Source organism: Pseudomonas frederiksbergensis (assembly GCF_001874645.1).
Classification (GTDB): Bacteria; Pseudomonadota; Gammaproteobacteria; order Pseudomonadales; family Pseudomonadaceae; genus Aquipseudomonas; species Aquipseudomonas frederiksbergensis_B.
Genome location: NZ_CP017886.1, coordinates 5,305,553 through 5,363,034, shown reverse-complemented (window position 1 = coordinate 5,363,034; position 57,482 = coordinate 5,305,553). Strand labels below are relative to the sequence as shown.

The window sequence follows — 57,482 nt, the reverse complement described above, 5'->3', positions numbered from 1 at the left end:
GAGTCTGGGAGCCCCTTTGGCTGCACACGAATCCCGCCTTTATGGCGGGATTCGTCGTTTCTGTCGGTCGAAAATTTACCCGCCCGACGCATCGACCCCGAATTAGCCGTCTATATTCTTTGCTGGCCGTATGGCTCACGTATCCGGCTGCTCGCGCGACCGAGCACTTGCAGAGAACGACGCCATGAGTCCACCTGACTGCCACCACGGTTTTAACCGCTACCGCCTACTGCACGGCCTTTCGGCAGGCGCCGTCGGTGCCTGGACCCGTCCCCTATTTGCGGAGAGCACCAGCATGACCAGCACCCCCGCCGATCTGATTTTATTCAACGGTCGCTTGCACACGGTTGACCGGGAGAAACCCCAGGCCAGCGCAGTCGCCATCAAGGATGGGCGGTTTATTGCCGTCGGCAATGAAGCAGACGTCATGCCCCTGCGCAGCGCCAGCACACAAGTCATCGACCTGCAAAAGCGTACGGTAATCCCCGGTCTCAACGACTCGCACCTGCACCTGATCCGTGGCGGCCTGAACTACAACCTCGAACTGCGCTGGGAAGGTGTGCCGTCATTGGTCGACGCCTTGCGCCTGCTCAAGGACCAGGCCGATCGCACGCCTGCACCGCAATGGGTGCGCGTGGTCGGTGGCTGGACCGAGTTCCAGTTCGCCGAAAAACGCCTGCCGACGATTGAAGAGTTGAACAGAGCCGCGCCTGACACCCCGGTGTTCGTCCTGCACCTGTATGACCGTGCCCTGCTCAACCGCGCGGCGCTGAAAGTGGTTGGCTACGAGCGCAATACCCCGAACCCGCCAGGTGGCGAAATCCAGCGTGATGCCAATGGCGACCCCACGGGCATGCTGATTGCCCGTCCGAACGCGATGATTCTGTACTCGACGCTGGCCAAAGGGCCGAAGCTGCCGCTGGAATATCAGGTCAACTCGACCCGACAGTTCATGCGCGAACTCAATCGCCTCGGCGTCACCAGCGCCATCGATGCCGGTGGCGGCTATCAGAATTACCCGGACGACTATCAGGTCATCCAGCAGTTGGCAAAGGACCAGCAACTGAGCGTGCGCATCGCCTACAACCTGTTCACCCAAAAACCCAAGGAGGAGCTGACCGACTTCAAGAACTGGACCAACACCTCGCGCTACGGCCAGGGCGACGATTTTTTGCGGCACAACGGCGCGGGCGAAATGCTGGTGTTCTCCGCGGCCGACTTTGAAGACTTCCTCGAACCACGTCCGGATCTGCCGCAGACCATGGAGCAAGAACTGGAGCCTGTGGTGCGCCATCTGGTGGAGCAGCGCTGGCCATTCCGCTTGCACGCCACCTACAACGAATCGATCACGCGGATGCTCGACGTGTTCGAAAAGGTTAACCGCGATATCCCTTTCGACGGTCTGCCGTGGTTCTTCGATCACGCCGAAACCATCACCCCGCAGAACATCGAGCGGGTTCGTGCGCTGGGCGGCGGCATTGCGATTCAAGACCGCATGGCCTTTCAGGGCGAATACTTTGTCGACCGTTACGGGGCCAAAGCCGCCGAGCACACCCCACCGATCCAGCGCATGCTCGCCGAAGGCATCCCGGTCGGTGCCGGCACCGATGCGACCCGTGTTTCCAGCTACAACCCGTGGACTTCGCTCTACTGGTTGGTCAGCGGCCGCACCGTCGGCGGTCTGGCGTTGTACCCACAAGGTCTAAGCCGCGACACGGCGCTGGAACTCTACACCCACGGCAGCGCCTGGTTCTCCTCCGAACAGGGCAAGAAAGGCCAGATCAAGGTCGGGCAACTGGCCGATCTGGTGGCGTTGTCTGCCGACTACTTCAGCGTCGACGACGAAGCGATCAAGTGGATTGAATCGGTGCTGACCGTGGTCGGCGGCAAGGTGGTGTATGGCAGCCTCGAATTCGAAAAACTCGGCCCGCCACGTTTGCCGGTAATGCCCGACTGGTCACCGGTGGTGAAGGTGCCGGGGCACTGGAAGCCCTTGGCGCCGCTCACCACCCAAATGCATCAATGCGTGGGCGCCTGCGCGGTGCATGCCCACAGTCATGAGCGCGCCCGGTTGTCGAACGCACCAGTTAGCGACTTCCAGGGGTTCTGGGGCGCGTTTGGCTGTTCGTGTTTTGCGTTTTGACGAGTGCGGTTGACAGTAAGCCCGCCAATGGCGGGCATGTTATCGAGCCGCCCCCGTAGCAGCTGCCGAGCCCGCGAGGCTGCGTTCGGGGACGAAGTCCTCGCAAACCCTGCGTACGCAGTTTACCTGAAAGAACGTGTTGCATGATTTTACGACCGCTCCGCAGCCGAACGCAGCCTCGCGGGCTCGACAGCTGCTACGGGCGTTTATGCTTGCCTACTCGGCCTTCGTCACGGGCTACAGCGCCTTGCGTCGCGGCCTACACCTGCGCCAGAATCCGCCGGCTTGTGCGCTTTGGCCCTCGCCCCTATCGTTTCCGTGTCGCTGACCATTCAGCGAACGGGCTTGGCGGCCCGGTATTCAATGCGCGCAACAGCGCCCCACAACATGATTGACGGCACTTTTGGGTGCCCGCTCTCCTGTGTCATGGCGGGTTGCTCAAGGATTCCTTCGGGGATGCCGGTATTTTTGCGCTTTGAGCCGGTCCGCCAAACTTGTGCAATCCGCCACCCAATCTGCTTGGCGGCAGACGGTGGTAACTCACAATGACAAAGCGAGGTTCACCATGTTCAAAGCCACCCCCAATCCCCCTGAAACCGACCCCGTTTCCCCCTACGCCTCCCTCGATTCAAAAGAGCTCCACGCCGCCGCGCACCGTGCGCTCGATCACTACCTGGTACTGCCCGAGACCAAGCAATTGCTAGCCGACCGACGCCCCGGCCGCATTTTCGTCATCGCCCCCGACGTCGACTCTGAAACCTTGCTGGCCCACGCCTGCGAGACCCTCGCCTCGGCCAATGTCATGGCCAGCGATCTGGCGTTTGAGCTCGAAGGCCCCAAGCGCAATACCGCACTGGCGATTCAACAGATGATTTCCCTGGCCGAATTGGCAGTGAATCGCGCACTGGATCACCTCGATCCACCTGAACCAGCGTAATCGCCCATTGATCGCAGCCTTCGGCAGCTCCGGAACACGCCATCCGCCGTAGGAGCTGGCGCAGCCTGCGATCTTTTGATCTTGATCTTGTCGATGCCCCATCCACCGCCAAGATCGTCCGGAAGCCATACGCAAATCCGTAGGAGCTGCCGCAGGCTGCGATCTTTTGGCCTTCTCGGAAACATCCCGACAATGCTTTGCATGACCCAAAGCGGCTGAACGAACTAGCGTGACCAGACAACCATTTTTCTGGAGGGCAAAGGATTGCCTATCGCTGCCAACGGATGTCGCCTGCGCAAGGCGCGGTTTTCTGAATCAGGTCGTATTTATTTGCTGACTGCGGTCGTGCATCAGCGCCAACCGGTTTTTGCCGATTGGCGCGCAGGACGACTGCTGGTCAATGAGTTTCGAGACGCTGAAGAGCGTCATCAGGTGATATCAATGGCGTGGGTGGTGATGCCGGATCACTTTCATTGGTTAGTGCAGCTGGAGCACGGCAGCTTGGCCGAGCTGATGTGCCGTGTGAAATCACGCAGCAGTCGCTCGATCAATCTCATGCATAGATGCAGTGAGCGCCTTTGGCAGCGCGGTTATCACGACCGAGCATTACGCAGCGACGAAAACGTCAAAGATGCAGCACGTTACATCGTGATGAACCCATTACGTGCCGGGTTGGTCAGGAGTCTGGGGATTATCCGTTGTGGGACGCGATGTGGGTTTGAAGTGCAAAGATCAAAAGATCAAAAGATCAAAAGATCAAAAGATCGCAGCCTGCGGCAGCTCCTACGGGGCCGGGTTCGCCAGGTAGTGCCCGCGATGAGACCCGCCTCAACGCCGCGCATTTTTTTATCGTTCCCATCCCTGGAAACGATCACTCGTCGACTGATAAAAATTTGCTGACACAAGATTGATCTCGATCAGGTGACCTTCGCAGGGCTGCCTCTACCCTTGCGCTTCCATCAAAGGCCAAGGACGGCTCAATGGGAGCCTCCGGCCGCGCATTCTCAGGGAAGAGTCATTCATGCGGTCATTGAAGATCATTTTGTTGTCATCGGCGTTCAACGGTTTGACCCAGCGCGCCTGGCTCGATTTGCGCCAATCGGGCCACAAACCCAGCGTGGTGCTGTTCACTGACGAAGCCACGGTGTGCCGGCAGATCGAGGAGTCGGCGGCCGATCTGGTGATCTGCCCGTTTCTCAAGGATCGCGTGCCGCAACAGCTCTGGAGCAACCCGGAGCGTCCGGTGGTGATCATTCACCCAGGCATCGTCGGCGACCGCGGCGCCAGTGCGCTGGACTGGGCCATCACCCAGCAGGTCAGCCGCTGGGGCGTCACGGCCTTGCAGGCGGTCGAAGAAATGGACGCTGGACCGATCTGGTCGACCTATGAATTCAGCATGCCCGCCGACGTACGCAAATCCAAGCTGTACAACGGTCCGGTGAGTGATGCAGCGATTTACTGCATCCGCGATGTGGTGGAAAAATTCGCCAGCGATTTCGTCCCGACACCACTCGATTACACGCAACCCAACGTCATCGGACGCCTGAGGCCGAACATGAAACAGGCCGATCGAACCTTCAGCTGGCACGATTGCGCGCAGTTCATCAAACGCAGCATCGATGCCGCCGACGGCCAGCCGGGCGTGTTGGCGAGCCTGGCCGGCGGGCAGTATTACCTGTACGACGCCCACCTGGATTCACGCAGCGGCATGCCGGGGAAAATGCTTGCCGTGCAGGACGATGCCGTACTGGTCGCGACCGGCGATCACAGCCTGTGGATCGGTTCGCTCAAGCGCAAGGCCCAGCCAGGGGAAGAAACCTTCAAGTTGCCGGCGCGGTATGTGCTGGCCGGGCAACTCGATGCAATACCGGTACTGGACGGATCGATCGTCAACCATCCTTTCAACGAGGCGACCTATCAACCGATTCGTTATCGGGAGTCGGGCCACGTCGGTGAACTGACCTTCGAGTTCTACAACGGCGCCATGAGTACCGAACAGTGCCAACGACTGGTCGCGGCGCTGAAGTGGGCCAAGGCCCGGGACACTCAAGTGCTGCTGATCAAAGGTGGTCGCGGGAGTTTTTCCAATGGCGTGCACCTCAATGTCATTCAGGCTGCAGCAATACCGGGGCTGGAAGCCTGGGCCAATATTCAAGCGATCGACGATGTCTGCCAGGAACTACTGACGGCCCGGCAACTGGTGGTCAGCGGCCTGACCGGCAGTGCCGGCGCCGGCGGCGTGATGCTAGCGCTGGCCGCCGACATCGTATTCGCCCGGGCGGGTGTGGTGCTCAATCCGCATTACAAAACCATGGGGCTGTACGGCTCCGAATACTGGACCTACAGCCTGCCCCGCGCCGTGGGCAGCGAAATCGCGCACAAGCTCACCGAAGAATGCCTGCCGATCAGCGCCTTTCAGGCCCGGCAAATGGGGATGATTCAGGACATCGGCCCACGCTGCCCGCGCGAGTTCAGCCAATGGTTGCTGCAACAAGCCAGCGGCGCGTTGACCGATGAAAAGTACGCGGCGTTACGAGCGCGCAAAGCCAGCATGGACCTTCAGCAGATCGAACACTGTCGCGAGGTCGAGCTGGCACAGATGCAACGGGACATGGTGCACAACCGCCAACAGTTCGCCGAGAAGTGCCGCAACTTCGTGTTCAAACGCAAAACCTGCCGGACCCCGCAGCGCTTGATTGCACCGTGGGCACTGGAGCGTGAGGCGACACTGATCGCTTGATCGCTTGATCGCTTGATTCTTCCTCGTAGGAGCTGCCGCAGGCTGCGATCTTTTGATCTTGATCCTTTAGCGATTTCAGAACCGCAAAAGATCAAAAGATCGCAGCCTGCGGCAGCTCCTACAACAGCAAGGCCACCAGCGCGCTCCAGCCGGTTTGATGGGACGCGCCGAGGCCGCGGCCGGTTTCGCCGTGGAAGTACTCGTGAAACAGCACCAGGTCACGGCTCAACGGGTCAGCCTGGAGCTGTGCGAAGCCGACCATCGATGGTCGGCTACCGTTTTCATCCCGCAAAAACAACCGAGTCAGACGCTGACTCAAACTGTCGGCCACCTGCGCAAGCGACGCCATATAACCTGAACCGCTGGGGTATTCGACCGAGAAGTTTTCGTCGTAGTACCGATGAAACTCACGCAACGACTCGATCAGCATGTAATTGATCGGCATCCACAACGGCCCGCGCCAGTTGGAGTTGCCACCGTACAACCGCGAACCGGATTCCGCCGGTTCATAGTGGGCACACAGTTTGTTGCCGTTGATCTGCACGCCAAAGGGATGCTCGGCAAAGGCTTTGGACAAGGAGCGAACGCCAAATTCGGAAAGAAACTCGGCCTCATCGAGCATGCGTTTGAGCAGGTCCTTGGTGCGCTCGCCACGCAACAGCGCAAGCAGCATCCGATTGCCTTCACCGGGCTCGGTCCAGCGTGAAACCAGACTCGCCAGATCCGGCCGATGATGCATGAAACCCAATAAACGCTCACGCAAACCCGGCAACCCTTCGTGCTCGTGCTGTTCCAGCACCTGCACCGCGAACAGCGGCATCAAGCCGACGATCGAGCGCAGGCGCAGCGGTTCGTTGACACCATCGGGCCGGTGCAAAACGTCGTAGAAAAACTGATCCTGCTCATCCCACAACCCTTCGGCGGCATCGCCCACGCGGTTGATGGCGCCGGCAATGTAGAGGAAGTGCTCGAAGAACTTCACGGCGATGTCGACGTACACCGGGTTGCGCCTGGCCAGTTCCAGGGCGATGCGCATCAAGTCCAGTGCATACGCCGCCACCCACGCCGTGCCGTCGGCCTGATCCAGTTGAAAACCGGGGGGTAATGCCGCCGAACGGTCGAACAGTGCAATGTTGTCCAGTCCGAGAAACCCACCCTGGAACACGTTGCGACCTTCGGCATCCTTGCGGTTGACCCACCAGGAAAAATTCAGCAGCAGCTTGTGGAAAATCCGCTCGAGAAAATCCATATCCCCGACGCCGGTCAACGCCTTGTCACGCTGATACACCCGCCAACTCGCCCAGGCATGAACCGGCGGGTTGGCATCGTCGAAACGCCATTCGTAGGCCGGTAGCTGGCCGTTGGGGTGCATGAAGCGGTCTTTGACCAACAGCAGCAGTTGATGCTTGGCAAACCCCGGGTCAATCAGCGCATAAGCAACGGCCTGAAAGCCCAGGTCCCATGATGCATACCACGGGTATTCCCAGGTGTCGGGCATGGAAACGATGTCGGCGTTCGACAAATGCCGCCAGTGGGTGTTGCGGATGTGCAGTCGAGCGGGCGGTGGCAACGGTTGACCGGGATCGCCGTCGAGCCACCGATTGACGTCGAAGTAATACAGCTGCTTGGACCAGAGTAATCCGGCCAGCGCTTGGCGCTGAACGTTACGCGCGTCCGGATCAGGCATCTGCGCTTGCAGCACGGCGTAATAGTCATCGGCTTCAAGGCGGCGGCGCTCGAACAATGCCTTGGCGTTGACCCTCGGTGCGCCAGCCAGGGCAAAGCGCAGGTAGACGCTTTTGCGCGCCAGCCCGTCCAGCTCGAGAACGAAATGCGCCGCGACCCGAGTGCCCGTATCACGTCGAATCGCCCCCGCAACACCGTCCACCAGATAATCGTTGATGCCATCCTTGAACGGGCCGTTGGCAGGCACACCCTCGAGTTTCGGATGGTTGGTCTGGTTGTCGCAGAACAGCCACTCACACCCCTCCTCGCCCCAGGCACTGAGTTGCCTGTCCACCAGCATCGGGTGCTGCGCCATGACCGAGCCACCGGTCAGCGTCAGGCTGGGCATGTGCCTGTCACCGCCCCAACTCCAGGTGTTGCGCGCCCACACCTGGGGCAATACTCGCAGACGCGCTGGCAGATCCGAACGATTGTGCACGGTGACCCGCATCAACACGTCGTCCGGGCTGTGCTTGGCGTATTCTACCGTCACGTCGAAATAGCGGTCGTCTTCGAACACCCCGGTATCAAGGATTTCATACTCGGCATCGGACAGGCCGCGACGGGCGTTCTCGGCTACCAGGTCGGCATAGGGAAACGCAGCCTGCGGATATTTGTAGAGCATGCGCATGTAGGCATGGCTCGGCACCCCGTCGACATGGAAATACAGCTCTTTGACGTCCTCGCCGTGATTGCCTTCGGCATTGTTCAGGCCAAACAGGCGCTCTTTGAGAATTGGATCGCGCTCGTTCCATAGCCCCAACCCGATGCACCAGTGCTGGGCCCGGTCGCAGAACCCGGCCAACCCGTCCTCGCCCCAACGATACGCCCGGCTGCGGGCGTGCTCATGAGGAAAATACGTCCAGGCATCGCCATCGGCACTGTAGTCCTCGCGCACTGTGCCCCATTGCCGTTCACTCAAGTACGGGCCCCACTCGCGCCAGCACTCGGCCTCATCGCCAGCCAAGCGTTGGCCTTCGACGGTGTCGAGAATGTTCGCGGGCGACTTTGCTGTCATGGGAGCGTCCGTTGTTTCTTGGGATGGTTTGCAGTGTAGAGCGAGGACTCGCCCCGGTGCACGCCGCTTCCTGCTCATTCGGCTCGAGTTCAGGCGCACGCTTGCTCTACACTGCGGGGCTCTCCACCTCAGCGACTGCTTATGGACATCGATCTCGCCCGTACCTTCCTGGAAATCGTTCGCTGCGGCAGTCTTGCGGCCGCCGCCGAAAAGCTGCACGTCACCCAGACCGCGATCACCGCGCGGGTGCAGAAGCTCGAAAGCCAGCTCGCCAGCACCTTGTTCGTGCGCAACCGCGCCGGCGCTCGCCTGACCGCGGACGGTGAAGCCTTCGTGGTGTACGCCAATCAGTTGGTACAGACGTGGGAAGCGGCGCGCCGGGACCTGCCGTTGCCGGAAGGCTACCGCAATGTGCTGCACATTGGCGGCGAGGTCAGTTTGTGCAACCCATTGATGCTCAGCTGGGCCCGCGAACTGCGCGAGAAGATCCCCAGCCATGCCTTGCGCACGGAAATCCGCGACGGCGAAAACCTGCTGCGCCAGCTGGAATTGGGCGTGCTGGATGCCGCGCTGGTGTTTCAACCCGAGTACTGGCCACAGCTACAAGTGGAGCAACTGTTGGAGGAAAAACTCATCCTGGTGCGTCTGCCGTCCAGGCCCGAGCCTTACGTCTATATCGACTGGGGCAAGGCGTTTCGCCGCCAGCACGACGCGGCGCTGCCGGACAAGGCAAAAGCCGCGTTGAGTTTCAATCTCGGCCCTCTGGCGCTGCAGTACATCCTGCAAAACGGTGGCACCGGTTATTTCCGCACTCGGGTGGTTCAGACCTACCTTGACAGCGGTGTGCTGGAGCGGGTGCCCAAAGCCCCGGAATTCAGTTACCCGACCTATCTGGTGTACTCGCGGGATCGCGATTCGGCGGTGCTGCAACAGGCGTTCGAGTTATTACGGGAACGGGTCAAGACCGACAACGACTGGTCCCAGCGCTGGGATCCGTTGATCTGAGCAACATCCGCCTCGTGCGGCGTGAATACCTGCCCATTCCCAACATCCATTGGCCGGATAATTTCGCCGCGACTAGTCTCTGTTTATAACAACGAGAATGATAACAACGACAGGTGATCGCGGTGAGGCAAACCACGCAGGCGTTCCGTGCCCGTTACCGGGCCGGTATTCATCGGTTCTACAACCCGTGGCTGCACGGTGGTTTTGTATGGGGCTTCGGTGTACTGGGCATCACGCTGTTCTGGAGCACCGTGCATCGGGTGCAACCGCTGGAGTGGCTGGCGGTACCGCTGACGCTGTTGTTTTTCAATGTCGCGGTCTACGTCGTGCACCGGCATCTGGGCCATCACAAAAAGGCCTTCGCGCGGCTGTTCTATGCCCGACACGCTGGCGATCACCACAGCTTTTTCGCCCCTGGCTACATGAGCTACGACACGGTTCGCGACTGGCGGGTGATTCTGTTTCCGGCGTGGCTGATCGTGCTGCACAGCCTGGTGATCACCCTGCCCGCCTGGTGGCTGCTCAACTACCTCAATGGCAACGTCGCCGGACTGTTCGCAGGCTGCATGATCCTCGGCTACCTGACCTATGAGGTGTTTCACGCCTGCGAGCATCTGCCGCCAGGCAACCCCATCACCCGCCTGCCGTGGATTCGCCAGATGCGCCGTCTGCACGCACTGCATCACCGTCGCGAGCTGATGCAGGCGCGCAACTTCAACATCGTTTTGCCGCTGATGGACTGCCTGTTCGGCACCCTGTACTGGGAAGCCGAACCCGATCATTCGCACCTTCAAACGAGGCGAGCACCCATGACCCGTATGCAGCACCAGATCGACATCGCACGCGAGCCGATCGCCGTGCTCGCCTACGCCAGCGCCGCGACGCGTTGGCCAGAATGGCACCCTTCATCGCTGAAGGTCGACGGCCAGCCAGGACCGCTGCACGCGGGGTCACGTTTTGAAGAGGACATTCATGCGGGTGGGCGGGCCGGGCATTTGAGCTGGGAGGTCAACGAGTATTTGCCGGGCCGCCGCTGGAGCGCTCGGGCTCAGGGTGATCAGGGTCTGGAACTGCTGCTGACCTATGAATGCGCCAGCGAGGGTGACGGCACACGCTTCGTTCGCACTCTGGAATACCGCTTCAGTGGATTGCTGATGCGCCTGGCCAATCAACTGCTGCTCAAGCGGCGTATCGAGCATGAATCGGCAGCCTCGATGCTGGCCTTGCGCGACATGGCACAACGGACGATCCCGACCCAGACAGGGGTAGTCGCCTGATTAGTGTTGCAACCATCAGAGCAGACGGCCGAATGCGCCCCCTACGTTGGTCACGTTCTGGCAGAACCGTTCAGACTCCGGGATATTTCGTCTTTGATCGAAAGGCGCTTTTCCTTGAGCTTTCTCACTTCGTCATCTGCCAGAGCCTGGGCTTCTGCCTTCAGGACCCGGTTGTCGATTTCCGAATATTTATCCAGCAGCGCGTTCAGGTGGGGATCATTGGCACGCTTTTGCTGAATGACTTCCTTTGAGCAGCTCAGGTCCTGATACAGGTCATGATTCACCGGCATGGAACACCTCCGTTTGTTGATCGGTGGCGAGCACCATTGCGCGCGCTCGCCAGCTATCAGAATGGCCTCGCTCGGCGGCTGCTGTCGACTATCAATCGGACCAGCGGTGCCCGTTGGCCGCAACTCGCGGCTGGCAAGGGTGACGAGGGAGCTTGCTCCCTGGCCACAGAGGTACTTCAGTCAGTACCGTACTTCGGCGAACGCGGCCCGTACAGCAACCCAGCAGAATGCCCTGCCGACAACAGTCGTGCACTGGTGATACCGGCAATCGGGTGACCGGCGTCGGTGGAGCTGTTGATGATCTGCTTGACCGCAGCGGTGATCAGCACACCCAGCAAACCGCCTCCACTGTTGTTGCTGCCCTCTTCGCTCGACGCACTGGCCGAGCCGGTCCACAGGGTGGTGCCCGTCTTGAGGTCCACCAGTTTCGCGCTGGCGGTAACCACGGTCGCACTGGAGATCACCATGTAACGAGTGCCGTAGTCAGTCACGGTAATGTAGAGCGCGGCATCGGCACCGAAGATCTCTTGCAGTTTGTTGGCTGGCGCCTGGTGGATGTCCGCCGGCGTGGTCAGACCGTTCTGGCGGAACGTCTCGTCGACCAGCGCGATCGGCAGCACGTAATAACCGGCTTCAGCCAACGGATACGTAACTTGCGAGAGCATGCTGTAGGACGCCTTGACGTCCGGCGAATTGTTCAGCGGCGGCAGCACCAGAATGGTTTTTGGACGGCTTTGTTTGTAAGCCGAGTAGTCCACGGTCTTGGGGCTGACGCAACCGCCGAGGACTGCCAGGGCCAGCAGGCCGGCCATCAGTTTCAATGAGCGCGCGATCATTGGGTATCTCCGGTCTTGGCGTTCTTAAGCAGAAAGTCCATGTACGGCGTCGACTCGGGAAACAGGGTCTTTTCGGTTCTGAACTGCTGCACCATCTGATCGTCCTTGCCCAGGCTCAGGTACAACAGACCCAGGTGAGCGTGGTAGCCAGGCGGCGGAGTCTTGCCGGTGGAATTGATCTTTTGCAGGTCGCGCTCCAGCGCTTCGACCTGAGCTTCCTTGGGCTCTTCGCCTTTGAAATACTCATAAACCTGTGGCTGGTAGCCTTCCCACTGGTAAAGGGTTTTCGGACTGCTGCATCCGGCCAGCAGGCCAGTCACCAGCAACATCGACGTCATCAACGCCCACGACATATAACGCTTGAACATGCTTGTACCGCTCCTTGTCATCGACCTTGATCAGTTGCCCGGCTTCCATGCACCCGAGTTCATGCCATCCACCAGGCGATTGATCGCCTCACGCATCGCCAGGTCGAGCACCTTGCCGTTGAGGGTCGAATCGTAGGCAGCGGTACCGCCGAAACCAATGACTTCACGGTTGGACAAGGCGTATTCGCCTGCGCCCTGAGTCGAATAAACGACTTCCGAGGTGCTGATATTGACGATGTTCAAGTTGACCTTGGCGTACGCCACCTGGGTCTTGCCACGACCAAGAATGCCGAACAGCTGGTGATCACCGGTCTCTTTGCGGCCGAACTCGGTAACGTCGCCGGTCACCACAAAATCAGCACCCTTGAGGCGCTGGGACTGACCCTTGATCGCCGCTTCCTGCTGGATCTCGCCCATGTTGTCACGGTCCAGCACGCTGAAACGGTTGGTCTGCTGCAAGTGAGTGATCAGGATGGTCTTGGCCTGACCGCCGAGGCGATCCACGCCGTCAGAGAAGATCCCGCGCATGTAGCTCGAACGGTTGTCGAACTTGCCGACCGCCATTGGCACTCGAACACCGGAATAGGCCTGGCTGGCACTTTCGACTTTTTCTACCGGCAATGCCCGGGAGCTTTCGGTCGCACACCCGGCCATCGCCCCTAATACGGCAATCGCTGCCCCTGATACCACCATTCGAGAGATCATTCTCACTGTGCATTCCTTCTAAAAAACGGTTTATCCCGGCACGGCCGTGCCCAGCCACTGCGGATTGCGGTGGCGAAAAAGCGATGGGGATTCGAATTGGCAATCGACGTGCAGAACGTCGGCGGGCGGCATTATGCCAAAGTGCCACTATCGAAGACAGTGTTTATATTTTCTTGGCGTCAGTTTTTTGAATGGCCAGGGTTATTTAATGAAAATCCCGGCTGTGCACGCTGATGCCGTTGAGCAACGGGCTCAGGTCGCTCAAGCGCCCGGCGATCAGGTGCCGCACTTCGCCGACCTTCTCCCAGCGGCCGTCGATCTTGAGCAGTTGCGAGCCGATCAGTGCTTTGCGTTGACGCTCGGCGAGGTCGTGCCAGACCACGACGTTAATGTTGCCGAACTCGTCTTCAAGGGTCACGAAGGTCACGCCACTCGCGGTGCCCGGACGTTGTCGGCCGGTGACCAGGCCGGCCACGCTGACGTTGCGCCCATGTTCGACGCCAAGCAGTTCCCGTGAACTGCGACAACGTCGGGCACGCAACTCATCGCGCAACAACGCCAGCGGATGCGGACCGAGGGTCGTGCCGACGCTGCTGTAGTCGGCTTGCAGGTCCTCGCTCACGGTCGGTTTGGGCAACACCACGCAGGGTTCTTCCTGACTCGGCAACCCGGCGAACAATCCAAGTTGTTTCTGTACCCCGGCCACTTCCCAGCGTGCGCGATGGCGATCACCGGCCAGCCTGCGCAAAGCTCCGGCGTCGGCCAGTTGTTCTTGCGCACGAGCATCGAGCCGGGCGCGTTCGCCCAGGTCGGTGATGTCGATGAATTCACCCTGCAAACGTGCTGCTTCGATACGACGCGCATCGTCCTCGCGAAAGCCCTTGATCATGCGCAACCCCAAGCGAATCGCCGGTTGTTCGCCGTCAATCGGTTCCAGGCTGCAATCCCAATCGCTGGCGGCCACGTCCACCGGACGGATCTGCAAATGATGCCGGCGAGCGTCCTGGAGAATCTGGTCCGGGCTGTAGAAGCCCATCGGCCAACTGTTGATCAGCGCACAGGCAAACGCCGCCGGCTCATGGCATTTCAACCAGCAACTGGCGTAGGTCAGCAAGGCAAAACTGGCGGCGTGGGATTCGGGAAAACCGTAACTGCCAAAGCCCTTGATCTGTTCGAAGATCTGCGCGGCGAACGCCTCCGTGTAACCGTTTTTCAGCATGCCTTCGCGAAGGCGCTTCTGGTGCGGCTCAAGACCGCCATGGCGCTTCCAGGCCGCCATGCAACGGCGCAACTGATCGGCCTCGCCGGGACTGTAGTCGGCGGCCACAATCGCGATCTGCATGACCTGTTCCTGAAACAACGGCACGCCGAGGGTGCGCTTCAGCACGGCCTTCAGCTCTTGGGACGGATAGGTCGCTTTTTCCTCGCCACTACGTCGCCGCAGGTACGGGTGCACCATGCCGCCCTGGATCGGCCCGGGACGGACGATGGCCACTTCGATCACCAGGTCATAGAAGTTTTGGGGCTTGAGCCGAGGCAACATCGACATCTGCGCCCGGGACTCGATCTGGAACACCCCAATGGTGTCGGCGCGGCTGATCATCTCGTAGGTTTGCCGGTCCTCGGACGGTATCGTTGCCAGGCTCAGATCCCGCCCGCGATGGTGGCGCAGCAAGTCGAAACAGCGGCGAATGGCGCTGAGCATGCCGAGAGCGAGAATGTCGACCTTGAGCAGGCCGACCATGTCCAGGTCGTCCTTGTCCCATTGAATGATCGTGCGCTCGGCCATGGCCGCATTTTCCACTGGCACCAGACTGTCCAGCGGCTGCTCGGAAATCACGAAACCGCCCGGATGCTGGGACAGGTGCCGGGGGAAACCGATCAGTTGCCGGGTCAGGCTCAACACCCGGCGCAGCACCGGGCTGTCCGGGTCGAAGCCGCCTTCGCGCAGGCGCTCCAGCGGCGGTACATCGTCGCTCCAATGGCCACAGCAATCAGCCAGTGCATTAACCTGATCCGGCGGCAAACCGAGGGCCTTGGCCACGTCGCGAATCGCGCCAGCACCGTGGTAAGTGCTGACCACCGCCGTCAGCGCTGCCCGGGTCCGGCCGTAACGCTGGAACACGTACTGCAAGACTTCTTCGCGGCGCTCGTGCTCGAAATCGACGTCGATATCCGGCGGCTCGTTGCGCTCTTTGGAGAGAAAGCGCTCGAACAGCATGCTCGTGCGGCTCGGGTCGATTTCGGTGATTCCCAACGCGTAACACACCGCCGAGTTGGCAGCCGAACCGCGCCCCTGACACAAAATGCGCTGACGACGGGCGAAGCTGACGATGTCTTCGACGGTGAGAAAGTAGCTCTCGTAACCGAGTTCGGCGATCAGCTTCAGCTCCTTTTCGATCAACGCCATGACCGTGCCGTCCGGCCCTTCAGGCCAACGCCGGCACAGGCCCTGCTCGGTCAATCGGCGTAGCCAGGAGGTCGGAGTTTGCCCTTCGGGCACCAGTTCACGCGGGTAGTGGTAACGCAACTGACCGAGATCGAAGGTGCAACGTCGGGCAATGACCCGCGTTTCTTCGAGCAACGACGGTGGATACAGTTCACGCAACGCCTCCAGGCTGCGCAAATGCCGCTCGCCATTGGGATGCAAGCGCTGCCCTGCTTCGGCAACCCGCACATGCAGACGAATCGCCGTCATGGTGTCCTGCAAGGCGCGGCGACCACGGGCATGCATGTGCACGTCGCCGCTGGCCACCGCCGGAATCTGCAAGCGGGCAGCCAAAGCCTGAAAATCGGCCAGACGCCGGACGTCGTTTTGCCCGCAGTGCAGCTCGACTGCCAGCCACAGCCGTTCTCCGAAAATACCTTTCAGCCAGGCGCCGTGTTCCAGCACGTCGACCGTATCCGGCACCCACAACGCCAGCAGCCCGCACATGGGCTCGCTGAAATCTTCGCGCAGCACCCGGTACTGGCCCTTTTCCGTGCGACGCCGGGCGTGAGTGATCAGCCGACACAAGGCCTGGTAGCCCTCAAGGTTTTCCACCAGCAGCACCAGCTTCGGACCGTGCTCGATGCGCATTTCACTGCCGATAATCAACGGTAATTCCAGCGCCCTGGCCGCTTGCCAGGCACGGACGATACCGGCCAGGGTGCACTCGTCGGTGATCGCCAGGGCCTGATAACCCTGACGTTTGGCCCGCTCGAACAACTCGCGGGCACTCGATGCCCCCCGCTGGAAACTGAAGTTCGACAGGCAGTGCAGTTCGGCGTAGTCGGCGGTCATGCGAACCAGCCTTGCAGCCACAGCGGCCCGGCCTCGCCCACCGCACGATAGGCCCAGGCCTTCGAGCCTGCGCGGGTTTCGATCAGGTAGTAATCGCGGCGCACGTCGGCGCCATCCCACCAGCCGGACTCAATGCGCTCCGGCCCCATGAGGATGCGCGCCGTGCCTTCATGCACGGGTAACGGCTCGGTCAGCAACCAGCCGGGACGTTGCACATCAGGCAGCACCGGACAGGCCTGACTCTGCGCACTCGGCTGCCAGGCACACTCCGGCCGGTGATCGGCCTGAAAACCCAGCCCCTGCACCGCCTCGTCCCCCAGCCGCGCACGCAAGCGTTCGCGCAGCTGCTCCCAGGGCAAGGACTGTTGCGGGCGCTCGTCGAACAGCTCCCGGCACTGCGGGACGAAGCTCGGCAAGTCCTGCGCCGACAGCCGAAAACCACGCACCGGAGCCTCGACCTGCACCTGTTCGAGCCGACCGCGGGCCAGTTCGAAAAGCATCGCCGGGTCGCGCTCGGCGCTCAACAAACCGACCTTGATCAGCGTGTCCGGCAACCCGGCGTGTTCCAGGTGCAGATCAAAGCGCTGTACACCGCTGTCCCGGCCACAGAGGAACGCCGAAAGATCGCCGGTCAGCCGGCGCAAGGGGAACAGCAATGCCTGATGGGATTGCACATCGAAATTCAGCTCGATCCGCACATCAAAGCGGTCCGGCGGCAGATAAAACTCCAGGGCCAGCGGCCGCTCACCCAACAAGGTATCGAGGTGCTTGAGCACTTGCGCCTCAAAGCGCCGGGCCAAGGTTTGACGCGGCAGCGCCTGAACCTGGCTCAAGGTCCGTAAGCCCATGCGCGACAGTGCGGTGGCGACTGTTTGCTCAAGTCCGATCCGGTCGATGGGCATCTGCCCGAGCAATTGCCGTAGAGCCTCATTGTCCGGTACTGCCAGTCCGTCATAGGCATTGGCCAGGATCCGTGCGGCCAGCGGATTGGGTGCCGCAACAAGGCGATGACGAAAACCCAGCGCCGTAAGTTCTGCGCGCAACCGCGTCTCGAACTGCGGCCAGGGCCCGAACAGCCCCAGGCTCGATTCGATTTCAAACAGCACGGCGCGCGGGTAATGCACGCTCACCTGAGAACTGAAGCGGTAGGCCCAGGCGGCGAGAAACTGCTGCCAATGCTCGATTTCGGCCACATCATAGTCGGCGCTGACAAAGGCCTTGCTCAGGGCTTGGGCGGCAGTCATCGACTGGCCCGGACGCAACCCCAATGCCCGCGCCGACGCATTGACCGCTTGCAACACCCGGCGCTGCGCCGGGCCGCTCAGCAGCGCCAGTGGTTCGTCAGGATCGCTGCGCTGACGCAACACCGCGTCCAGCGCCAGTTGCGGGAAAAGGATACAGACCCAGCGCATGCCAACCTCACTGCCCCGTGGCGAAGGCAATCGGCGCCGAACGGGCCAGCCCACCACGGCACTTGAGCACCCTTAACTGCGCAGGCCTTGAATCGATGGCGATGCGCAGGGCCGCCGGCGAAGGGTTGATGGCGTCCTTGATCGAGCGATAGGCAAACGCCAGGGTCTGCCCGGTTTCCGCCGCCACCTGCAAGCGGCGCAAGGCGCGGTCATCCGCCTGTTGCGGCCAGCACAGCACCGCCCCGCAACTGCCCGAACGCAGGCATTGTTCCGCCGCCCACAGCGCCTCTCGGTCACTGGCCTGGATGATCGACAACTGCCGCACATCCACCCCGGCGTTCTGCCAGGCCTGGGGATACGGCACAGATGGCGGCGCTACCAGCACCACTCGCTCACCGGCGGTCGTCAGTCGAGCCAAGGCTGGCCATACCAGTTGCAATTCACCCACGCCTTGCCCGGCGATGAGGATTTCCGTCAGCGCCGCTTCCGGCCAGCCGCCCGTAGGTAAAGCAGCGTCCAGCAACCCATGCCCGGTCGGCTGCGGACTGACGCTCGGCGGCGCGGGCCGGCCTTTCCAGACCTGGCCACCATTGAACAGCGTATCCAGCGCAACGACGGCGCCCATCACCCTTGTCTCACCAGACCACAGAACACCCCCTCAATCGCCAGGTCCTGATCGGCGGTGACCACAATGGGGCTGTAAGCCGGGTTGCGCGGCAGCAACCGCACGCTGTTCCCTGCCCGTTCAAAGCGTTTGATGGTGACTTCGCCTTCGAGCCGCGCGACGACGATCTGGCCGTTTTGCACCTCGGCACTGCGGCGTACGCCCACCAGATCTCCGTCGAGAATACCGTCGTCGATCATCGAGTCGCCCTGAACCCGCAGCAGGTAGTCCGGCGTGCGCGAGAACATCGACGGATCCAGCCACAAGCGACTGTGAACCTCGGCATCGACGCCCATCGGCGCACCGGCGGCCACCCGCCCGAGTACCGGGATGTCCAGCAACTCGGGGCGACGCGGCTGATTGAGCAAGCGAATACCACGGGCCTGATGCGGATTGACCTCGATGAAGCCGGCCTCGGTCAGCGCCACCACGTGCTTGCGCGCCACGCTGCGCGAGGCAAAACCGAACGCCTCGCTGATTTCAGCGAGGCTCGGCGGCTGACCTTGCTGCGCGATGCGGTCGCGGATGAAGGTCAGGATGGCGGTACGGCGGGGAGTCAAAGTCGTCATGGAGTACATTTGTACTCCACTCGGCTTTTCCTGACAAGAACCGCCAGTCGTAACGCTTAGCTCAAGCCGCGCTGCCGCAGAAAAGCCGAAATGAAATCGATGAAAGCGGCCACTTTGGCAGTGGCACGACGGTGGCTGGGGTACACCGCCAGGATGTGCGAACCAAACGCGTCCGGATCAATCTCGTAGTCGGCCATCAAACGTACCAGCCGACCATCCGCCAGATACGGCGCGGCGCTCCACAGCGGCGTGTGCAGCAGGCCGCATCCTGCCAGCGCACCGGCCAACAGCAAGTCGTAATTGTCGCTTTTCAGGCGCGGCCGCGACGGCTGGGGCAAGCTGAGCCGTTGACCGTCGCGCTCGACCCACCAGAACTCACGGCTCAGGTCCGCATGGTGATAGAGCAGCCAGTGATGCTGATCGAGGGTCTGCGGCGTCACCGGTGCCGGGTTGCGCGCCAGGTAATCCGGGCTGGCGCAAAGCGCCAGGCGATTATTCCCGACAACTCGGGCGATCTGTCCGGGCAGGTCGTCATGGCCTTCACGCAATGCCAGGTCGTAGCCGCTTTCGAGCAGATCGACGAACTCATCGCACAGGTCGATGTGCAAACTGATTTGCGGGTACTCATCGAGGAAGCTGGCGCACGCCTCGTCGAGAAAGGCCCGACCGAAGGCCAGCGGCGCGGTGATTTTCAGGCTGCCCTGCAAACCATGCTGCAACTGCAGGATCTCTTCATTGACCTCTTGCAGGCGTTGCAACACCTGGCGCGCGGTCTCCAGATAAAGCCGCCCAACCTCGGTCAACAACGTGCGGCGGGTGCTGCGTTCGAACAAGCGCGCACCCAGCTCAGCTTCCAGATGGCTGACCGCTTTGGTCAGCGCCGACGGGGTTTTGCCCAGCTGCTGCGCGGCACGGCTGAAACTGCCGTGCTCCGCCGTCGCGACAAACATTTTCAAGGCACTGAGCTTGTCCATGGTTTTTCCATTCAGGCAAAAGGGTTTTGCTGGTTTCAGGCGTTCTACCCAGCGCGCCAAGCCACTAGTCTCGCTTCCAGACGAATAAAAACAAGGCACCCCGCATGAATAGATTGATCCCGACACTCCTGAGCTGCGCCGTGGCTTTTGCCTCGATGGAAGCCATGGCCGCCGCCGACCTGGTATTGATCAACGGCAAGATCTTCACCGCCAACCACGCCCAACCCAAGGTCCAGGCCCTGGCGGTGCAAGACGGCAAGGTGCTGCAGGTCGGCAGTGACGCGCAGATCAAGGCGTTGATCGAACCCTCGACCCGCGTCATTGATCTGGCGGGCAAAACCCTGATGCCCGGCCTGATCGACAGCCACTCACACGCGATCTTCGGCGGCCTCGAACTGACCTTGGCCAATATGGAAGATGAGCAAGTCAGCCTCGACGAACTGGAAAAACGCCTGCGCGACTGGCGTGACGACGGTAAGGCCCGGCACGGCGATGTGCTGAGTGTGGCCGGTATGAGTTCAACCTATTGGGCCCAGACCGAGGCCTTTGCCCAGCGTTTCAATCAGGGTGAATGGGCACAGGTACCGGTCGTATTCATCGGCAGCGATCACCACACCGCCTGGGCCAATAACGTGATGCTCGTGCGTGCCGGGATCGATGTCGCACTGATCAACAACCTGCCCGCCGCCGAGCGCGACACCATCGGCCGCCGGGCGAATGGCGCGCCTAACGGATTTCTGGTGGATGCGGGTTGGGACCGGGTCGCTTCGGTCATGCCCAAAGCGAGTCCGGCGGACCTGTTGCGTGCAGCCCAGGCTGCGCTGCGATTCAACAACAGTCTGGGCATCACCGCCTGGATGGACCCGGCCGCCAACGCCGCGCCGGGGGAACCGGTGTTCGCCCTCAAACCCACGGAAAAAACCGTCGGCGTCTTACCGGTGTACAAGGCGTTGTCTGAAACCGGGGCAATGAGCGCGCACGTCGCCGCGCTGTTGGTGGCCAATCCCCGGAGCCGCCCGGCTGACCTCGACACACTGGACATTGTGCGCAAGCAGTTCCAGGGCATCCCGAACCTGAGCCTGCCCGGCATCAAGATCTTCGCCGATGGCGTACTGGAATTTCCGGCACAGAGCGCAGCGCTGATTGATCCCTACAACAACTCGCACAAGCAGGGAGAACTGCTGATCGATCCGGCGCATTTCGGTGAGTTGGTCAGCGCCGCCGACCAACGCGGCTGGCTGGTGCACATTCACGCCATTGGTGACCGCGCGGTACGTGAGTCGTTGAACGGTATCGAGCAGGCACGCAAGGATCGGCAAAGCGGTGTGACCCACTCCATCACCCATCTGCAACTGGTCAATCCCAAGGAATTTGCGCGCTTCAAGCCACTCAACGTGATCGCCTCGATGCAGCTGCTCTGGGCCACGGCTGACGAGTACACCCTGGGCATGGTCAAGCCGTACGTCAGCGCGCTCGCCTTCCGCTACCAGTACCCGGCGCACTCGCTGCTCAAGCAAGGCGCAACGATTGCCGGTGCGAGTGACTGGCCGGTGTCATCGCCGAACCCGTTCAACGCGATTGCCCAGGCCATCACCCGCGTGGGGCCCAAAGGTGTGTTGAACGCCGAAGAGAGCATCGACCGCGAGAGCATGTTCTACGCCTACACCGTCAACGCCGCTCGCACCATTGGCCTGGAACAGCAGATCGGTTCACTCCAGCCCGGCAAGCAGGCGGACTTCATTATCGTCGACCGTGATGTGTTCAAGGTCGATGAAAAAGCCCTGCACGACACTCGGGTACTGAGCACCTGGTTTGCCGGCCGCGAAGTCTACGCCCCCGCCGCACAGTAAAAAAGTCTGTCCGCGCTGACCCGGCCTACGTTTGCCCTGACTGCCGATCAGCTCGACACGGTCTTCACGGCGATCGGCGATGAAGTTCCAGCAACCCATGCCAAGCGAAGCGCCAACTGGCGCTCACTGCGTCTTCAGCCGCATACAACCCGGCCTGACGTGCAGTGAAACCGGCGACTTCAACGATGTCGCCCAGCCGGTACTGGAACAGATCGAGGCCATGACAGGCGAGGTCAACAAAGTAGCCGCCGCACGACCTTCATCGCCCTCTCACTGAGTCAATATCCAGTCTTCAGCCGATGTTCAGTGCGCGCAGATCCAGCTGGCCGTCCTTGAGCGGCGGGCACCAGTAGTAGCCGCCGGTGATCGGCCGGCTCATGCGGTACAGACCGTCAACGATGCCGTCTTCCAGGCCACTCATGCGGCGCAGTTGGGCTTCGAAGGCGTTGAAGGAGTGTCCGAAGGCCAGGAACATCAGGCCGGCACGATCGCCTTCGATCCACGGCATCGAGCGACGCACGATGAATGCTTCGGGGGTGAAGCTTTCCTGGGCTGTGCGTTTGACGTGGGCGCAGATCGGCGCGTCGTCGAGTTCTTCGTTGTCGCTCTTGCGACGGCCAATGATGTTGTCCTGCTCATGGGACGGCATCGCATTGAAACCGTTCAGGTCATGCTGCCACTGCTGGATCGCGGCGAAACTGCCACCCACCAGTCCGTCCTCACCCTCAGCCACCAGCGCTGCGGCAACGGCGGCTTCGTCGTGGGGGTTCTCGGTGCCGTCTTCATAGCCCGTCAGGTCATGGCCACTCATGTGACGGAAGGCTTCGTTCATCTGCACCAGGCGCAGCGCTGGAGCCAGCGCGACTTCAAGGGCACGGCTGCGATTAAGCAACTCGCCGCGATCCTCACCGTGCAGCCAGCACCACAGCGCGTACTGTGTCGAAGGGTTATCGACACCAACGCCGGTCATCGCCGGGAACGGTCGCAGCCCCGCTACTTTCGCGCCCAGTGCATTCACCAGCGACTTGCCAAAACCGACCACCGCCGACTTGCCGTCCACCCGCTGCATCAGTTTCTCAAGCGCAGCCGGCAGAGCCTCGACGGATTCGAGAGCGAAAAACAGATGACGCGCCTGAGGCGGAACAGGGGTGGCAAGGATGCCCGGCTGGTAGTAACTCATGAGAACTCCTCTGGAAAGGCATGAAGTTTACCCGGCACGCGGCGGTTTGTGTGCGTTGAAAGGCGCAAGAGCGGTGCAGACAGAAATCTGTTCTGCTGTAGCTCAAATCCCCCGTAGCAGCTGCCGCAGCAATCTGATAAAACGATTCAGCCATGCTGATCAAGGCGCGCATCCTATGCCGGCCAAAAGCAGCACAAGAGTGATTTGTAGCCATAGTCATCATTCTTGAAAAAAGCACTGCTGACAGACCTTGACCTCGCGGCAGGGTCTGGCGATAAAAACCTTATCCGCATCACCCAATCCAGACGGGGTAGCGACATGACCACAGCAAACATCCTTGGCAACCTGTTCCCGACCTCCGCCGACATCCCGGAAAAGTACCGCCTGGGCGATCCGGTCGAGCAACGCGAATACCTCGTCGATGGCGTCCTGAAAATCTGGAGCGGCCCCTTGGCAGTGGTGCGCAGTCCGGTGTACCTGGCCAGTGAAAACGCTGATGAACAAGTCATTCTCGGCAGCACACCGCTGCTCGACGCCGAGACCGCGCTGACCGCCCTCGACGCCGCCGTCCGCGCCTATGACCGTGGCCAGGGCAACTGGCCAACGATGCGGGTGGCCGAGCGGATTCAGCATGTCGAAGCGTTCCTCAGCCGCATGCGCGAACAGCGCGAGGCGGTGGTCAAGCTGCTGATGTGGGAAATCGGCAAGAACCTCAAGGACTCGGAAAAAGAGTTCGACCGCACCTGCGATTACATCGTCGACACCATCAACGCCCTCAAGGAACTCGACCGTCGCTCCAGCCGTTTTGAACTGGAACAGGACACACTTGGCCAGATCCGTCGCGTACCGCTGGGCGTCGCCTTGTGCATGGGGCCTTACAACTACCCGCTGAACGAGACGTTCACCACGCTGATTCCGGCGCTGATCATGGGCAACACCGTGGTGTTCAAACCGGCCAAGCTCGGCGTCCTGCTGATTCGCCCGTTGCTGGAAGCGTTCCGCGACAGCTTCCCGGCCGGGGTGATCAACGTGATCTATGGCAGCGGTCGCGAGACCGTCAGCGCGCTGATGGCCAGCGGCAAGATCGATATCTTTGCCTTCATCGGCACCAACAAGGCCGCCAGCGACCTGAAAAAACTCCATCCCAAACCCCACCGTTTGCGTGCAGCTTTAGGGCTGGACGCGAAGAACCCCGGCATCGTGCTGCCCGAGGTGGATCTGGACAACGCGGTCAACGAAGCTGTCACCGGTTCACTGTCGTTCAATGGCCAGCGCTGCACTGCGCTGAAGATCCTCTTCGTTCACGAGCAAGTGGTCGACCGTTTCATCGAAAAATTCAATCGTAAACTCGCCACGCTCAAACCCGGTATGCCGTGGGAAAACGGTGTGTCGCTGACCCCGCTGCCGGAGTCGGGCAAGGTCGATTACCTGCATGGGCTGGTGGACGATGCCGTGAGAAAAGGCGCCAACGTGGTGAACGAGAATGGCGGCCAGGCACGCGGTTCGTTCTTCTATCCGGCGGTGCTGTACCCGGTGACTACCGACATGCGCGTCTATCAAGAGGAACAGTTCGGCCCGGTGGTGCCTATCGTTCCTTATCGTGACCTGGAGACGGTGATCGACTACGTCCTCGAGTCTGACTTCGGTCAGCAATTGAGCCTGTTCGGCACCAATCCTGTCGAGGTTGGGCGGTTAGTGGATACCTTTGCCAATCAGGTCGGGCGGATCAACATCAACGCCCAGTGCCAGCGCGGCCCGGATACCTTCCCGTTCAACGGACGCAAGAATTCGGCCGAGGGCACGCTGTCGGTGCACGATGCGTTGCGGACATTTTCGATCCGTACGCTGGTGGCGACCAAGTTCCAGGAGAGCAACAAGGAACTGATCAGCGATATCATCCGCGGACGGGAGTCGAGTTTCCTGACCACCGACTATATTTTCTAGAACGCACTCTGAGGACACCCCGCAAACCCGATGACAGCCTTTCGATCATCCCGATTGCCACCGTTGCTGCGCCGGCTACTGCGTCCGCTTCTGGACCCGTACCGGCGCTATCGCAACGCCAAACTGATCCACGCCATACGGGTGTCGCTGGGGTTGTTGGCGACTATTCTGCTGACCACCGGGATCCACCTGCCCCACGGCGAATGGGCGTCAGTGACCATGTTGGTGGTGATCGGTGGTTTGCAGCACCACGGCAACATCGGCAAGAAAGCCGCCGAGCGCGCGTATGGCACACTGATAGGTGCTGGTGTGGGCTTGCTGCTGGTTGCGCAGCAGGCCTGGCTCGGCATGCCGTGGCTGACTTACTTCGGTATGTCAGTGGTCTGCGGCTTTTTCTCTTACCATGCGATTGGCAAGGGCGGTTACACCGCGCTGTTGTCGGCGATCACCGTATTCATTGTCGCCGGCCACGGCGACAACCCGGTGACCGACGGGCTCTGGCGTACGGTCGACATCCTCATTGGCATCGTCCTGGCCCTGGCCTTTTCTTTCGCGCTGCCGCTGTACGCGGTCTACTCCTGGCGCTACAAACTCGCCAGCGCCTTGCGCGACTGCGCGAGTATTTACAGCCGGATCATCAGCGGCCAATCGGTCACCGATGACCACTACCTCAAGATGCTCAGCCGTCTCAACGGGGTGATGGTGCAACTGCGCTCGTTGATGCCGTCGGTGTCCAAGGAAGTGCGAATGTCCATGACCGAACTCGATGCCCTCCAGCGCAACTTGCGGATGTGCATCAGCACCCTGGAAATTCTCGCCAACACCCGCCCCGAAGCAAGCGACGAACAGGCCATGGCGCAAATGCAACTGGCGCTGAAAGCCGAGCACCGGCAGATTCGCGTGTTACTGATCGGCATGGCCCGAGCGCTGCAATCCGGTACGACACAACGCCTGGAGCGTGCGACCGATGAAACCGCCTCGCAGACCGTCATGGGCACTCCGGTCTACAGCGCGCTGGATGGTTATCGATTACTGACCCGACAACTCGCCGCCAACCTCAGTGACATGCGCCAGCGATTGGTGAAGACTGCGCCCCGCTGGAAAATCTGAGTGTCGGTCACTGCGTCGCGACTTTACGAACGCCGTTGCCCCAACCCTGTTGCATACCGGCGGCGGCCAGCAGAATCGTGACCACACCGATCCACTGCAGAAGTTCAAGGCGATGGCCGAAGGCAAACCAGTCAACGAAAATCGCCGCAATCGGGTAGATAAACGACAGTGCGCCGGTCAGTGCCGTCGGCAGTTTCTGAATCGCACCGTAAAGCAGCACATACATCACGCCGGTATGCACGACGCCCAGCGTCAGCAAACTGGCCCAGGCGCCGGGTTGTTGCGGCAACGCGGAAAAGTTCGCCCACGGCGCAAGCAACAGCACGCCGGTGCAGACCTGAATCAGCGCGATCAAGTGTGGTGGCGTGCCAGTCAGGCGTTTGATGATCAGCGCGGCAAAGGCATAAAGCAGTGCGGCGCCCAAGGCCAGTGCAATCCCCAGCAGGTATTCACCGCCCCCCGCGCCCTGCTCACCATGGGCACTGACGATTGCCAGCATCCCGAGAAATGAAACCCCGAGCCAGAACAGTTTTTGCGCGGTGATCTTCTCGCCTAGAAACAGCGCTGCCAGACCGACCAGCATGAACGGTTGCACGTTGTAGACCGCCGTACCAATGGCAATCGAGGCGCGGGAATAGGAGGCAAACAACAGCACCCAGTTACCGACAATTGCGACCCCGCTGAGCACCGCCAGCAAGAATGTGGTGCGAGTCAGAATGCCCGGGCGCAGAAAGCCGAACACTGCGCAAATTAGCAGCAAGGTCGCAGCACCGAACACACAACGCCAGAACACCACGTCCAGCACGGGCTGACCGGAGACCAGCACGAACCATCCGATGGTCCCGGAAATAAGCATGGCGGCAGTCATTTCCAACGACCCACGACGCAGTGTTTTATCCATGATCAGGCTCCTCGATATGAGCCCAAAGTATGCCAATCCAACGCCGCGCCACTCCAGACTCAAATGCAGGCTAAACTGCCAATTCACCTTTTTTATCAAGGCAGATTCAAGTATTTGCCTAATGGGAGTTTGCATGACTGACGACATTGACCAACTGCTGATCGCAGCCCTTATGGAAGACTCCCGACGCTCGCTCAAGGCCCTGGCGCAGATCAGCGGCCTGTCATCGCCCAGCGTCGCCGAGCGCCTGCGCCGACTCGAAGAGCGTGGCGTGCTCAAGGGCTACACCGTCGACATCGACCCCAAATGCTTCGGTTATCAACTGCAGGCCATCGTGCGTATTCGCCCGTTGCCCGGCCAGTTGCAGAATGTCGAACGGCAGATCCAGGCCATTCCCGAGTTCACCGAATGCGACAAGGTCACTGGTGATGACTGCTTCATCGCACGCCTGCATGTGCGTTCGATGGAACAGCTGGACACCCTGCTCGACCGCCTCAACAGCTATGCCGAAACCAACACCGCGATCGTCAAGAAGACCCCGGTGAAACGGCGGTTGCCGCCGATGGCGTGAGTGCTGCTTTATTCCAAACAGTGTAAGTTGAGGGTTTTCCGGCGAAGGATTGGCGGTATGAAAACTCTGGCAATGTCCTTGGCGGCACTGATGCTTGGCGGGTGCGGCACCATCCAGACAGTGGTGCGCCATGACGATGCGGCTATAAAAAGTCTCAAGGAACAGAAAAGCTACTGCGGCGCCGTCCCTCGAATCTACAGCGGCCTGACCTACGATTTCTGCACACTGAATGCTCCCCTGCATTCAGGCGTCGACGCGCAAAAATACAACAACGGCACGATTATCGTCTTGATAGACGCCGTTATTTCCGGTGCTCTCGACACTGTGTTGCTGCCCTACACCATTTACCGGCAACAGGCCGACGGCAGCATTATCGTCACCGAGTGAGCCCTGCCCAAATGCCAAACAACAAAAAACCCGCCGTAGCGGGTTTTTTGCTCAAGGCTGCGATCAGTCATCGCGGCTCATGATGCCGAAAATCTGCAACAAGCTGATAAACAGGTTGTAGATCGATACATACAGGCTGATGGTCGCCATGATGTAGTTACGCTCGCCGCCATGAATGATGGCGCTGGTCTGGAACAGAATACAGACCGAAGAAAACAGCACGAAGCCCGCGCTGATCGCCAGTTGCAGACCGCTGATCTTGAAGAACATGCCTGCCAGCGTCGCACCCAGCAAGACGAAGAAACCAGCGGTGATGAAACCACCAAGGAAGCTCATGTCCTTGCGGGTGATCAGCACATAGGCCGACAGACCACCGAATACCAGTGCGGTCATCGCGAAAGCCGAGCTGACCACTTCAGCGCCGCCTTGCATGCCCAGATAACGATTGAGAATCGGGCCCAGCAGGAACCCCATGAAACCGGTCAGGGCAAACGCCGACACCAGGCCCCAGGCCGAGTCGCGGAGCTTGTTGGTCAGGAAGAAAAGCCCGTAGAAACCGATCAGCACCACAAACACGTTCGGGTAGCCGACACGCATCTGCTGAGCGACGAACGCCATCACACCGCTGAATGCGAGCGTGAGAGCGAGTAAACCATAAGTGTTGCGCAGGACGCGGCTAACCTCTAGCTGCTCAGCCTGCACGCTGTTATTAACTGCGTAATCCTGTTCGCGCATGGCGACACTCCTGTAGGTTTGAAACGTTCAGTCGCAAAGATCATAACAGACGCTCTGTAACAAGCTATGCAGAGAGTTTGACAGTGTGTTTCATTCAGGTATTATGGCGCCCGCAACGCAAAACGGAGGTGTGGCCGAGTGGTTTAAGGCAACGGTCTTGAAAACCGTCGACTGTAACAGGTCCATGAGTTCGAATCCCATCGCCTCCGCCATATTTGTACGTTAGAGCCCTGATTATTCAGGGCTTTTTCGTTTCTGGGGTTTGGTGAAGATCTCGGCGCTCAGCATGAGTTCCAGAACAATTTGGAAGTGTTCCAGAACTAAGCCCATTTTCAGCCCTTCCGGCGTCCCCTCGACCGCTCCATTTCCCCGTCGTGTAACACAACATTTCCGCTGCTACGCTGACCTCATAACCGAGGAATCGCGATGCCAAACTCTGACCTGCTCCCTTCCCTGCTCTACAAGATCAATGAAAACCAGCTCGCCCTGGAGGCCGCCATCATGGAGCTTTCCAACTGGGTCGAGGCTCGCGGCTCAGCCGACGTCGCCGACAACGTTCGCGGTGCCTTGGACACCATCGACAAGAACGAGGAGTTCATCAAGCTGACCCTCGCCGTCCTGATGACGCCGGACTGACGGCCCTACATCTCGTCGCCCCCCCATCGCCCGACCGTCTCGTCTCGATTGCTGTAAATCTAAACAGTGCAAAGCAAAGGCGCCTACCGTGGCCCCCCTCGACATCGAAGACACCAGCGACTGGCTTGGATGCCCGACCGAATTGGAAGCCGTCTCCCACTACAACCACATGCTGGAGAATGAAGTCCAGGAGCTGACCCTGCAACTGCGCAAAGCCCGCGAGGACATCTTCGGCCTGGTGCAGATGAACAGCCAGTTAAGCAGCGAAAAGGCGAACCTGAGTCGCGAGCTCAAAAAGGCGCTGGAAGACGTCGGCAGACTCAACACCGAAACATCAGAGAGAGATCGAACACCTAGGAGGTCAATGCTTTCAGGAACCTTCAGCACTGGAGTGTTGGAGTCTAGACGGTCCGTAACATTATGTTTTCTGCGGCCTCAAAGGGCTGCGAAGTTACATGACTGAGGAAAGTCCGGTGTGTGCGTGGCCGATGTCTTCGTCGACAAACTCGACAGGGGCGTGCTCGGTTTTATTGAGCCGCATCAGTTTCCCTCTGGCCGTGATGCTTTAGGCTGCTCTTGAGCCCTTGCCGTTTGCGGGGCGTTCAGGAGCTTTTATGCCAACATCCCCGGTTCAGGTCACCATCAATGGAGAACTGATCGAAACCAGCGCCCTGCGTTCGATCCTGGAAGCCGTTATCGACTCAGGACAACCGCTCATCGACGACATCGGCTGCATGGGCCAAGGCGTCTGTGGCTCGTGCCGGGTGCTGATCCGGCGTGCCGGCGAACGTGAGGTCAGCACCGCCCTGGCCTGCGAAACCCGAGTCGAGCAGGGTTTGCAGATCAGTTTCCTCGACCATCTGCCCATGAACCGGCACCACACCTACAACCTCCACGACTGGGACGACACCTGGAACATCTCGGAGCGCATTGCCGCAACCTTTCCCGAAGCCAGTCATTGCCGGCACTGCGGCGGTTGCGACCGCGCCTGCCCCAAGGGCCTGGACGTGCAGAAAGGCGTCAACCTGGCCGCCGTCGGGGATCTGTCAGCGAGCCAGGTATTCGACGAATGCATCATGTGCAACCTGTGCACCATTGCCTGCCCCGAGCATATTTCGCCGAACCATCTGGGCCTCTACATACGCCGGATGTCAGCTTCCGTCGGCTTTCGACCGGCGGACCTGATGCAGCGCCTGAGCCAGATCAACCGCGGTGTGATGAGCGTCGACCCCAACGTGACTCTGGAATAAGGAACACAACATGCCCGGTATTCCTTATCTGCAAGCACTGGCCCAACTGCGCGCCAGCGCTTGCGAGCCCGCCTCTGAAGCATTCGATAAACAGGCACTGCTGCACGCCTTCCACCCGGACTATCAGGTTGGGGCCAATACGCCGCTGCAGGTGGGAGTGAATCGCGGGGACAATTGCCCGCGAGAACTGGCGGACCGCCTGCACAGCAACGCGCAAATTGATGACGCGGCATTGGCCGGTGCCCCGGTGGTCAATACCGGTGTGCTGATTATCGGCGGCGGCGGTGCCGGTTGCGCGGCGGCGCTGACCGCCGTGGAGCACGGTGCCCATGTCATCCTCGCGACCAAGCTGCGCCTGGGCGACAGCAATACGGTGATGGCCGAGGGCGGTATACAGGCTGCCGTCGGCGAGGACGACAGCCCCCAGATTCACTTTGAAGACACCCTGCGCGCCGGCCACCTCTGTGCCGATCGAACGCTGGCGGCGCGCCTCGCCCAGTCGGGGCCGGAGAGTATTCGTTGGCTGATTGAGCGCGGCATGCACTTCGATCTCGCCGAGGGCGGCTTGATCGGTGGCAAGCTGCTGCGCAAGAAACCCGGCGGTGCCAGCCGTGCGCGCATCCTCTCGTTCAAGGACTACACGGGTCTGGAGATGATGCGGGTGCTGCGCGAGGCGGTGGAACTGGAAGAGCGGGTGACCGTGTGGAACCGCTGCCCTTTGGTAGAGCTGCTCTCCGACGAAAGCGGCACCTGCGTGGGCGGCGTACTGTACAACCTGGAACGACACAGCTTCATCCTCGTACGCGCCAGCCGCGTGATACTCGCCACGGGCGGCGCTGGGCGCCTGCACCTGAATGGTTTCCCCACTTCCAACCATTATGGCGCAACCGCCGACGGCTTGATCCTGGCCTATCGTCTTGGCGCTCGCCTGCGCGAAATCGATTCCTTCCAGTATCACCCCACCGGATTGGCCTGGCCGTCGCATCGTGTCGGCGGGCTTATTTCCGAAGCCGCGCGCTCGGCCGGAGCCTATCTGGTGAACGGCCTGGGGCAGCGTTTCATCCCCGAACTGCAAACCCGCGATGTAGTGTCCGCCGCGATCCTCAAGGAATGCGCCGAAGGCCGTGGCGTCGAGCGTGACGAGCAGCTGGGCGTCTTGCTCGATACGCCCGGTCTGGAGCGCCGCCATCCGGGGATTCTCAAGGAGCGCCTGGTGAGCCTGGGGCATGTCGCGGGCCAGTGCGGTATCGATCCGGCCGTGGAGCCGCTAATCGTCCGGCCGACCCTGCATTATCAAAACGGTGGTGTGGCCATCAACGAGAACGGCGAAACCTCGGTACGCGGGCTGTACTGCGTCGGCGAAATCAGCGGCGGCATCCATGGACGCAATCGCATGATGGGCAACGCCCTGGCAGAGATCATCACCTTCGGACGCAGGGCTGGAGAGCACGCGGCACACACCGCCGACCCCACGCCCGCGCCGAAGGTCGGCCTGTCACACGTGTACGACTGGCAACGCCAGTTGATCGCCGCCGGCTTGCCACTGGACGTCTACGGCCCCGAGTTGTTCCCCGGGTACGGCAACTTCGACCTGCGCCGGCACAGCGCCGTGCCCCACCGTGCCACTGGCGCACTGCCAACCACTCACGCCGACTCGCTGCCTTACTGAGATGCCTGAGATGAAGACTCAACTCGTATTACTCGCCCCTGCCGTACAAGTGGGCGCCGACCTCGATGCCTGGTTCGCCCAGGGCGGCGGTGAAGGCTTGCGCGCCGCGCTAAGCAATCCAACCGGCATCCTCTCGACCCTGGCCGAAGCAAACCTGCGCGGTCTGGGTGGCGCCGGTTTCCCCACCCATCGCAAGTGGGCAGCCATGGCGGCGCAGCCTGCGGAGCTGGAAAAGTATGTCCTGTGCAACGGTAACGAGGATGAGCCAGGCACCTTCAAGGATCGCGAGCTACTGGAAAAATCGCCGCATCAGGTGATCGAGGGCGCGCTGATTGCCGCGCTAGCCACCCAGGCCAATCACGTTTATCTCTACGTCAACCCTCACCAGCACTGCGCAGTGGCCGTTGTGCGTCAGGCCATCGAGCAGTGGCGGGGCTGCGCCCTCCTGGCCGAAGTCGCCAAGCACCAGAATCGCCCGATCGACCTTGCGGTGGTGGAAAGCTCGGGCCTGTATATCGGCGGCGAAGAAACCGCCGTGATCGCCAGTGTCGAAGGCGGCTTCCCCTTCCCCCGGCAAAAACCGCCCTATCCCGCGCAAAGTGGCGTGCATGGCCAACCGACGCTGATCAACAACATCGAAACCCTGGCCCATGCTGCCCACATCCTGCGCCATGGCGCCGCCTGGTACCGAGACCTGGGCCTGGGTGACGCCTGTGGGACCAAGCTCTACTCACTCTCCGGGGACGTACTCAGGCCAGGTCTATACGAGCTACCGATGGGCACCCCGTTGCACACGCTGATTTTCGAGCACGGCGGTGGCATGTTGGGCGAACGCGCCTTCAAGGCGGTATTCACCGGCGGTCCTTCCAATACCCTGCTGGGCGCGGATGATCTGGATGTGCCCCTGGACTTTGATACGCTGAAGGCCCGTGGTTCAAGCCTGGGTACTGGGGCCATGATCGTGATCTCGGAGGGCACCAGCATCGTGCGCAAGGTGGCAGAGTACGTCGATTTCTTTGCGGCGGGCTCCTGCGGCCAGTGCCCACCTTGTAAAGCCGGTACCTATCAACTCTCGCGGTTGCTGAGGCGAATCGATACCGGCACGGGTCTGCCCAATGACCTACAGGCACTGGAGAGTCTCTGCCATTTGCTTCCGGGCAGCGGCCGCTGTGGCCTGATTGATGGCGCGGCAACGGTGGTACTCAGCTCCCTGAAGCAATTTCGCAACGAATACGCCGCTCAAGTCATTGCAGTGGGTTGATGACGTCCAATCACCCTTCAATCGCATTCAGCCCTCGGTATTATTAGGAACTCGATAGTGCGTAATCTCTGGACATTTCTGCTGCCACCTTGCGTTGCGCTGGTGCTCGCACTCCTGCCGGCACCTGCCGGATTGGCCCCCCATGCCTGGTATTTTTTCGCCCTGTTCGCGGGTGTGGTCGTAGGCCTTATTTTCGAACCGCTGCCGGGCGCCGTGATTGGCCTGATCGGGGTCGCGGTCGCGGCGGTGTTGGCCCCCTGGGTGCTGTTCAGTCCAGAACAACTGGCCAGCGCAGGCTTCAAGGTGCCCACGGAGGCCTTGAAATGGGGCCTGTCGGGCTTCGCGAACAACACTGTCTGGTTGATCTTCAGCGCCTTCATGTTTGCCCTGGGCTATGAGAAGACCGGGCTGGGGCGGCGTATTGCGTTGCTGCTGGTCAAACGCATGGGCCGCAAGACCCTGACGCTAGGCTATGCCGTCATGCTCGCGGACCTGGTGCTGGCGCCCTTTACCCCGTCCAACACCGCTCGCAGTGGCGGTACCATCTACCCGGTGATTCGCAACCTGCCTGGACTATACGACTCCAAACCGAACGACCCCAGCGCGCGGCGCATCGGCTCCTATCTGATGTGGGTTGCCATCGCGTCCACCTGTGTCACCAGCTCGCTGTTCATGACCGCATTGGCGCCCAACCTGCTGGCATCGGCCCTCATCGAAAAAACCGCCGGCGTGCATATTTCCTGGGGCCAGTGGTTTATCGCCGCAGCACCGGTCGGCCTGCTGTTACTGGCAGTGCTGCCATTGCTGGCGTACTGGCTGTATCCGCCGCAGATCAAGAGCAACGAAGAGGTGCCGGCCTGGGCTGCCCGCGAACTGGCAGATCTGGGCTCACTGTCACGCAGCGAAAAGATCCTGTTGGCGTTGGTGGTGAGTGCGCTCGGACTGTGGATATTCGCGGGAGCATGGCTCGACCCGGCCCTGGTGGGCATCCTTGTCATCGTGTTGATGCTTCTGACAAATGTCATCACTTGGAATGACGCACTGGGCAACAAGGCAGCCTGGAACACCTTCGCCTGGTTCGCCACGCTGGTAGCACTGGCCGACGGGCTGACACGCGTGGGCTTTGTGCCCTGGTTTGGTCAATTCGTCGCGGCCCACCTGAATGGATTTTCTCCAAACGTTGCCATGGTGCTGCTGGTGGTGGTGTTTTATCTGGCCCATTACCTGTTCGCCAGCTCCACCGCCCACACCACCGCGCTACTGCCGGTGATGCTGGCGGCCGGGATGGGGGTGAGCGGCATCGATCTGCAAGCCTTCGCGCTGCTTCTGGGCACTTCACTGGGGCTGATGGGTATTATTACGCCCTATGGCACGGGGCCGAGCCCGGTCTACTACGGCAGTGGTTATCTGCCTAGTGCCGATTACTGGCGCCTGGGCTCTATCTTCGGCGGGTTGTTTCTCATTCTGCTGCTGGGCCTGGGTGCGCCTTGGATCCTTGCGCTGTCCTAGGCTACACCGCAGAACAGAGCGTTGCCCATTTTCAACGATTTGCCACTCCTGCTTGAACGAGGTTACTTCAACGCATGAGTCATTGGATTCATGAGTGCGATTGGTCCGGCCTACGCTTGCCTGAGTACTGCAGGTCGCTTGATGCGAAAAAAACCACCGGTTGAGGTGGTCTTGGCTTTCTTCTGCAGTATATGCCCGTAGGCCGTCGCGAGGTTCCGGTACTGCTCCAGTGATCCCCGCCAAGCCCCACTACACCCCTACCTAAATTCAGATTGTGTATTTCTCGGATGCAGCCTGGGGGACACGCCATCAGTTATTTGCAAGCTGAGCCACTTCGCTGGACGTAACTAGCGCCTTCAGCGACGCATCGAACTGTTTCAGGGCATCCACTTGCAAGTCACGTTGCTGGTCAATTTGTGTGGCAATCTCCCGAGCCGCTTTGCCATGAACCCAGACTGAGGGTAGTTCCTTTCCACTGTAGCCTTCGGCCTTACCGATATATTGCAGGTTCGAATCGTAGAACTTGGCGAGAAAACGCGCTTCGACCTGGGTATTACGCTTCGTCACCAGACGGCTGTAGGTGTCCAGCATTACCACCACATCCGGACGGGCTTGCACTAGAGCATCGAGGTTGTCGTACACGGTCACTGAGGAAAATTGTCTCCGTAGCGAACTCTTGAGCCAGTCGATCGCCAGTTTCGGATCAGAGCTGTTGATAAACGCGCTGCTGATGCGGGAATCGAGCGCACCATTTTTCGCGCCGTTCTGCGCGACGGAATGGTACTGCTCAAGGTACTCAAGGGTATTGATAGTGTTTTCGCTGTAGAGCACACCCACCGATTGTGAATGCTGCAGGCCAGTGGTGCTGTCGGCCATCGATAGAAAATGGCAGGACTGCTCACCGGCAGCGTAGGCAGGCGCTATGGCAGCAACACCACCGCTTAATACGGCGACAAGCGTCAGCAGGGTAGAAATTTTCATCGCGTATGTTCCTTCAGAAGCGGCTTCGGTATAGCGCCATCCTCCTCCTTTGCCGGCAAAACAGAACTTGCATTCCTTGATGATAACTATCAACTGAACGAATGGTGAAAAGCGGCGGGCGGCATGGGCTGACGATCGCGCTGACCTGCTACAGGCACGACCCTCTCTAAATCTGAATGCCTGCTTATCTCTTCGACAAGCCCTTGCTCCGAGGCCACAGAGTAATCGAACATCCGTTCGTCTTGCCCGCAGCAAGACGCTTACGATTGATCCATGCCAGGGCCGAAGTTCTATTCCTCAATCAAGGTTTAAGAAGTGTTGCCAATATTTCTGATGGCTGCGCGCCGCTTATTAGCGTCTCGCCTAACTTCATGCCTGGTGTCAGCCGTCCACACCACGCGATGGTTTCGCGCTCGGCCTTCACGAGATCCTCAACGCCGTCCTCGCTACGCAGAAAGTTCATGGCCATTTGTCGCTCTTCGGCATCTTGCTTCAGTAATGCGAGAAGCGACGCTGGATCGCTTATGTCCTTCCCTTCGCAAAAATGCGCTTGGTAAATACCGTCAAACAGGGTTCGGGGGCATTTACCCCTACCCTTCTGCCACTGCATGAGCCGAAGTGCAGGCTCCGTATCCGGCATCGTGGTGATCCGGCTGAAGTCCAACGAGATGCCGAATTCCGCAGCGGCAAGGGACAGGGCCTCTTCATAGGTTTTGGCTTGGCTGCCGAAGCGATTCTCTCGGTATGTTCGATAGTCCATGCCAATCTGCGCTTTCGGATGCGCTGACCGACAAGCCTGGTAGTCGATAGGGAGGATTACCCCGGTTTTGGCCATGGCTTGACGCAGGCGTTTTTCACCCATCCAACACCAAGGGTTGAGGAAATCAAAGGCTAAGGCGATGAAATTGTTTTTCATGTTGGTCAACCGATATGTCCAGTGACCAGACTTTAGGTGAATTGACCCGATCCGAGTAGACATCCGCAACGCTGCGTTGCGTGTGCTCTGTTATCGCTATCAGTAGCTGAGGATTTCTTCGAGAAAAGATATGAAAACCTTCACCCGGCTAGATCCTCGATGGTTTGGCAAATACAGCACGTTGATCATGCCATTGGCGTCGCCCGGGTTGGCCTCGTAGTTGGCGAGCACGCGGGTCAGGCGCCCCTGGAGCACATCTTCGGCCACTAGCCAATCCGCCAGCAACGCAGTGCCTCTGCCACTCAAAGCCGCCTCACGCAGGATATCGGCATTATTGCTTTCAAGCCGTCCCTGAACATTGATGCGAATGCAATCTTCTGAGCCGCGAAAAGCCCAACCGTGATGCATGCCCCCGTAATCGAAGCGCAAGCATTCGTGATTTAAAAGTTCTTGGGGCTGCAAGGGAATGCCGGCTCTCGCAAAATAGTCGGGGCTTCCTACTACCCATCGTTCGAACCGGCCAATTGGTTTACTGATAATGTCTTCGCTGGCTAATGAGGAACCCAAGGGAAACTCTGAAAAAGACTTTCAGATTTGGTGAAATAGCCGCCTGATCCGAACACGACGGTTGAGCCCCGATGAAACAGATGTCCTTCGCCGATGCCGAGTACGCCGGCAAACGTAAGCAGACCCGCCGCGAGCGTTTCCTGATCGAGATGGATCAGGTCGTGCCCTGGAAGGGTCTGATTGCCTTGATCGAGCCGAATTATCCGAAAGGCGAAGGTGGTCGTCCGGCGTATCCATTGATGGCGATGTTGCGGGTTCATCTGATGCAGAACTGGTTCGGCTACAGCGATCCGGCGATGGAAGAAGCGCTGTACGAGACCACTATCCTGCGCCAGTTTTCGGGGCTGCATCTGGATCGGATTCCCGATGAAACCACGATCCTCAACTTCCGACGTCTGTTGGAAAAACATGAGTTGGCCGGCGGGATTTTGCAGGTCATCAACGGTTATCTGGGCGACCGTGGCCTGATGTTGCGCCAAGGTACGGTGGTCGATGCGACGATCATTCATGCGCCGAGTTCGACCAAGAATAAAGAGGGTAAACGCGACCCCGAAATGCATCAGACGAAGAAGGGGAACATGTATTTCTTCGGGATGAAAGCGCATATCGGCGTCGATGCCGAGTCGGGTTTGGTGCATAGCCTGGTGGGCACGGCGGCCAATGTGGCGGACGTGACGCAGGTCGATCAGTTGCTGCATGGCGAGGAATCATACGTGTCTGGCGATGCCGGTTACACCGGTGTGGACAAGCGTCCTGAGCATCAGAATCGCAAGATGATCTGGTCGATTGCCGCACGGCCCAGCAGCTATAAAAAACACGCGAAAAAGAGTTTGATCGGGCGCCTGCGGCGCAAAATCGAATATGCGAAAGCACAAGTCCGGGCGAAGGTTGAGCATCCATTCCGAGTGATCAAGCGTCAGTTTGGCTATACGAAAGTGCGCTTTCGCGGCCTGATGAAAAACACCGCGCAACAGGCCACGCTATTTGCCCTGTCGAACCTGTGGATGATGCGAAAACGGCTGCTGGTCGCGGGAGAGATGCGCCTGTAATGCGGGAAAAGCGCCTTGAAAAGGCGTCGCTCAAGGGTGAAACGATGAGTTAAGAATAGGAAAGGTCTGATTTCTGACCAGCCAGCGTTTTTTGAACCTCTACCAACGAGGGCATCAAAAATCGCTGACTACTTCAGACCTTCCCAAGCGAACGGACAGATCGATTCGCTCTTTCAACAGATCGGTCATTTGGTCGCTCAGAGACAGGCTCACGTTTAGCTCTGGATACTGAGAAAACAAGCGTCCCATGTGTGGCGCTATGACCCGCCGACCAAACTCGACCGGTACGCTTACCCTCAAGCGACCGCGAGCTTCGGAGCTGCGGTCGGCAACTGCCGTGTCTGCCTCGGCGAGGGCATCAAGGATAAAAAGAGCCTTTTCGAAGTACGCTTGTCCCGCGACGGTGGGATTCGTATTACGCGTCGTACGATTGAGCAGTGACGCTCCCAACTCCGCTTCGAGACTCGCGACTTGGCGAGTTACCGATGAAGTTGAGACGTCGAGTTTACGCGCTGCTGCAGAATAGCCACCGCAGCGCACGGTTTCGACGAACATAGTCAGCGCAAGCAGTTTGTCCATGGCCCAAGTTCCGATGTAGTGAGCGACTGGATCTAGTGGCTCAACCTATATATTTAGCTGGACGCATTCTGAACAAGTCTTGCGCGTTTGCCTTGAATGGTTGTGCTGATAAAAATCACACTTTTGCGCTAGCGCGCATGCGGCTAAAAAACAGCACGGCAGCAACGGCGGGGACCAAAGCAGCCAGACAGACGAACAAATTCCATCCCAATCGTTCGTAAAGCGGACTCGCCAGCAGTGAGCCCAAGGCTCCGCCAAGGAAAATACTGGTCATGTATACCGCATTCAAGCGAGCGCGACTGTGCGGATCAAGAGCATAGACCTCACGCTGTCCCAGCACCATGTTCAGTTGAACAGCAAAGTCCAGCAGCACTGCGCTAACCACCAACCACAGGTAACCTGAGCTTGGCAGCGCAGCGATCAAAAGCGAAGCCGGCGCAAGAATCAAAGCGATGACGGTACCCCGTTTTGCGTGACCGGCATCCGCCAGGCGTCCTGCAATCGGAGCCGCTATCGCACCTACAGCACCAACCAAGGTAAACAGCGCTACCTGTGTTTGGCTGAAATGGTGATGACGGATGAGTTCGACAGGCGCAATCGTCCAGAAAATGCTGAAACTGGCAAAGAGTAATCCTTGATACAAAGAGCGCTCACGAAGCACGGCGTAGCGGCACGCCAAGGTAAAAATCGAACTGATCAACGCCCCGTAGCTGGCACGGTGAGCGGGCATTCGTTGCGGAAGAGCGACACCCATCAAGACTGCAATCATCGCCATCAGGGCAGACGCACCGAAAAACACACCGTGCCAGCCGAACGACTCGGCGAGTGTACTGGCGATCGGGCGTGAAAGAAGAATCCCCAACAGCAAACCACTCATGATGTTGCCCACCACTTGGCCGCGGGACTTTTCTGGCGCCATGTGCGCTGCCAGCGGCACCAGGATTTGCACTGCGACCGAAGTGAGGCCGATCAGCAACGAACAGATCAGAAACGTTGAAGCCGTTTGGCTCAGTGCGGCACCGGCCATGCACAAGGAAGCAGCCAGCGAGAAGCCAACCACCAGCCGACGATTTTCCATCAGGTCAGCCAAGGGCACCAAAAAGAACAGACCCAATGCGTATCCGAACTGAGTCAATGAAACGATGAGGCTGGCGTGCTCGCTTGATAGGCCAATCTGAGGCGCGATCAGTTCAACGATTGGCTGGGCGTAATACAGATTCGCGACGACGGCTCCACAACAGAAGGCGAGCAAAATTACCAGCGCAGTGGACAGGGTTGGCGACGCAATAGGGGGCGCCTTTAGATCGGTCGTTGTGGAGCTGCCAGAGGACATGGTCACACCTCAATAGGGGTTGAATGGATGTCGCTAGCGTAGGTGCCTGCTTCCAACTTAGGAATCAGGCTCCGGAGCAACACAGCGATGCGCGAGGCGCAACGCCCAGCGGACATTGCAGTTGGCGCAACACACTTTTGCGCGGCGAGGCGATACCCCCGCATCCGCATGCCTGTCTACCCTTCGCATCTCAAGCACACCGCTGTTGGGGTGGTTAGTGCAGCCGCAAAGGATGACCAAGCATGAACAAGAAAGGTCTCTGGTTAGGCGGACTTACGCTCGCCGTCTGTGGCGTCGCTTTAGCCGGTGCTCTGATGTGGCGGCCATCCCTCGCCCCCGTCAAGCAACATGCGTTGCAGGATTCCGAGCAGATCAAGCGCGGAGCGCTGGTTGTCGAGGCCGGCGATTGTGCGGTCTGCCATACGCGCCCGGGAGGCGAGTATTTGGCTGGCGGACTCGCGCTGGTGACGCCCTTTGGCACGCTCTACAGCACCAACATCACACCCGACGATCGCACCGGCATTGGTGAATGGTCTCTGGAAACGTTCGAGCGGGCCATGCGTCACGGGATATCCCGCGACGGGCATTTTCTTTATCCGGCGTTTCCCTACGCACATTATCGCCGCATGAGCGAAGGCGATCTGAAAGACGCTTACGCCTATTTGATGAGCGGGCCGCCAGTAGATTCGCCTGCTAGGCCAAACCAGATGAACTTCCCCATGAACATTCGGCCGCTGGTTTCGTTCTGGAACCTGCTGTTCCTTCACGGCGAACAGCCGCAATCGGAGTCCCGGCAAACGGCCCAATGGAATCGTGGGCGGTATCTGATGGAAGGCGCTGGACACTGCGCGGGCTGCCATTCACCACTCAACCTTTTGGGCGCTGAAAAGTCTGGGCAATCGCTGGCCGGGGGCATGGTCGATGGCTGGGAGGCTCCTTCCCTGCTTGGCTTGGCTCATGCGCATAAGCCCTGGAACAGCCAGCAACTGGTGGGCTATCTGCGCGGTGAGGTTGCTGCCGACCACGGAGCCGCGGCAGGTCCAATGAGGCCGGTCAGCCTGAGCCTGGCGAAAGTACCCATCAGTGATGTGCAAGCCATTGCCGAATACCTGCTGAGCCTGGGTGCGCACAATCCAGCTGAACCACGATCACCTTCTCCTGACATCACAACTGTCGATCCGACTGCGCGAAATGAAGGGGCAGCACTCTTCCAGGCTGCCTGCGCAGGTTGCCATGGCTCAGGGGCCCCCATGCGATTGATCGACGGACGTCCTGATCTCGCAGACACATCCGCCATGCGCTCCGCCACTTCGCGCAACTTCGTCAAAACGGTACTCGAGGGCATCGCTATGACTCCAGGCGCTTCAGGCCCTGGCATGCCGGCGTTTGCCACCACCTTGAACGAAGCCCAACTCACTGTGCTGGCTACGTATCTGCGTGCTCGCGCTGAGCCGGATCATCCCTGGGCCGACCTCTCAGTAACTATCAAAGACTTACGCGAGGATGCGAAATGACCCACATGACCCTGAATGTCAATGGATCGTCCCACCATCTGGACATCGACGCCGATACCCCTCTGCTATATGCCTTGCGCAACCAGCTTGAGCTAAACGGGGCAAAGTATGGGTGTGGGCTTGGCCAGTGCGGCGCCTGCACGGTGATCGTCGACAACAAGCCGATATTTTCCTGTGTAACACCTTGCTCAAGCGTACAGGGCAAAGAAGTCCGCACCGTAGAAAGTCTGGGTACAGCCGATCACCCCAGTGCGCTGCAAAAGGCGTTTATCGAAAAGCAAGCCGCGCAATGCGGCTATTGCATCGCCGGAATGCTGATGCGAGCCCAGGTACTGCTGGAGCGCAATCCAAACCCTGACGAGCAGACAATTATCGCTCACATGGCGCCGAACCTCTGCCGTTGCGGCACACACCTGCGAATCATCGACGCCATCCGCGCCGCGTCTGGAGCACAACATGAAGACCAACGCTAACGTCGATCTTGGGCGGCGCGCCTTCCTGCGTAACGGTTCCTTGCTGGTGGTGTTCTCGCTGCTACCGGTTGCAGGCAATGTATTGGCCGACACTGAAGTGGATACGCTCGGCACCCTGGTGCTGGCTCCAGACCTGCCCGGTAGCTTGCGCACCAACCCCTACCTGGATGCCTGGATCCGCGTCGATGCGCAGGGAATAACCGTTTACACCGGTAAGGCCGAACTGGGCACAGGGGTAAAAACCGCGTTGTTGCAGATCGCAGCCGAGCGTTTGGAAGTAGCGCCCAATGCAATCAACATGCTGACCGCCGACACCGCGTTGACACCCAATGAAGGCTATACCGCAGGTAGTCACACCCTCTTCGACAGCGGAACAGCGTTATTCAACGCCGCGGCCCAAGTGCGCCAATTGCTAGTGGAGTCTGCGTCCAGGCTTTGGGGCGTTGAGCCTGATCGGTTGGTGACACGTGATGCGATGATTCAAGAGCCCAACGGGCGGCGCATGACCTACTTCGAAGCAGTAAGCGGAGTGGATCTACATCGCTATGCGGAGCCGAAGTCTCCGGCAAAGCCCGCAGAAAAATTCAGTCTGATTGGGCATTCGCTGCCTCGCCTGGACATCCCGGCTAAGGTCAGTGGTGGTGCCGCATTCGTACAAGACATGCGTCTTCCAGGCATGCTGCATGCACGACTCATCCGGCCACCTGGACCAGGTTGCCGACTGCAGTCGTTTGATGCCAGCGCCTTGCAAAGCCTTCCTGGTGTGGTGCAGGTCGTGCGTGACGGCAACTACCTGGCCGTCGTTGCACAGGACGAATGGCAAGCAGTGAAGGCGATGCGCGCAGGGTATGAGCAGGCGAAATGGAGCGAAGGCGATGCGTTGCCCGACGCGCGCAATATCCATGCATTGCTCCCTCGATTGCCATCGCGCCGTTACCCCATCAGCCACAACGGTAGTCCGGCTTCGGTACCCGGATCGAGTTACCGGGCACGGGTGACCAAACACTATGTCATGCACGGCTCTATCGGCCCGTCCTGCGCGGTGGCCTGGCTCAAGGACGGTATGCTTACCGTCTGGACTCATACTCAAGGCGTCTACCCGCTACGCGCGGGTATCGCGGAAATGCTGGGGTTACCGTTGGATCGGGTTCGATGCATCCATACCGAGGGGTCGGGCTGCTACGGCCATAACGGGGCGGATGATGCTGCGGCGGACGCTGCATTGATTGCCATGCGAGTGCCCGGTTATCCCGTGCGGGTTCAATGGATGCGAGAGCAGGAAAACCTGTGGGAGCCCTACAGCTCCGCAATGATCACCGAGGTGCAGGCGAGCCTGGATCAAAGCGGTCGACTTCAGGATTGGGCATACGAACTGTGGACGACCCCGCACAACGAACGCATCGTCAATGCCGGTCGCTTGTTACCTGCGCGCTTGCTATCCAAACCGTTCGCCTCAGCCCCATCGGTTCCTATCGCGCAACCGGAAGGCGACGGTGACCGTAACGCCGTGCCGCTGTACAGCGTGGCATCGACCCGTATCGACATGAATTTCATCACCCAGATGCCATTTCGCACGTCGGCAATGCGCTCCTTGGGTGCGCACATCAATGTCTTCGCGATTGAAGCCTGTATTGATGAGTTGGCGACGCGTGCCGGAGTGGACTCAGTCGCTTTCCGCCTCGCACATTTGGAAGATCCTCGTGCTCGAGCAGTGGTAGAGCGAGTGCGGGACAACTTTGGCTGGACAGCAACGCCAACCGCGCCGGGCGTGGGTATCGGCTTTGCCTTCGCTCGGTACAAAAACATCATGGGGTATTGCGCTATCGCGGTGCAGGTACGCGTTCATCCTCAAACCGGCGACATAGTGGTTGATCGGGTGGTCACAGCCGTGGATGCCGGACAGATCGTCAGCCCCGACGGTCTGCGAAACCAAATAGAGGGTGGGATTGTGCAATCCACCAGTTGGACTTTGTACGAAGCCATCGATTTTGATGCTGGTGGAGTACGTAGTTATGACTGGAGCGGTTATCCGATTCTGCGCTTTCCGCAATTGCCACGGAATGTCGAAGTGCATTTGATTGATCAGCCAGGACAGCCATTTCTGGGTGCCGCAGAGATCGTACAAGGCCCTATGGCTGCCGCCCTTGGAAATGCGGTGACTAACGCCACTGGCCGCCGGCCTTCGCAACTGCCCCTGACTCGATCGTTTTAAGTGCAGCAATCGCTAACCGAGCGAGACCGCTCCGTGAGAGCGGTCATTGTTGCCTGCGCCGCGACCAGTGTTGCAACTCACGCAATACGGCTTAGCGAAGAGCGCTGATTATCAGAGTCCAGCCCAGCCCTTAGAGTAGGTCGAAAAGGAGGATCCACCCATGCGCAAGTTCACAACTACCCCTCAGCCCCTGTTCCAACCGATTGCCGTTGGCCCGTTGCAGCTCAAGCATCGCATCGCGATGGCACCACTCACACGCTCGCGAGCTGGCCAGCCTGGCGACGTGCCGACACAGATGAACGCCGAGTATTATCGTCAGCGCTCCAGCGCTGCCCTGATCATTACCGAAGCGACGCAGATCTCTCGACAAGCGCAAGGCTATGCCTGGACGCCGGGCATCTACAGCCAAGAACAGATTGATGGCTGGCGTGTGGTGGCCGATGAAGTACATAAGGCAGGCGGACAGATTTTCATGCAGCTATGGCATGTCGGGCGCGTTTCGCACCCCAGCTTCCAACCTGATGGCGGACTTCCAGTTGCGCCGACATCGATGCCGGTTCCTGGTAAAACATTCATTGTCGACGAACAGGGCAACGGCGTATGGGGAGAGATTCCTGACCCTCAGGCACTGACAATCGATGGCATCAGAGCAATCATAGAAGACTACCGTCGCGCTGCGCGCAACGCCATTGAGGCAGGAATGGATGGCGTTGAAATCCATGCAGGCAATGGTTACCTGCTTGACCAATTCATCAATAGCGCAAGCAACCAGCGAGATGACGCTTACGGTAGCAGCATCGAAAATCGCAGCCGCATGTTGCTCGAAGTCGTAGCGGCTGTAGCAGCAGAAGTCGGGGCAGAGCGAACAGCTGTACGCCTGACACCCATGGGGCGCTTCATGGGAATGGGTGACGACACGCCTGAAGACACGTTCGGTTATCTGGTTAACCGGCTCAACGATTGGTCGCTGGCCTACCTTCACCTGGTTGAGCCTGCCATCGTTGGGACTGTACGAGATGAGCAATTTGATCCCCGCTGGGACGCCATCATTCAGCAATTGCGTACCGCATGGCACGGTGTACTGATTCTCGCCGGTGGTTATGACCCAGCTAGCGCCGCACGGGCAGTGTCGGAAGGCCGCGCAGATATCATCGCCTTCGGTCGCCCTTTCCTGGCTAACCCTGATCTGCCACGACGTATCCGCGAGGAGCTGCCACTCAACCCATCGGATCCTGCCAGCTTCTTTGGAGGCGATGCACGCGGGTATACCGACTATCCCACCCACCCGTAATAGGGGTTGCCATGCAACACCTGGATCTGCTCGTGCTGGAACAGGCTCTTGATTGGGCCGCACAAGACCGCAGCTTGTGGCTATGTACGGTGATCTCGACGTTTGGCTCCGCGCCCCGGTCACCCGGGGCCATGCTAGTTGTTGATGAAACGGGTGCTTCTGTTGGCTCGCTGTCCGGTGGCTGTGTGGAAGAAGAGTTCTTCGCAAGCCTTGCGGGTGGGCATTTTCGGCAAGCGGCCCAGGTGATCAGTTACGGCACGAGCACCGAGGAGCGGCAGCGACTTCAGTTGCCCTGTGGAGGAAGCCTTGAGGTTCTGGTTGAATTTCGCGAACCGAGTCCACAATGGAAAATACATTTGCAGGTGCTGCTCGACGTTTTGCGCGGACAGCGCAGGATCCTGCGAAGAGTCAGTCTGAGCGACGGAAGCTTTAGCCTGTGCAGTGAAGAGGCTTGTACCAGTAACGTTAGGCATGAAAGGAATCATGTGCAGATCGGTATTGGGCCCGCTTTGCGAGTGCTTTTGGCTGGACTTTCGCCTGTCGCTCAGGCCTGCGGTCAGTTCGCCAAAGCTTTGGGTTGCGAGGTGGTTGTGTGCGATCCACGGGAAGAAGTCCGTGATTTGGCAATTGATGGCGTCGAGCTGTTACCCATTCTTCCTTCATTGTTCATCGCCAACGGCGGATGCCACGCCGCTACAGCGGTGGTTGCTCTGACACACGATCCGAAGATCGACGACCTGACTCTGATGGAAGCTGTGAACACTCAAGCCTTCTATATCGGGGCGATGGGGTCACGCCGAACCTCGGAAAAGCGAGCAGAGCGTTTGGCACGCATCGGGGAGTTGAGTGCTGAGCAAATTGCTCGGCTACATATGCCTATCGGGTTGGACTTGGGTAGCCGTACACCGACAGAAATCGCGTTGGCGGTTATGGCTGATGTTCTGCGGGTTTACCGGGGAAAGGATCGCGCTGCGTTATGAGCAAGAGGAGGAGTCCATATACGGACACAGAGCGCAGGCTGCACTAACCAATGAGATAGCCCCCTCTCGCGCATTGGTCTTTAATTGTCTCCACTCAAGATACAAACGGTCCGATCCAATCGTTCACGCAAGAACTCGATCAATGCCTGGACCGGTCGCGAGCCCTGACGATGCTGCGGATAGACCGCCGATAATGTCAACGGCTCAGGGTGGAAGTCGCCGAGCACCGGTACCAGCCGCCCATCCTTCAAGGCCGAACCGACAATGAAGGTTGGCAAATACGTAATGCCCATGCCGGCGATGGCCGCGTCCTTGAGCAATTCACCGTTGTTGACCCGCATCCTTCCCGTGACGTTGACGATCAATGGCTTGCCCTGCCCTACAAAACGCCATTGCACCTGACGACTGTGGCCATAAGGCAGGCAGTCATGAGCATGCAAATCCTCGGGTTTGACCGGGGTGCCGCGCTCGGCCAGGTAAGCCGGGCTGGCGCAATACACCCGCTGGATGGACGCGATGCGTCGGGCAATCAGCGTCGAATCTTCCAGCACCCCGATGCGCAATGCCAGGTCGTAACCCTCGCTGAGCAAATCTACCGGCCGGTCGCTGAGATCGACTTCAACCGTGACGTCGCGATAGCGCTGCAAAAACACCGGCAGCAGCCCCCCCAAATGTGCCACGGCGAACGACAGCGGCGCACTCAAGCGAATGGTGCCGCGGGGCTCGATGGTCTGGCCGGCTATCCCCTGCTCCACTTGCTCCACTTCACTGAGCAGGCGCAAGGCCGACTCGTAATAACTCTGCCCCAGGGGCGTGACGTCCAGCCGCCGGGTCGAGCGATTGAGCAGCCGCACGCCCAGGCGTTCTTCCAGTTGCATCAGACGCCGGCTGACGAACTGCTTGGACAGGCCCAACTGATCCGCCGCCGCGGTGAAGCTGCCGGAGTCCATGACCTGGCAAAAAATACGCATATCTTCGAATGGGTTCATTGTCACTTCCTGGTTGACAGTAAAACACTTTATAGCGGCTTTTTCCCTTTCTGACACCCCATTAATCTGTATCCATGGTGCTGCCGAGGCCTTGATTGAAAGGCCCGCTGAGAGCCCACCTCAGGTACTCAACTTCCAACGACTAAAAAAGGATTTTCCCATGAACATCGTCCAGAAAACCCTGACCACCAGCCTTCTCGCCCTTTGCGTCGGCAACGCATTTGCCGCTGGCAGCCCGGGTGTCGAGCACAACACCCAGGCCTTCCTCGAAGCCCTCGCGGCAGGCGACGGTAAACCGCTGGAACAACTGAGCCCCAGGGATGCCCGCGCCGTGCTGGCTGGTGCGCAATCGTCGGTGAAGGTGGATCTGTCGGGAGTGGAAGTCACTGAACGTTCGATCAAGGTCGGCGAACAGAACATCACGCTGAAAATCGTTCGCCCCGCCAAGGTCAAAGGTCAACTGCCGGTGTTCATGTTCTTCCACGGTGGTGGCTGGGTGCTGGGTGACTACCCGACTCACCAACGGCTGATCCGTGATTTGGTGGTGGGTTCCGGCGCGGTGGCGGTGTACGTCGATTACACGCCGTCGCCGGAAGCACACTACCCGACGGCGATCAACCAGGCCTATGCCGCCACCCGTTGGGTTGCCGAGCATGGCAAGGAGATCGGTGTCGATGGCAAGCGCCTGGCAGTGGCCGGCAACAGCGTCGGCGGCAACATGGCAGCGGTGGTGGCCTTGATGGCCAAGGAACAGAAAACCCCGACGCTGCGCTTTCAGTTGCTGATGTGGCCGGTGACCAACGCGCAATTCGACACCCCGTCGTACCAGCAATTCTCCGAAGGCCACTTCCTGACCAAGGGCATGATGAATTGGTTCTGGGACAGCTATACCACCGACACCGCCGAGCGTGCACAGATCCATGCCTCACCGTTGCAAGCCAGCGCGGGACAACTTCGCGGTTTGCCCGCCGCCCTGGTGCAGACCGCCGAGTTCGACGTGCTGCGAGACGAAGGTGAAGCCTATGCACGCCACCTGGATGCTGCCGGCGTACCGGTCACGGCCGTGCGCTACAACGGCATGATTCACGACTTCGGCCTGCTCAATCCCCTGAGCCAGATCCCTGAAGTCAAGGCGGCGGTTCGCCAGGCGGCGCTGGAGCTCAAGACTCACTTGAACTGAGCCCCACAAAGACGCCTGCCCCGCAGCAGGCGTCTTACTGTCTGCCCTGTCTCAACGACCCAACGATTACCGGGAGTTCCCCCATGTCCTTTGTCTACGGTCACCCCCTGTCCTTGAGCGCCCTGCTATTGATGATCGACGCTCTGCTCTGGCATCTGGCGCCCTTCAAGCACCGCGTCACCCGGGTCGGACTGCGCCTGGGTCTGTTCCTGATCTTCAGCACACTCATCGTCAGTGCCGGCGTCAGCCCATTGCAGGCACCGGTGTTTGCCGACGACAGCGAGATGCAACTGGGGGCCACGGCCCTGGGGATTATCTGGTGGCTGTACGCCGCGCGGGTGCTCACCGAAGTCATTGGCCTGGTGCTGATGCGGCGCATCGACCACAGCGGGCGGCTACTGCAGGATGTCATCGGCGCGCTGGTGTTTCTGATCGCCATCGTCGCCGCGGCCGGTTATGTGCTGGAGCTACCGGTCAGGGGGCTGCTGGCGACGTCCGGCGTCGTGGCGATCGTTGTCGGTCTGGCGTTGCAGAGCACATTGAGCGATGTGTTTTCCGGCGTCGTACTTAACACCACAAAACCCTATCAGGTGGATGACTGGATCATGATCGACGGCACCGAAGGCAAGGTGCTGGACATCGACTGGCGCGCCACCCACCTGCTCACCACCGCCGGCAGTACCGCAGTGGTGCCGAACTCGGTGGCGGCCAAGGCGAAGATCATCAACCTGAGTCGGCCGAGCAACATGCACGGGGTGTCCATCAGCATTCAAGTGCCCAACCATATCCGCCCACGGCGGGTGCTGGACGCACTGGATCGCACCTTGCAGGGTAGCAGCAGTTTACTGCTCTCTCCGACGCCCAAAGCGGTGCTCAAGGAAGCGGGTGAAACCATGTCCGAATACGTGGCCAGCGGTTTCATCGCCGAGCTGGGCAAAAAAAGCGAAGTGCGTAATCAGTTGTTCGACCTGGCGCATAGGCACCTGGAGGCGGCGGGCATTTCCCGGCAGCTCGATGGTGTGATCGAACCCTCCATCCGGACGCGCGCGTTGCTCGATGAGGTGAAAATATTCCGTTCGCTGGGTGAAGACGAGCGCGATCAACTGGCCCAGGCCATGACCCCGCAACAGTATGCGGCGGGCCAGGTGGTGCTGGATCTGAATGAGGTTTCAGACGCCCTGTTCGTTATCGCCACGGGTGTAATCAGTGCCACTGTGCCCGACGGTACCGGACAAACAGAAGCTGGACGCATGGGACCGAGCGAAGTCATGGGCGAACAGAGCATCCTCAACGACACACCGTCCCAGGCCTGCTTCACCGCGCTGACCTCCTGCATCATCTACCGCATCGACAAGTCCCTGGCACGCAGCTGCATGGAGCAACGCAGCGAAGTCGGTCGCGCACTGAACAAACTGCAAGCGGTTCGCCAACAGAACAGCCGACTGGCACTGATGACCAAAGCAGTACCGGTCAAGAAAGGCGGTTTCCTCGGGTGGTTGCAAAAGCGTTGATCACTGGCCGAAAAAATGCCCGCGCAATGGCGGGCATTCATTCGAATCAGCGTTGCGGCGGGACTTACTTGGCCGTCAGCACCGAGTAGCTGTTCATCAGGTTGCGATAGTTCGGAATGCGCGGCGACAGCAGGTTCGCCAGGCCTTCCATGTCGTTGCGCCAGTCGCCTTGCAACTCGCACGCCACCGAGAACCAGTTCACCAGTTGTGCACCGGCAGCGGCCATGCGCGCCCAGGCTGCCTGTTGCACGGTTTCGTTGAAGGTGCCCGAGGCGTCGGTAACCACAAACACTTCAAAACCTTCAGCCAGCGCCGACAAGGTCGGGAACGTCACACAAACATCGGTCACTACGCCGGCAATGATCAGCTGCTTGCGGCCGGTAGCTTTTACGGCCTGGACGAAATCTGCGTTGTCCCAGGCATTGATCTGACCTGGACGTGGAATGTAGGGCGCATCCGGGAACAGCTCCTTCAGCTCAGGAACCATCGGGCCGTTCGGGCCGTTTTCGAAGCTGGTGGTCAGGATGGTCGGCAGTTTGAAGAACTTGGCCAGGTCGGCAAGGGCCAGCACGTTGTTCTTGAACTCGTTGGGCGAGAAATCCTGAACCAGCGAGATCAGGCCGGTCTGGTGGTCAACCAACAATACAACGGCGTCGTCTTTGTTCAGGCGCTTGTATGGAACGTTGCTCATGTGAAACTCCTCGGTGGATGGATGTCGCTTATGGCGCCGACACGGTTGGCCGGCGCTCTTTTATGATCGTTAGAAAGCAAAGCACGAGCAGCCAAAGGCGCCCCAGAAACCCTGGAAATCACTGACCGGCGCATTCGACAGGCGCGCCCGCTCATGGCTGTGGGAGTGAACGGCGCACGGCCCACTGCAATGGTGAACCTGAGCCTGCATCGGCGAAGTCGGACGCCAGTGTCCCGGCACCTTGGTCACCGGCGACCAGTCTGGCAGCACCGGCACACTGGCCGGCCCGAGCTTTTCGAAGTCACCGGCGGCGTAAACCACCTTGCCGCCGACCACGGTCAGCACCGACTCGATCCACTTGATCGCTTCTTCTTCGACGCTGAAAAAATCCGCGGTCAGGGCAACCACATCCGCCAGTTGTCCGACCTTGATCTGGCCCTTCTTGCCCTGCTCGGACGAAAACCAGGCACTGCCGTGGGTATACAGTTCGAGCGCGATCTGCCGGGAAAGGCCTTCGGCGTGCAGCTCCATGCCGCCGACCGTGCGCCCGCTGACCATCCAGTACAGCGAGGTCCAGGGGTTGTAGCTGGAAACCCGGGTCGCGTCGGTGCCGGCACCCACCGGAACACCCTCGGCGAGCATGCGCTTGATCGGTGGCGTGGCTTCGGCCGCCTTGGCGCCATAACGCTCGACGAAGTATTCGCCCTGGAACGCCATGCGGTCCTGGATCGCAATGCCACCACCCAATGCCCTCACCCGCTCGATGTTCTGCGGGGTGATGGTTTCGGCGTGATCGAAAAACCATGGCAAGCCGTTGAACGGAATGTCTCTATTGACCTTCTCGAACACGTCGAGCATGCGGCTGATCGATTCGTTGTACGTCGCGTGCAAACGGAACGGCCAGCGCTGCTCGACGAGGTGGCGGACCACGGGTTCCAGCTCGTCTTCCATGGTGTGCGGCAGGTCCGGGCGCGGTTCGAGGAAGTCTTCGAAATCCGCTGCCGAGAACACCAGCATTTCGCCGGCCCCGTTGTGTCGCAGGTAATCGTCGCCCTGGTGCAGGGTGACGCTGCTGGTCCAGTTCTTGAAGTCGGTCAGCTCTTCCTTCGGCTTCTGGGTGAACAGGTTGTAGGCGATGCGAATGGTCAGTTGCTGGTCCTTGGCCAACTGTTCGATCACCTGATAATCGTCCGGATAATTCTGGAAACCACCGCCCGCATCAATCACGCTGGTCAGGCCGAGTCGGTTGAGTTCACGCATGAACTGGCGCGTCGAGTTGACCTGATACTCCAGCGGCAGCTTCGGCCCTTTGGCTAGCGTCGAGTACAGAATCATCGCATTGGGACGCGCCACCAGCATGCCCGTCGGATCGCCGTTGGCATCGCGCACAATCTCGCCACCCGGCGGGTTCGGCGTGTTGCGGGTGTAGCCGGCAACCCGCAACGCGGCGCGGTTGAGCAACGCACGATCGTACAAATGCAAGACGAACACCGGCGTATCAGGCGCCGCCTGGTTGAGTTCTTCCAGGGTCGGCATGCGCTTTTCGGCGAACTGGAATTCGTTCCAGCCACCCACCACCCTCACCCACTGCGGCGTCGGTGTGCGGTCGGCCTGGTCCTTGAGCATGCGCAGCGCATCGGCCAGGGACGGCACGCCTTCCCAGCGCAGTTCGAGGTTGTAGTTCAAACCGCCACGAATCAGGTGCAGGTGCGAGTCGTTGAGGCCGGGAATGACGCAGCGGCCCTTGAGGTCGATCACCTGGGTGCCTGAACCGCGCAGCGCCATGGCTTGCGCATCGGTGCCGACGGCGACGAAGCGTCCGTCGCTGATGGCTACCGCGCTGGCGAGGGGGTTCTCACGGTCAACGGTATGAAATTGGCCATTGAATAGAATCAGATCGGCGTTCATCGCGTTTCCTCAGACAGAGTGGAATGGGACTGGTCGGCTGTCAGCCAGGGGGCGAACAGTCGGGTCGCCCTGGGCATGAACAGGTACACCACCGAAACCACGATGGTCACGGTGATCAGAAAAGTGGCGACCACGTAATTGGACAGAAAGGCGTTGAGCTTGAGCAGCGGGCCCCAGATCAGCGGCACCAGCAGGGTGTGCGGCAGAATCACCATCAATGTCAGCACCGCCTGCTTCCAGCGCGGTGGTGGTGAGGCGGCATTCGCCAGCGGTGAAAACCAGAATTCGTTGATCGGGTGGACCTCGGTCTGGTCGCCATCCGCGAGCATCGGTGCGGCTTCGTTGATCAGCTCCAGCCGTTGCGGCGAATCAAGCCAGCGCTGCATCGCCTCGGTGGAGCAGAAGCGCAGCACGCACGTGAACATGTCGAGGCCGGCGTTTTTGCCGCGAATGACATCCACCCCCAGATGCCCCACGTTTTGCCCCGCCACGCCGACAATGCGCCGCAGCCAGGCCTCATAAGGCGCTTCAAAACCAGCCTTGACCCGGTGCTTGACGATTAAGGTCACGACCTCATCGAAACCCGGCCGAGCGGTTGCAGTATCGAGGCGATTGGAATCAGGCATAACGGAAAGCTCCGGCGAAACGATCATTGAGCGCCAGCCCAGTTGAATAAACACCGACGTTGATTCGCCGATACCAGATTCGATAGTGCCGGTGCCTGGGCGCAAAAAATTGAACGCACGTGCTCTCATTGCGACCGGACCGTCAGTACCGCCTACGGGGTGGTGATGTTCAAGGGTTCGGACATGTACTGACTAATCCGCGAACGCAACCAGCGCTCGGCCGGGTCGTTGTCGTGCACCCCACTCCAGGCCATCGAAAGTTGTGCCGCTTCAATGGGAAACGGTGGATCTTCGGCTCTCAAGGCGCACCCTTCCACCAAGGCGCAGGCAGCGTAGTCGGGCACGGTGGCGATCATTTCGGTGCCGGCGAGCAACGCCCGCAAACCACTGAATTGCGGAACCCCCAACACCACCCGACGGGTGCGACCGACCTTGGCCAGGTCGAGGTCGATATTGCCGCTCAAGTCACCGGAGAACGACACCATCGCATGGGGTCGTTCACAGTATTCATCGAGCGTCAGCTCGCCCGATCGGTTGTCACCGCGCAACACTTTGCAGGCGATATCCCGCAGCTTCTTGCGCTTGGCATTGGCCGGCAATTCGGTGGTGTAACTGACCCCAACGGAGATCTCCCCGGATGCCAACAAGGCCGGCATCAACAGGTAATTGGCCCGGCGCACCACGACCACGATACCCGGCGCTTCCTCGCGCAATTGGCTCAACAACGGCGGAAACAAGCCGAACTCGGCATCGTCCGAGAGGCCGATGCGAAACACCTCGCAGCTGGTCGCCGGATCGAACTCCCTGGCCCGGCTGACGGCCCCCGAGATGGTGTCCATCGCCGGTTGCAGCTCCTTGAGAATTGCCAGTGCCCGCGCCGTCGGCTCCATGCCCCGACCGTTGCGCAGCAGTAATGGATCGTCGAACAAATCGCGCAAGCGCCCCAATGCCGCACTCACGGCCGGTTGGCCCATGAAGAGTTTTTCGGCGACCCGGGTCAGGTTCTTTTCGAACATCAAGGCCTCGAAAATCACCAGCAGGTTCATGTCGACGCGGCGCAGAGCGTTACGGTTCATCAGCACAGTCCCCATGTGTTTTCAGCCAGGCAAACGCCTGTCGGGCGTTACTCGATCATCGGCACGTTGGCTGCCCGCTTGTACGGCCCGTACTCGATGGGCACCCACTGAAAATGCCCGTTCACCGTGGTGATATGCCCCACGCCCGGAAACGGCAAATGCGCCGCCGTCACCCAGATTTTGCTGGTGGCCACGTCATTGAAGACGTTGGTGCGGCTCTTGATCGCCTGCTGACTGTCGACGTCGAAGCGGATCGACACTTCGGGATGCTCGAACTGCACTGCCAGGTTATGCACCAGATCGCCCATGAACAGAATGCTCTGGCCCTGCGAGGTGAAACGGTACGTGGTACTGCCCGGCGTGTGCCCGGCTTCCAGCACGGCATCGACGCCCGACACCGGCGACTGACCGGCCGCGAAGGTCTTGAAACGGCCCGCTGCGATGTAAGGGGCGGTGGAATCCTGAGCGATCTTGAAGAACTCTCGGGCACCGGCGGGTGCCTTGGCGATCGCCTGGGGGTCGAGCCAGTAGTCGGCTTCTTCCTTGGCGGCGTAGACCGTGGCGTTGGCGAACACCGGTTGTTGCTTACCGTTCACGAGACCGCAAACGTGATCCAGATGCAGGTGCGTGAGCAGGATGGTGTCGACCTGTTCCGGCTGATAGCCGGCAGCTTTCATGTTCGCCGACAGCATGCCCGCAGTAGCGCCAATGCACTGGCCCGCGCCGGTATCCACCAGGATCAGTTGCTTACCGGTATTGACCAGAAAGGCGTTGAACGCAGTCTGCACCCCCGGCGTTTCAATCGAGCGACGAGCCAGCAACGCGCGGACCTGGCTCTCGGTCAGGCCATTGAGCAACTTCGGCGACAGATCATTGTAGCCATCGAACAGCGCCGTCACTTCGTAATCGCCCACCGCCAGTCGGTAGTAACCGGGCACCTGAGTGGCCACTTGGGCCGGTGCCTGAGCCAGGGCGCCAACCGATGTCAGCGCCAATGCCAAGCCGAACCCGCCGAGCGTTCCAACCCGAGAATGCTTCATACCTTCACCTTCGATAGAGACAAAAAAAAGCGGCCCGGAAAGCACGCCACATGACACCTATCTTGCACCCGCCCCCTCCCTCCACACTTGCAGCGATGTGCTGACTTGGCGTTGTTTCTTCGTCCAGACCAGACCAAGGAATTAACAACGTTTAACTCGCTAGCCAGCGCGCCGCGTCCAAGAATGAAGCCCTCTGCGCATACCTGTTTTTCCAGAGGGAAGGTGCTGACCAGCCGTGCAGTGCGCCAGCGCATTCCCACCGACACGGAATTTTGTCATGGCCCACGTTCAGCACAACGCCGTCAGGGCGTCAGTCACGCAAACGCAAAAAGCCACCACTGGTGGCCTCGCCCCCTGGCGGGAAAGCCTGGTCAAACAGCTGATTCTCGAGCACCTGAGCGAAACCCTGGAAGTCACCGAACTCGCTCGGGCCTGCGCCCTGTCCCGCAGTCATTTCTCCCGGGCCTTCAAGTGCAGCACCGGCCTGTCGCCTCAGGACTGGATTCGTTGCCAGCGCATCGTCCGGGCCAAGCAACTGATCCAGAACACCGACCTGACCCTGACACAAATCAGCCTGGAGTGCGGGTTCTGCGATCAGGCGCACTTCTGCCACATCTTCACACGCAGCGAAGGCATCAATCCGTTTGCCTGGCGCTGCCGCGCACAGCTCACCACCCCTCGCCTCAACGACGTGACTGCACAGCGCAGCGCTCGCCGCCCGTCCTATGCCGATCAGTTACATGCTCGATAGTCGTCAATAAAAACGCCGAGAGGCAGAACCTCTAGGCGTTTTCATGGGTGGAACGGTGTTGCCGGACGACTCAGCCCTTGAGAAACGCCAACAGATCGGCGTTAAGCCGATCCTTATGGGTGTCGGTCAGGCCATGGGGCGCGCCCGGATAGACCAGCAGCTTCGAGCCTTTGACCAGTTTGGCCGAGGCGATGCCGGCGGCTTCGATCGGCACGATCTGGTCAGCATCGCCGTGTACCACCAGGGTCGGCACGTCAAACTTCTTCAGGTCTTCGGTGAAGTCGGTTTCCGAGAACGCCTTGATGCAGTCATAAGCGCTTTTGTGGCCAGCCATCATGCCTTGCATCCAGAACCAATCGATCATGCCCGGCGAAGGTTTGGCGTCAGGCTTGTTGAAACCAAAGAACGGCCCGCTGGCGACGTCTTTATACAGCTGCGAACGGTCGGCCAGGGAGGCCTGACGCAAGCCGTCGAACACCTCGATCGGCAGGCCACCCGGGTTGGCTTCGGTCTTGAGCATCAGCGGCGGCACCGAAGAAATCAGCCCCGCTTTTGCGACCCGGCCGGTGCCGTGGCGACCGATATAGCGCGCCACTTCACCACCGCCGGTGGAGAAGCCGAACAGCACCACGTTCTGCAGGTCCAGCAATTCGATCAACTGGGCCAGGTCGTCGGCATAGGTATCCATTTCGTTGCCGAACCAGGGTTGGCTGGAGCGGCCATGCCCGCGGCGGTCGTGGGCGATGACCCGGTAGCCCTTTGACGCCAGGAAGATCATCTGTGATTCCCAGCTGTCGGCATTCAGCGGCCAACCGTGGCTGAAGACGATGGGCTGGCCTGTACCCCAGTCCTTGTAGTAAATCTCG

Annotated in this window: 48 protein-coding genes, 1 tRNA gene and 4 pseudogenes (1 of these 53 cut by a window edge); 27 read left to right on the top strand and 26 right to left on the bottom strand. The window is 59.9% G+C overall.

Annotated elements, in window-relative coordinates:
* The first annotated feature begins 295 nt into the window (after nt 1-295).
* The 4 genes and pseudogenes from BLL42_RS25750 (at nt 296) to BLL42_RS25735 (ending at nt 5,820) form a co-directional block, all read left to right on the top strand.
* Entirely contained in the window at nt 296-2,143 is a 1,848-nt protein-coding gene (locus tag BLL42_RS25750; protein ID WP_071555858.1) for an amidohydrolase, read from the top strand.
* A 565-nt stretch (nt 2,144-2,708) separates the two neighbouring features.
* The gene (locus BLL42_RS25745; RefSeq protein WP_071555380.1) at nt 2,709-3,080 is read left to right on the top strand and encodes a DUF6124 family protein; all 372 of its coding nucleotides are present in this window, start codon (nt 2,709-2,711) and stop codon (nt 3,078-3,080) included.
* 264 nt (nt 3,081-3,344) lie between these two features.
* Nucleotides 3,345-3,802: pseudogene (locus BLL42_RS25740) on the top strand (REP-associated tyrosine transposase).
* A 299-nt stretch (nt 3,803-4,101) separates the two neighbouring features.
* Nucleotides 4,102-5,820 carry a hydrogenase maturation protein gene (locus tag BLL42_RS25735; RefSeq protein ID WP_071555378.1) on the top strand — a complete coding sequence of 573 codons (1,719 nt, stop codon included), beginning with the start codon at nt 4,102-4,104 and terminating at the stop codon, nt 5,818-5,820.
* A 118-nt stretch (nt 5,821-5,938) separates the two neighbouring features.
* On the opposite strand, the gene BLL42_RS25730 is transcribed toward BLL42_RS25735, so the two are convergent.
* Nucleotides 5,939-8,563, bottom strand: coding sequence for an MGH1-like glycoside hydrolase domain-containing protein (locus BLL42_RS25730; protein WP_071555376.1), 2,625 nt, complete (start codon nt 8,561-8,563; stop codon nt 5,939-5,941).
* Nucleotides 8,564-8,704: 141 nt separating this feature from the next.
* Between BLL42_RS25730 and BLL42_RS25725 the strand changes: the two genes are divergently transcribed.
* Nucleotides 8,705-9,568, top strand: coding sequence for a LysR family transcriptional regulator (locus BLL42_RS25725; protein WP_071555374.1), 864 nt, complete (start codon nt 8,705-8,707; stop codon nt 9,566-9,568).
* A 122-nt stretch (nt 9,569-9,690) separates the two neighbouring features.
* Nucleotides 9,691-10,845: a sterol desaturase/SRPBCC family protein gene (locus BLL42_RS25720; protein WP_071555857.1), complete on the top strand. Its 1,155-nt coding sequence runs from the start codon at nt 9,691-9,693 to the stop codon at nt 10,843-10,845.
* 50 nt (nt 10,846-10,895) lie between these two features.
* On the opposite strand, the gene BLL42_RS25715 is transcribed toward BLL42_RS25720, so the two are convergent.
* The 9 genes from BLL42_RS25715 to BLL42_RS25675 form a co-directional block, all read right to left on the bottom strand.
* Nucleotides 10,896-11,135 (bottom strand): HP1242/YdcH family protein, encoded by a 240-nt coding sequence (locus tag BLL42_RS25715; RefSeq protein WP_071555372.1) that lies wholly within the window; start codon nt 11,133-11,135, stop codon nt 10,896-10,898.
* 176 nt (nt 11,136-11,311) lie between these two features.
* Entirely contained in the window at nt 11,312-11,971 is a 660-nt protein-coding gene (locus BLL42_RS25710; protein ID WP_071555370.1) for a DUF799 domain-containing protein, read from the bottom strand.
* Nucleotides 11,968-12,324, bottom strand: coding sequence for a DUF4810 domain-containing protein (locus BLL42_RS25705; RefSeq protein WP_408004039.1), 357 nt, complete (start codon nt 12,322-12,324; stop codon nt 11,968-11,970). Before BLL42_RS25705 ends, BLL42_RS25710 begins: the two co-directional genes overlap by 4 nt.
* Before the next feature lie 45 nt (nt 12,325-12,369).
* Nucleotides 12,370-13,044 (bottom strand): CsgG/HfaB family protein, encoded by a 675-nt coding sequence (locus BLL42_RS25700; RefSeq protein ID WP_167368551.1) that lies wholly within the window; start codon nt 13,042-13,044, stop codon nt 12,370-12,372.
* A gap of 205 nt (nt 13,045-13,249) precedes the next feature.
* On the bottom strand, nt 13,250-16,348 hold the full coding sequence (locus BLL42_RS25695) for an error-prone DNA polymerase (protein ID WP_201788738.1): 3,099 nt from the start codon (nt 16,346-16,348) through the stop codon (nt 13,250-13,252).
* A complete protein-coding gene (locus BLL42_RS25690; protein ID WP_071555362.1) occupies nt 16,324-17,739 on the bottom strand; it encodes a Y-family DNA polymerase in 1,416 nt (471 codons plus the stop codon). The genes BLL42_RS25695 and BLL42_RS25690 overlap by 25 nt, the downstream gene beginning before the upstream one ends.
* Before the next feature lie 7 nt (nt 17,740-17,746).
* Nucleotides 17,747-18,364: a translesion DNA synthesis-associated protein ImuA gene (gene imuA, locus BLL42_RS25685; RefSeq protein WP_071555360.1), complete on the bottom strand. Its 618-nt coding sequence runs from the start codon at nt 18,362-18,364 to the stop codon at nt 17,747-17,749.
* Nucleotides 18,364-18,981 carry a transcriptional repressor LexA gene (gene lexA / locus BLL42_RS25680; RefSeq protein ID WP_071555358.1) on the bottom strand — a complete coding sequence of 206 codons (618 nt, stop codon included), beginning with the start codon at nt 18,979-18,981 and terminating at the stop codon, nt 18,364-18,366. The genes imuA and lexA overlap by 1 nt, the downstream gene beginning before the upstream one ends.
* Nucleotides 18,982-19,028: 47 nt before the next feature.
* Complete coding sequence (locus BLL42_RS25675) at nt 19,029-19,946, bottom strand: LysR family transcriptional regulator (RefSeq protein WP_071555356.1); 918 nt, start codon at nt 19,944-19,946, stop codon at nt 19,029-19,031.
* Nucleotides 19,947-20,050: 104 nt separating this feature from the next.
* Between BLL42_RS25675 and BLL42_RS25670 the strand changes: the two genes are divergently transcribed.
* Nucleotides 20,051-21,796, top strand: coding sequence for an amidohydrolase (locus BLL42_RS25670; RefSeq protein ID WP_071555355.1), 1,746 nt, complete (start codon nt 20,051-20,053; stop codon nt 21,794-21,796).
* 30 nt (nt 21,797-21,826) lie between these two features.
* Here BLL42_RS25670 and BLL42_RS25665 read toward each other — a convergent pair.
* Nucleotides 21,827-22,046, bottom strand: a pseudogene (locus tag BLL42_RS25665) (Gfo/Idh/MocA family protein); the annotation flags it as partial.
* 42 nt (nt 22,047-22,088) lie between these two features.
* Nucleotides 22,089-22,976, bottom strand: coding sequence for a Dyp-type peroxidase (locus BLL42_RS25660; RefSeq protein WP_071555353.1), 888 nt, complete (start codon nt 22,974-22,976; stop codon nt 22,089-22,091).
* 318 nt (nt 22,977-23,294) lie between these two features.
* On the opposite strand from BLL42_RS25660, the gene BLL42_RS25655 reads away from it, so the two are divergent.
* Both BLL42_RS25655 and BLL42_RS25650 read left to right on the top strand, forming a co-directional pair.
* Nucleotides 23,295-24,920 (top strand): NADP-dependent glyceraldehyde-3-phosphate dehydrogenase, encoded by a 1,626-nt coding sequence (locus BLL42_RS25655; RefSeq protein WP_071555351.1) that lies wholly within the window; start codon nt 23,295-23,297, stop codon nt 24,918-24,920.
* A gap of 30 nt (nt 24,921-24,950) precedes the next feature.
* Nucleotides 24,951-26,030 carry an FUSC family protein gene (locus BLL42_RS25650; protein WP_174553340.1) on the top strand — a complete coding sequence of 360 codons (1,080 nt, stop codon included), beginning with the start codon at nt 24,951-24,953 and terminating at the stop codon, nt 26,028-26,030.
* 7 nt (nt 26,031-26,037) lie between these two features.
* Here the strand turns inward: BLL42_RS25650 and BLL42_RS25645 are convergent, their stop codons facing one another.
* Nucleotides 26,038-26,931: a DMT family transporter gene (locus BLL42_RS25645; RefSeq protein ID WP_071555349.1), complete on the bottom strand. Its 894-nt coding sequence runs from the start codon at nt 26,929-26,931 to the stop codon at nt 26,038-26,040.
* A gap of 133 nt (nt 26,932-27,064) precedes the next feature.
* Here BLL42_RS25645 and BLL42_RS25640 point away from each other — a divergent pair, with 133 nt between their 5' ends.
* Nucleotides 27,065-27,502 carry an Lrp/AsnC family transcriptional regulator gene (locus BLL42_RS25640; RefSeq protein ID WP_019690796.1) on the top strand — a complete coding sequence of 146 codons (438 nt, stop codon included), beginning with the start codon at nt 27,065-27,067 and terminating at the stop codon, nt 27,500-27,502.
* Between the two features lie 57 nt (nt 27,503-27,559).
* On the top strand, nt 27,560-27,889 hold the full coding sequence (locus tag BLL42_RS25635) for a YceK/YidQ family lipoprotein (protein WP_071555347.1): 330 nt from the start codon (nt 27,560-27,562) through the stop codon (nt 27,887-27,889).
* A gap of 63 nt (nt 27,890-27,952) precedes the next feature.
* Here the strand turns inward: BLL42_RS25635 and BLL42_RS25630 are convergent, their stop codons facing one another.
* Nucleotides 27,953-28,624 (bottom strand): Bax inhibitor-1/YccA family protein, encoded by a 672-nt coding sequence (locus BLL42_RS25630; RefSeq protein ID WP_071555346.1) that lies wholly within the window; start codon nt 28,622-28,624, stop codon nt 27,953-27,955.
* Between the two features lie 124 nt (nt 28,625-28,748).
* Here BLL42_RS25630 and BLL42_RS25625 point away from each other — a divergent pair.
* The 7 genes from BLL42_RS25625 to BLL42_RS25595 all read left to right on the top strand — a co-directional run bounded on the left by BLL42_RS25625 (nt 28,749) and on the right by BLL42_RS25595 (nt 34,949).
* Nucleotides 28,749-28,836 (top strand) — tRNA-Ser (locus BLL42_RS25625).
* Between the two features lie 214 nt (nt 28,837-29,050).
* Entirely contained in the window at nt 29,051-29,260 is a 210-nt protein-coding gene (locus tag BLL42_RS25620; protein WP_071555344.1) for a hypothetical protein, read from the top strand.
* Nucleotides 29,261-29,348: 88 nt separating this feature from the next.
* Nucleotides 29,349-29,723 (top strand): hypothetical protein, encoded by a 375-nt coding sequence (locus BLL42_RS30270; protein ID WP_071555342.1) that lies wholly within the window; start codon nt 29,349-29,351, stop codon nt 29,721-29,723.
* Between the two features lie 151 nt (nt 29,724-29,874).
* Entirely contained in the window at nt 29,875-30,510 is a 636-nt protein-coding gene (locus BLL42_RS25610; RefSeq protein ID WP_071555340.1) for a 4Fe-4S dicluster domain-containing protein, read from the top strand.
* 10 nt (nt 30,511-30,520) lie between these two features.
* The gene (locus BLL42_RS25605) at nt 30,521-32,179 is read left to right on the top strand and encodes an FAD-binding protein (RefSeq protein WP_071555338.1); all 1,659 of its coding nucleotides are present in this window, start codon (nt 30,521-30,523) and stop codon (nt 32,177-32,179) included.
* A 10-nt stretch (nt 32,180-32,189) separates the two neighbouring features.
* Nucleotides 32,190-33,440, top strand: a complete 1,251-nt coding sequence (locus tag BLL42_RS25600) for a complex I 51 kDa subunit family protein (RefSeq protein WP_071555336.1) — start codon at nt 32,190-32,192, stop codon at nt 33,438-33,440.
* A gap of 57 nt (nt 33,441-33,497) precedes the next feature.
* Nucleotides 33,498-34,949, top strand: a complete 1,452-nt coding sequence (locus BLL42_RS25595) for an anion permease (protein WP_071555334.1) — start codon at nt 33,498-33,500, stop codon at nt 34,947-34,949.
* Between the two features lie 309 nt (nt 34,950-35,258).
* Here the strand turns inward: BLL42_RS25595 and BLL42_RS25590 are convergent, their stop codons facing one another.
* The 3 genes and pseudogenes from BLL42_RS25590 to BLL42_RS25580 all read right to left on the bottom strand — a co-directional run.
* Nucleotides 35,259-35,930: an ATPase gene (locus BLL42_RS25590; RefSeq protein ID WP_071555333.1), complete on the bottom strand. Its 672-nt coding sequence runs from the start codon at nt 35,928-35,930 to the stop codon at nt 35,259-35,261.
* A gap of 301 nt (nt 35,931-36,231) precedes the next feature.
* Complete coding sequence (locus BLL42_RS25585) at nt 36,232-36,846, bottom strand: DsbA family oxidoreductase (protein ID WP_236722007.1); 615 nt, start codon at nt 36,844-36,846, stop codon at nt 36,232-36,234.
* Between the two features lie 99 nt (nt 36,847-36,945).
* Nucleotides 36,946-37,413: pseudogene (locus tag BLL42_RS25580) on the bottom strand (substrate binding domain-containing protein); the annotation flags it as partial.
* Nucleotides 37,414-37,484: 71 nt separating this feature from the next.
* On the opposite strand from BLL42_RS25580, the gene BLL42_RS25575 reads away from it, so the two are divergent.
* Nucleotides 37,485-38,462 carry an IS5 family transposase gene (locus BLL42_RS25575; protein WP_071550144.1) on the top strand — a complete coding sequence of 326 codons (978 nt, stop codon included), beginning with the start codon at nt 37,485-37,487 and terminating at the stop codon, nt 38,460-38,462.
* 120 nt (nt 38,463-38,582) lie between these two features.
* Here BLL42_RS25575 and BLL42_RS25570 read toward each other — a convergent pair.
* Together BLL42_RS25570 and BLL42_RS25565 are read right to left on the bottom strand one after the other, a co-directional pair.
* Nucleotides 38,583-39,041, bottom strand: a pseudogene (locus tag BLL42_RS25570) (LysR family transcriptional regulator); the annotation flags it as partial.
* A 115-nt stretch (nt 39,042-39,156) separates the two neighbouring features.
* Nucleotides 39,157-40,374, bottom strand: a complete 1,218-nt coding sequence (locus tag BLL42_RS25565; RefSeq protein WP_071555329.1) for an MFS transporter — start codon at nt 40,372-40,374, stop codon at nt 39,157-39,159.
* A gap of 242 nt (nt 40,375-40,616) precedes the next feature.
* Here BLL42_RS25565 and BLL42_RS25560 point away from each other — a divergent pair, with 242 nt between their 5' ends.
* From BLL42_RS25560 to BLL42_RS25540, 5 genes are all read left to right on the top strand, one after another.
* Nucleotides 40,617-41,888, top strand: coding sequence for a c-type cytochrome (locus tag BLL42_RS25560; protein WP_071555327.1), 1,272 nt, complete (start codon nt 40,617-40,619; stop codon nt 41,886-41,888).
* The gene (locus BLL42_RS25555) at nt 41,885-42,361 is read left to right on the top strand and encodes a (2Fe-2S)-binding protein (protein ID WP_071555324.1); all 477 of its coding nucleotides are present in this window, start codon (nt 41,885-41,887) and stop codon (nt 42,359-42,361) included. Before BLL42_RS25560 ends, BLL42_RS25555 begins: the two co-directional genes overlap by 4 nt.
* Entirely contained in the window at nt 42,345-44,573 is a 2,229-nt protein-coding gene (locus tag BLL42_RS25550; RefSeq protein ID WP_071555322.1) for a xanthine dehydrogenase family protein molybdopterin-binding subunit, read from the top strand. Before BLL42_RS25555 ends, BLL42_RS25550 begins: the two co-directional genes overlap by 17 nt.
* A 160-nt stretch (nt 44,574-44,733) precedes the next feature.
* Nucleotides 44,734-45,864 (top strand): alkene reductase, encoded by a 1,131-nt coding sequence (locus BLL42_RS25545; protein WP_071555320.1) that lies wholly within the window; start codon nt 44,734-44,736, stop codon nt 45,862-45,864.
* A gap of 11 nt (nt 45,865-45,875) precedes the next feature.
* A complete protein-coding gene (locus BLL42_RS25540; protein WP_071555318.1) occupies nt 45,876-46,844 on the top strand; it encodes an XdhC family protein in 969 nt (322 codons plus the stop codon).
* A gap of 80 nt (nt 46,845-46,924) precedes the next feature.
* Here the strand turns inward: BLL42_RS25540 and BLL42_RS25535 are convergent, their stop codons facing one another.
* Nucleotides 46,925-47,833, bottom strand: a complete 909-nt coding sequence (locus BLL42_RS25535; RefSeq protein WP_071555316.1) for a LysR family transcriptional regulator — start codon at nt 47,831-47,833, stop codon at nt 46,925-46,927.
* A gap of 160 nt (nt 47,834-47,993) precedes the next feature.
* Here BLL42_RS25535 and BLL42_RS25530 point away from each other — a divergent pair, with 160 nt between their 5' ends.
* Both BLL42_RS25530 and BLL42_RS25525 read left to right on the top strand, forming a co-directional pair.
* Complete coding sequence (locus tag BLL42_RS25530; RefSeq protein ID WP_071555314.1) at nt 47,994-49,013, top strand: alpha/beta hydrolase; 1,020 nt, start codon at nt 47,994-47,996, stop codon at nt 49,011-49,013.
* 83 nt (nt 49,014-49,096) lie between these two features.
* Entirely contained in the window at nt 49,097-50,524 is a 1,428-nt protein-coding gene (locus tag BLL42_RS25525) for a mechanosensitive ion channel family protein (RefSeq protein ID WP_071555312.1), read from the top strand.
* Nucleotides 50,525-50,588: 64 nt separating this feature from the next.
* Here the strand turns inward: BLL42_RS25525 and ycaC are convergent, their stop codons facing one another.
* The 5 genes from ycaC to BLL42_RS25500 all read right to left on the bottom strand — a co-directional run bounded on the left by ycaC (nt 50,589) and on the right by BLL42_RS25500 (nt 55,865).
* Nucleotides 50,589-51,215, bottom strand: a complete 627-nt coding sequence (gene ycaC, locus BLL42_RS25520) for an isochorismate family cysteine hydrolase YcaC (protein ID WP_071555310.1) — start codon at nt 51,213-51,215, stop codon at nt 50,589-50,591.
* A 69-nt stretch (nt 51,216-51,284) separates the two neighbouring features.
* A complete protein-coding gene (locus BLL42_RS25515) occupies nt 51,285-53,123 on the bottom strand; it encodes an amidohydrolase (RefSeq protein ID WP_071555308.1) in 1,839 nt (612 codons plus the stop codon).
* Nucleotides 53,120-53,749 (bottom strand): putative antibiotic biosynthesis monooxygenase, encoded by a 630-nt coding sequence (locus tag BLL42_RS25510; protein ID WP_071555306.1) that lies wholly within the window; start codon nt 53,747-53,749, stop codon nt 53,120-53,122. Before BLL42_RS25510 ends, BLL42_RS25515 begins: the two co-directional genes overlap by 4 nt.
* Before the next feature lie 152 nt (nt 53,750-53,901).
* Nucleotides 53,902-54,825 carry a LysR family transcriptional regulator gene (locus BLL42_RS25505; RefSeq protein ID WP_071555855.1) on the bottom strand — a complete coding sequence of 308 codons (924 nt, stop codon included), beginning with the start codon at nt 54,823-54,825 and terminating at the stop codon, nt 53,902-53,904.
* A 47-nt stretch (nt 54,826-54,872) separates the two neighbouring features.
* Complete coding sequence (locus tag BLL42_RS25500; RefSeq protein ID WP_071555304.1) at nt 54,873-55,865, bottom strand: MBL fold metallo-hydrolase; 993 nt, start codon at nt 55,863-55,865, stop codon at nt 54,873-54,875.
* 277 nt (nt 55,866-56,142) lie between these two features.
* On the opposite strand from BLL42_RS25500, the gene BLL42_RS25495 reads away from it, so the two are divergent.
* The gene (locus BLL42_RS25495; protein ID WP_071555302.1) at nt 56,143-56,616 is read left to right on the top strand and encodes a helix-turn-helix domain-containing protein; all 474 of its coding nucleotides are present in this window, start codon (nt 56,143-56,145) and stop codon (nt 56,614-56,616) included.
* Nucleotides 56,617-56,686: 70 nt separating this feature from the next.
* Here the strand turns inward: BLL42_RS25495 and BLL42_RS25490 are convergent, their stop codons facing one another.
* Nucleotides 56,687-57,482 carry the 3' portion of an alpha/beta fold hydrolase gene (locus BLL42_RS25490; RefSeq protein ID WP_071555300.1) on the bottom strand. It continues 29 nt past the right edge of the window, so 796 of the gene's 825 nt are visible here — the last part of the coding sequence; its start codon lies off the right edge, out of view; the stop codon is at nt 56,687-56,689.

What these genes read in the sequence shown, in the direction of transcription:
- BLL42_RS25750 (WP_071555858.1), top strand. Translation starts at nt 296, where the DNA reads ATGACCAGCACCCCCGCCGATCTGATTTTATTCAACGGTCGCTTGCAC.
- BLL42_RS25745 (WP_071555380.1), top strand. Translation starts at nt 2,709, where the DNA reads ATGTTCAAAGCCACCCCCAATCCCCCTGAAACCGACCCCGTTTCCCCC.
- BLL42_RS25735 (WP_071555378.1), top strand. Translation starts at nt 4,102, where the DNA reads ATGCGGTCATTGAAGATCATTTTGTTGTCATCGGCGTTCAACGGTTTG.
- BLL42_RS25730 (WP_071555376.1), bottom strand. Translation starts at nt 8,563, where the DNA reads ATGACAGCAAAGTCGCCCGCGAACATTCTCGACACCGTCGAAGGCCAA.
- BLL42_RS25725 (WP_071555374.1), top strand. Translation starts at nt 8,705, where the DNA reads ATGGACATCGATCTCGCCCGTACCTTCCTGGAAATCGTTCGCTGCGGC.
- BLL42_RS25715 (WP_071555372.1), bottom strand. Translation starts at nt 11,135, where the DNA reads ATGCCGGTGAATCATGACCTGTATCAGGACCTGAGCTGCTCAAAGGAA.
- BLL42_RS25710 (WP_071555370.1), bottom strand. Translation starts at nt 11,971, where the DNA reads ATGATCGCGCGCTCATTGAAACTGATGGCCGGCCTGCTGGCCCTGGCA.
- BLL42_RS25705 (WP_408004039.1), bottom strand. Translation starts at nt 12,324, where the DNA reads ATGTCGTGGGCGTTGATGACGTCGATGTTGCTGGTGACTGGCCTGCTG.
- BLL42_RS25700 (WP_167368551.1), bottom strand. Translation starts at nt 13,044, where the DNA reads ATGATCTCTCGAATGGTGGTATCAGGGGCAGCGATTGCCGTATTAGGG.
- BLL42_RS25690 (WP_071555362.1), bottom strand. Translation starts at nt 17,739, where the DNA reads ATGCGCTGGGTCTGTATCCTTTTCCCGCAACTGGCGCTGGACGCGGTG.
- imuA (WP_071555360.1), bottom strand. Translation starts at nt 18,364, where the DNA reads ATGGGCGCCGTCGTTGCGCTGGATACGCTGTTCAATGGTGGCCAGGTC.
- lexA (WP_071555358.1), bottom strand. Translation starts at nt 18,981, where the DNA reads ATGTACTCCATGACGACTTTGACTCCCCGCCGTACCGCCATCCTGACC.
- BLL42_RS25675 (WP_071555356.1), bottom strand. Translation starts at nt 19,946, where the DNA reads ATGGACAAGCTCAGTGCCTTGAAAATGTTTGTCGCGACGGCGGAGCAC.
- BLL42_RS25670 (WP_071555355.1), top strand. Translation starts at nt 20,051, where the DNA reads ATGAATAGATTGATCCCGACACTCCTGAGCTGCGCCGTGGCTTTTGCC.
- BLL42_RS25660 (WP_071555353.1), bottom strand. Translation starts at nt 22,976, where the DNA reads ATGAGTTACTACCAGCCGGGCATCCTTGCCACCCCTGTTCCGCCTCAG.
- BLL42_RS25655 (WP_071555351.1), top strand. Translation starts at nt 23,295, where the DNA reads ATGACCACAGCAAACATCCTTGGCAACCTGTTCCCGACCTCCGCCGAC.
- BLL42_RS25650 (WP_174553340.1), top strand. Translation starts at nt 24,951, where the DNA reads ATGACAGCCTTTCGATCATCCCGATTGCCACCGTTGCTGCGCCGGCTA.
- BLL42_RS25645 (WP_071555349.1), bottom strand. Translation starts at nt 26,931, where the DNA reads ATGGATAAAACACTGCGTCGTGGGTCGTTGGAAATGACTGCCGCCATG.
- BLL42_RS25640 (WP_019690796.1), top strand. Translation starts at nt 27,065, where the DNA reads ATGACTGACGACATTGACCAACTGCTGATCGCAGCCCTTATGGAAGAC.
- BLL42_RS25635 (WP_071555347.1), top strand. Translation starts at nt 27,560, where the DNA reads ATGAAAACTCTGGCAATGTCCTTGGCGGCACTGATGCTTGGCGGGTGC.
- BLL42_RS25630 (WP_071555346.1), bottom strand. Translation starts at nt 28,624, where the DNA reads ATGCGCGAACAGGATTACGCAGTTAATAACAGCGTGCAGGCTGAGCAG.
- BLL42_RS25620 (WP_071555344.1), top strand. Translation starts at nt 29,051, where the DNA reads ATGCCAAACTCTGACCTGCTCCCTTCCCTGCTCTACAAGATCAATGAA.
- BLL42_RS25610 (WP_071555340.1), top strand. Translation starts at nt 29,875, where the DNA reads ATGCCAACATCCCCGGTTCAGGTCACCATCAATGGAGAACTGATCGAA.
- BLL42_RS25605 (WP_071555338.1), top strand. Translation starts at nt 30,521, where the DNA reads ATGCCCGGTATTCCTTATCTGCAAGCACTGGCCCAACTGCGCGCCAGC.
- BLL42_RS25600 (WP_071555336.1), top strand. Translation starts at nt 32,190, where the DNA reads ATGAAGACTCAACTCGTATTACTCGCCCCTGCCGTACAAGTGGGCGCC.
- BLL42_RS25590 (WP_071555333.1), bottom strand. Translation starts at nt 35,930, where the DNA reads ATGAAAATTTCTACCCTGCTGACGCTTGTCGCCGTATTAAGCGGTGGT.
- BLL42_RS25585 (WP_236722007.1), bottom strand. Translation starts at nt 36,846, where the DNA reads ATGAAAAACAATTTCATCGCCTTAGCCTTTGATTTCCTCAACCCTTGG.
- BLL42_RS25575 (WP_071550144.1), top strand. Translation starts at nt 37,485, where the DNA reads ATGAAACAGATGTCCTTCGCCGATGCCGAGTACGCCGGCAAACGTAAG.
- BLL42_RS25565 (WP_071555329.1), bottom strand. Translation starts at nt 40,374, where the DNA reads ATGTCCTCTGGCAGCTCCACAACGACCGATCTAAAGGCGCCCCCTATT.
- BLL42_RS25560 (WP_071555327.1), top strand. Translation starts at nt 40,617, where the DNA reads ATGAACAAGAAAGGTCTCTGGTTAGGCGGACTTACGCTCGCCGTCTGT.
- BLL42_RS25555 (WP_071555324.1), top strand. Translation starts at nt 41,885, where the DNA reads ATGACCCACATGACCCTGAATGTCAATGGATCGTCCCACCATCTGGAC.
- BLL42_RS25550 (WP_071555322.1), top strand. Translation starts at nt 42,345, where the DNA reads ATGAAGACCAACGCTAACGTCGATCTTGGGCGGCGCGCCTTCCTGCGT.
- BLL42_RS25545 (WP_071555320.1), top strand. Translation starts at nt 44,734, where the DNA reads ATGCGCAAGTTCACAACTACCCCTCAGCCCCTGTTCCAACCGATTGCC.
- BLL42_RS25540 (WP_071555318.1), top strand. Translation starts at nt 45,876, where the DNA reads ATGCAACACCTGGATCTGCTCGTGCTGGAACAGGCTCTTGATTGGGCC.
- BLL42_RS25535 (WP_071555316.1), bottom strand. Translation starts at nt 47,833, where the DNA reads ATGAACCCATTCGAAGATATGCGTATTTTTTGCCAGGTCATGGACTCC.
- BLL42_RS25530 (WP_071555314.1), top strand. Translation starts at nt 47,994, where the DNA reads ATGAACATCGTCCAGAAAACCCTGACCACCAGCCTTCTCGCCCTTTGC.
- BLL42_RS25525 (WP_071555312.1), top strand. Translation starts at nt 49,097, where the DNA reads ATGTCCTTTGTCTACGGTCACCCCCTGTCCTTGAGCGCCCTGCTATTG.
- ycaC (WP_071555310.1), bottom strand. Translation starts at nt 51,215, where the DNA reads ATGAGCAACGTTCCATACAAGCGCCTGAACAAAGACGACGCCGTTGTA.
- BLL42_RS25515 (WP_071555308.1), bottom strand. Translation starts at nt 53,123, where the DNA reads ATGAACGCCGATCTGATTCTATTCAATGGCCAATTTCATACCGTTGAC.
- BLL42_RS25510 (WP_071555306.1), bottom strand. Translation starts at nt 53,749, where the DNA reads ATGCCTGATTCCAATCGCCTCGATACTGCAACCGCTCGGCCGGGTTTC.
- BLL42_RS25505 (WP_071555855.1), bottom strand. Translation starts at nt 54,825, where the DNA reads ATGAACCGTAACGCTCTGCGCCGCGTCGACATGAACCTGCTGGTGATT.
- BLL42_RS25500 (WP_071555304.1), bottom strand. Translation starts at nt 55,865, where the DNA reads ATGAAGCATTCTCGGGTTGGAACGCTCGGCGGGTTCGGCTTGGCATTG.
- BLL42_RS25495 (WP_071555302.1), top strand. Translation starts at nt 56,143, where the DNA reads ATGGCCCACGTTCAGCACAACGCCGTCAGGGCGTCAGTCACGCAAACG.